The 57,671-nt window shown below is 72.1% G+C and carries 51 protein-coding genes (2 of these 51 cut by a window edge); 29 read left to right on the top strand and 22 right to left on the bottom strand.

The features are described from left to right. The 3 genes in view from ACFXOA_RS16865 to ACFXOA_RS16855 are tightly spaced (at most 34 nt apart) and all read right to left on the bottom strand, a layout consistent with a single transcriptional unit that may run on beyond the window. Nucleotides 1-271 carry the beginning of an Mrp/NBP35 family ATP-binding protein gene (locus tag ACFXOA_RS16865; protein WP_385028171.1) on the bottom strand. It extends 863 nt beyond the left edge of the window, so only the first 271 of its 1,134 coding nucleotides appear in the window; the start codon lies at nt 269-271; the stop codon falls past the left edge of the window. Nucleotides 272-305: 34 nt separating this feature from the next. Next, nucleotides 306-884: a DUF1003 domain-containing protein gene (locus tag ACFXOA_RS16860; protein ID WP_385028168.1), complete on the bottom strand. Its 579-nt coding sequence runs from the start codon at nt 882-884 to the stop codon at nt 306-308. Next, complete coding sequence (locus tag ACFXOA_RS16855) at nt 874-2,148, bottom strand: magnesium transporter MgtE N-terminal domain-containing protein (RefSeq protein WP_385028165.1); 1,275 nt, start codon at nt 2,146-2,148, stop codon at nt 874-876. Before ACFXOA_RS16855 ends, ACFXOA_RS16860 begins: the two co-directional genes overlap by 11 nt. Nucleotides 2,149-2,319: 171 nt before the next feature. Between ACFXOA_RS16855 and ACFXOA_RS16850 the strand changes: the two genes are divergently transcribed. Beyond that, on the top strand, nt 2,320-3,072 hold the full coding sequence (locus ACFXOA_RS16850; protein ID WP_385028162.1) for a hypothetical protein: 753 nt from the start codon (nt 2,320-2,322) through the stop codon (nt 3,070-3,072). Between the two features lie 9 nt (nt 3,073-3,081). Here the strand turns inward: ACFXOA_RS16850 and ACFXOA_RS16845 are convergent, their stop codons facing one another. Together ACFXOA_RS16845 and ACFXOA_RS16840 are read right to left on the bottom strand one after the other, a co-directional pair. Then, complete coding sequence (locus ACFXOA_RS16845; RefSeq protein ID WP_385028159.1) at nt 3,082-3,600, bottom strand: hypothetical protein; 519 nt, start codon at nt 3,598-3,600, stop codon at nt 3,082-3,084. Between the two features lie 71 nt (nt 3,601-3,671). After that, on the bottom strand, nt 3,672-4,787 hold the full coding sequence (locus ACFXOA_RS16840; protein WP_385028156.1) for a magnesium and cobalt transport protein CorA: 1,116 nt from the start codon (nt 4,785-4,787) through the stop codon (nt 3,672-3,674). A 412-nt stretch (nt 4,788-5,199) separates the two neighbouring features. Between ACFXOA_RS16840 and ACFXOA_RS16835 the strand changes: the two genes are divergently transcribed. Continuing rightward, on the top strand, nt 5,200-5,784 hold the full coding sequence (locus ACFXOA_RS16835) for a suppressor of fused domain protein (RefSeq protein ID WP_385028153.1): 585 nt from the start codon (nt 5,200-5,202) through the stop codon (nt 5,782-5,784). A gap of 104 nt (nt 5,785-5,888) precedes the next feature. Here ACFXOA_RS16835 and ACFXOA_RS16830 read toward each other — a convergent pair whose 3' ends face one another. Then, nucleotides 5,889-7,121 (bottom strand): MFS transporter, encoded by a 1,233-nt coding sequence (locus ACFXOA_RS16830; RefSeq protein WP_385028150.1) that lies wholly within the window; start codon nt 7,119-7,121, stop codon nt 5,889-5,891. Nucleotides 7,122-7,272: 151 nt separating this feature from the next. Between ACFXOA_RS16830 and ACFXOA_RS16825 the strand changes: the two genes are divergently transcribed. The 3 genes from ACFXOA_RS16825 to ACFXOA_RS16815 all read left to right on the top strand — a co-directional run bounded on the left by ACFXOA_RS16825 (nt 7,273) and on the right by ACFXOA_RS16815 (nt 9,572). Next, complete coding sequence (locus ACFXOA_RS16825) at nt 7,273-7,917, top strand: DUF6758 family protein (protein WP_385028147.1); 645 nt, start codon at nt 7,273-7,275, stop codon at nt 7,915-7,917. 77 nt (nt 7,918-7,994) lie between these two features. After that, nucleotides 7,995-8,861 (top strand): PHP domain-containing protein, encoded by an 867-nt coding sequence (locus tag ACFXOA_RS16820; RefSeq protein ID WP_385028144.1) that lies wholly within the window; start codon nt 7,995-7,997, stop codon nt 8,859-8,861. Nucleotides 8,862-8,966: 105 nt separating this feature from the next. Further along, a complete protein-coding gene (locus ACFXOA_RS16815; protein ID WP_385028141.1) occupies nt 8,967-9,572 on the top strand; it encodes a MarC family protein in 606 nt (201 codons plus the stop codon). Nucleotides 9,573-9,695: 123 nt separating this feature from the next. Here the strand turns inward: ACFXOA_RS16815 and ACFXOA_RS16810 are convergent, their stop codons facing one another. Then, a complete protein-coding gene (locus ACFXOA_RS16810; protein ID WP_362555682.1) occupies nt 9,696-9,848 on the bottom strand; it encodes a hypothetical protein in 153 nt (50 codons plus the stop codon). Nucleotides 9,849-10,055: 207 nt separating this feature from the next. Between ACFXOA_RS16810 and ACFXOA_RS16805 the strand changes: the two genes are divergently transcribed. Then, nucleotides 10,056-10,964, top strand: a complete 909-nt coding sequence (locus tag ACFXOA_RS16805) for an NYN domain-containing protein (RefSeq protein WP_385028138.1) — start codon at nt 10,056-10,058, stop codon at nt 10,962-10,964. Nucleotides 10,965-10,989: 25 nt separating this feature from the next. Here the strand turns inward: ACFXOA_RS16805 and ACFXOA_RS16800 are convergent, their stop codons facing one another. Both ACFXOA_RS16800 and ACFXOA_RS16795 read right to left on the bottom strand, forming a co-directional pair. Next, nucleotides 10,990-11,844: an alpha/beta fold hydrolase gene (locus ACFXOA_RS16800; RefSeq protein WP_385028135.1), complete on the bottom strand. Its 855-nt coding sequence runs from the start codon at nt 11,842-11,844 to the stop codon at nt 10,990-10,992. 105 nt (nt 11,845-11,949) lie between these two features. Further along, on the bottom strand, nt 11,950-13,893 hold the full coding sequence (locus ACFXOA_RS16795; protein WP_385028217.1) for a DEAD/DEAH box helicase: 1,944 nt from the start codon (nt 13,891-13,893) through the stop codon (nt 11,950-11,952). A gap of 481 nt (nt 13,894-14,374) precedes the next feature. Between ACFXOA_RS16795 and ACFXOA_RS16790 the strand changes: the two genes are divergently transcribed. After that, complete coding sequence (locus ACFXOA_RS16790; protein WP_385028132.1) at nt 14,375-15,121, top strand: ferritin-like fold-containing protein; 747 nt, start codon at nt 14,375-14,377, stop codon at nt 15,119-15,121. 42 nt (nt 15,122-15,163) lie between these two features. Here ACFXOA_RS16790 and ACFXOA_RS16785 read toward each other — a convergent pair whose 3' ends face one another. From ACFXOA_RS16785 to ACFXOA_RS16770, 4 genes are all read right to left on the bottom strand, one after another. Beyond that, nucleotides 15,164-15,436 (bottom strand): hypothetical protein, encoded by a 273-nt coding sequence (locus ACFXOA_RS16785; protein WP_385028129.1) that lies wholly within the window; start codon nt 15,434-15,436, stop codon nt 15,164-15,166. A gap of 194 nt (nt 15,437-15,630) precedes the next feature. Continuing rightward, nucleotides 15,631-15,858 (bottom strand): DUF3107 domain-containing protein, encoded by a 228-nt coding sequence (locus tag ACFXOA_RS16780; RefSeq protein WP_385028126.1) that lies wholly within the window; start codon nt 15,856-15,858, stop codon nt 15,631-15,633. 135 nt (nt 15,859-15,993) lie between these two features. Beyond that, nucleotides 15,994-16,635 (bottom strand): TetR/AcrR family transcriptional regulator, encoded by a 642-nt coding sequence (locus ACFXOA_RS16775; protein WP_385028123.1) that lies wholly within the window; start codon nt 16,633-16,635, stop codon nt 15,994-15,996. Nucleotides 16,636-16,803: 168 nt separating this feature from the next. After that, nucleotides 16,804-17,019 carry a hypothetical protein gene (locus tag ACFXOA_RS16770; protein WP_385028120.1) on the bottom strand — a complete coding sequence of 72 codons (216 nt, stop codon included), beginning with the start codon at nt 17,017-17,019 and terminating at the stop codon, nt 16,804-16,806. A 110-nt stretch (nt 17,020-17,129) separates the two neighbouring features. Here ACFXOA_RS16770 and ACFXOA_RS16765 point away from each other — a divergent pair, with 110 nt between their 5' ends. The 7 genes from ACFXOA_RS16765 (at nt 17,130) to moeZ (ending at nt 26,000) form a co-directional block, all read left to right on the top strand. Further along, complete coding sequence (locus tag ACFXOA_RS16765; RefSeq protein WP_385028117.1) at nt 17,130-18,095, top strand: alpha/beta fold hydrolase; 966 nt, start codon at nt 17,130-17,132, stop codon at nt 18,093-18,095. An 8-nt stretch (nt 18,096-18,103) separates the two neighbouring features. Next, nucleotides 18,104-19,417 carry a DUF3152 domain-containing protein gene (locus ACFXOA_RS16760; RefSeq protein WP_385028114.1) on the top strand — a complete coding sequence of 438 codons (1,314 nt, stop codon included), beginning with the start codon at nt 18,104-18,106 and terminating at the stop codon, nt 19,415-19,417. Nucleotides 19,418-19,681: 264 nt separating this feature from the next. Beyond that, entirely contained in the window at nt 19,682-21,523 is a 1,842-nt protein-coding gene (locus ACFXOA_RS16755) for a DUF3492 domain-containing protein (RefSeq protein ID WP_385028214.1), read from the top strand. Continuing rightward, the gene (locus ACFXOA_RS16750) at nt 21,516-22,751 is read left to right on the top strand and encodes a hypothetical protein (protein WP_385028111.1); all 1,236 of its coding nucleotides are present in this window, start codon (nt 21,516-21,518) and stop codon (nt 22,749-22,751) included. Before ACFXOA_RS16755 ends, ACFXOA_RS16750 begins: the two co-directional genes overlap by 8 nt. Nucleotides 22,752-22,947: 196 nt before the next feature. Then, entirely contained in the window at nt 22,948-23,919 is a 972-nt protein-coding gene (locus ACFXOA_RS16745) for an NAD-dependent epimerase/dehydratase family protein (RefSeq protein ID WP_385028108.1), read from the top strand. Beyond that, nucleotides 23,907-24,737 (top strand): spherulation-specific family 4 protein, encoded by an 831-nt coding sequence (locus ACFXOA_RS16740; RefSeq protein ID WP_385028105.1) that lies wholly within the window; start codon nt 23,907-23,909, stop codon nt 24,735-24,737. The genes ACFXOA_RS16745 and ACFXOA_RS16740 overlap by 13 nt, the downstream gene beginning before the upstream one ends. Before the next feature lie 84 nt (nt 24,738-24,821). Then, on the top strand, nt 24,822-26,000 hold the full coding sequence (gene moeZ / locus ACFXOA_RS16735) for an adenylyltransferase/sulfurtransferase MoeZ (protein WP_385028102.1): 1,179 nt from the start codon (nt 24,822-24,824) through the stop codon (nt 25,998-26,000). A 141-nt stretch (nt 26,001-26,141) separates the two neighbouring features. Here moeZ and ACFXOA_RS16730 read toward each other — a convergent pair whose 3' ends face one another. From ACFXOA_RS16730 to ACFXOA_RS16720, 3 genes are all read right to left on the bottom strand, one after another. After that, complete coding sequence (locus tag ACFXOA_RS16730; protein WP_385028099.1) at nt 26,142-27,734, bottom strand: alpha/beta hydrolase; 1,593 nt, start codon at nt 27,732-27,734, stop codon at nt 26,142-26,144. A 202-nt stretch (nt 27,735-27,936) separates the two neighbouring features. After that, nucleotides 27,937-28,683 carry a Clp protease N-terminal domain-containing protein gene (locus ACFXOA_RS16725; protein ID WP_385028096.1) on the bottom strand — a complete coding sequence of 249 codons (747 nt, stop codon included), beginning with the start codon at nt 28,681-28,683 and terminating at the stop codon, nt 27,937-27,939. Between the two features lie 180 nt (nt 28,684-28,863). Further along, nucleotides 28,864-31,593 (bottom strand): lysylphosphatidylglycerol synthase domain-containing protein, encoded by a 2,730-nt coding sequence (locus tag ACFXOA_RS16720; RefSeq protein WP_385028093.1) that lies wholly within the window; start codon nt 31,591-31,593, stop codon nt 28,864-28,866. A gap of 217 nt (nt 31,594-31,810) precedes the next feature. Between ACFXOA_RS16720 and ACFXOA_RS16715 the strand changes: the two genes are divergently transcribed. From ACFXOA_RS16715 to nudC, 5 genes are all read left to right on the top strand, one after another. Beyond that, entirely contained in the window at nt 31,811-32,218 is a 408-nt protein-coding gene (locus tag ACFXOA_RS16715; protein WP_385028090.1) for an MGMT family protein, read from the top strand. Between the two features lie 344 nt (nt 32,219-32,562). Next, nucleotides 32,563-36,000, top strand: a complete 3,438-nt coding sequence (locus tag ACFXOA_RS16710) for an ATP-dependent helicase (protein ID WP_385028087.1) — start codon at nt 32,563-32,565, stop codon at nt 35,998-36,000. 539 nt (nt 36,001-36,539) lie between these two features. Beyond that, entirely contained in the window at nt 36,540-40,097 is a 3,558-nt protein-coding gene (locus tag ACFXOA_RS16705) for a UvrD-helicase domain-containing protein (RefSeq protein ID WP_385028084.1), read from the top strand. 10 nt (nt 40,098-40,107) lie between these two features. Beyond that, nucleotides 40,108-41,502 (top strand): dipeptidase, encoded by a 1,395-nt coding sequence (locus tag ACFXOA_RS16700; protein ID WP_385028081.1) that lies wholly within the window; start codon nt 40,108-40,110, stop codon nt 41,500-41,502. Nucleotides 41,503-41,547: 45 nt separating this feature from the next. Next, complete coding sequence (nudC, locus tag ACFXOA_RS16695) at nt 41,548-42,495, top strand: NAD(+) diphosphatase (protein WP_362553439.1); 948 nt, start codon at nt 41,548-41,550, stop codon at nt 42,493-42,495. 407 nt (nt 42,496-42,902) lie between these two features. On the opposite strand, the gene ACFXOA_RS16690 is transcribed toward nudC, so the two are convergent. Together ACFXOA_RS16690 and ACFXOA_RS16685 are read right to left on the bottom strand one after the other, a co-directional pair. Next, nucleotides 42,903-43,715, bottom strand: a complete 813-nt coding sequence (locus tag ACFXOA_RS16690; protein ID WP_385028077.1) for a phosphotransferase — start codon at nt 43,713-43,715, stop codon at nt 42,903-42,905. 88 nt (nt 43,716-43,803) lie between these two features. After that, nucleotides 43,804-44,046 (bottom strand): mycoredoxin, encoded by a 243-nt coding sequence (locus tag ACFXOA_RS16685; RefSeq protein WP_365527547.1) that lies wholly within the window; start codon nt 44,044-44,046, stop codon nt 43,804-43,806. Nucleotides 44,047-44,279: 233 nt separating this feature from the next. Here ACFXOA_RS16685 and ACFXOA_RS16680 point away from each other — a divergent pair, with 233 nt between their 5' ends. The 5 genes from ACFXOA_RS16680 to ACFXOA_RS16660 all read left to right on the top strand — a co-directional run bounded on the left by ACFXOA_RS16680 (nt 44,280) and on the right by ACFXOA_RS16660 (nt 48,332). After that, nucleotides 44,280-46,502: an ATP-dependent DNA helicase UvrD2 gene (locus tag ACFXOA_RS16680; protein WP_385028074.1), complete on the top strand. Its 2,223-nt coding sequence runs from the start codon at nt 44,280-44,282 to the stop codon at nt 46,500-46,502. Nucleotides 46,503-46,670: 168 nt separating this feature from the next. Next, a complete protein-coding gene (locus tag ACFXOA_RS16675; protein ID WP_385028071.1) occupies nt 46,671-46,994 on the top strand; it encodes a hypothetical protein in 324 nt (107 codons plus the stop codon). A gap of 170 nt (nt 46,995-47,164) precedes the next feature. Further along, nucleotides 47,165-47,533, top strand: a complete 369-nt coding sequence (locus ACFXOA_RS16670) for a WhiB family transcriptional regulator (RefSeq protein ID WP_136329468.1) — start codon at nt 47,165-47,167, stop codon at nt 47,531-47,533. Between the two features lie 17 nt (nt 47,534-47,550). Then, entirely contained in the window at nt 47,551-47,889 is a 339-nt protein-coding gene (locus ACFXOA_RS16665; protein ID WP_385028211.1) for a hypothetical protein, read from the top strand. Between the two features lie 239 nt (nt 47,890-48,128). After that, complete coding sequence (locus ACFXOA_RS16660; protein ID WP_385028068.1) at nt 48,129-48,332, top strand: hypothetical protein; 204 nt, start codon at nt 48,129-48,131, stop codon at nt 48,330-48,332. A gap of 163 nt (nt 48,333-48,495) precedes the next feature. Here ACFXOA_RS16660 and ACFXOA_RS16655 read toward each other — a convergent pair whose 3' ends face one another. Both ACFXOA_RS16655 and ACFXOA_RS16650 read right to left on the bottom strand, forming a co-directional pair. Beyond that, on the bottom strand, nt 48,496-50,013 hold the full coding sequence (locus ACFXOA_RS16655; RefSeq protein ID WP_385028065.1) for an ABC1 kinase family protein: 1,518 nt from the start codon (nt 50,011-50,013) through the stop codon (nt 48,496-48,498). Between the two features lie 63 nt (nt 50,014-50,076). Beyond that, nucleotides 50,077-51,228 carry a TOMM precursor leader peptide-binding protein gene (locus tag ACFXOA_RS16650; protein ID WP_385028062.1) on the bottom strand — a complete coding sequence of 384 codons (1,152 nt, stop codon included), beginning with the start codon at nt 51,226-51,228 and terminating at the stop codon, nt 50,077-50,079. 180 nt (nt 51,229-51,408) lie between these two features. Between ACFXOA_RS16650 and ACFXOA_RS16645 the strand changes: the two genes are divergently transcribed. From ACFXOA_RS16645 to ACFXOA_RS16630, 4 genes are all read left to right on the top strand, one after another. Continuing rightward, nucleotides 51,409-52,032, top strand: a complete 624-nt coding sequence (locus tag ACFXOA_RS16645; protein ID WP_385028059.1) for a M48 family metallopeptidase — start codon at nt 51,409-51,411, stop codon at nt 52,030-52,032. A 105-nt stretch (nt 52,033-52,137) separates the two neighbouring features. Further along, the gene (locus ACFXOA_RS16640) at nt 52,138-53,700 is read left to right on the top strand and encodes a TerD family protein (RefSeq protein WP_385028056.1); all 1,563 of its coding nucleotides are present in this window, start codon (nt 52,138-52,140) and stop codon (nt 53,698-53,700) included. Between the two features lie 11 nt (nt 53,701-53,711). Next, nucleotides 53,712-54,392 (top strand): AIM24 family protein, encoded by a 681-nt coding sequence (locus ACFXOA_RS16635; protein ID WP_385028053.1) that lies wholly within the window; start codon nt 53,712-53,714, stop codon nt 54,390-54,392. 16 nt (nt 54,393-54,408) lie between these two features. After that, nucleotides 54,409-55,164, top strand: a complete 756-nt coding sequence (locus tag ACFXOA_RS16630; RefSeq protein ID WP_385028050.1) for an AIM24 family protein — start codon at nt 54,409-54,411, stop codon at nt 55,162-55,164. Between the two features lie 98 nt (nt 55,165-55,262). On the opposite strand, the gene ACFXOA_RS16625 is transcribed toward ACFXOA_RS16630, so the two are convergent. Both ACFXOA_RS16625 and ACFXOA_RS16620 read right to left on the bottom strand, forming a co-directional pair. After that, entirely contained in the window at nt 55,263-55,808 is a 546-nt protein-coding gene (locus ACFXOA_RS16625) for an NUDIX hydrolase (RefSeq protein WP_385028047.1), read from the bottom strand. Continuing rightward, nucleotides 55,805-57,328, bottom strand: coding sequence for a zinc-dependent metalloprotease (locus ACFXOA_RS16620; protein WP_385028044.1), 1,524 nt, complete (start codon nt 57,326-57,328; stop codon nt 55,805-55,807). Before ACFXOA_RS16620 ends, ACFXOA_RS16625 begins: the two co-directional genes overlap by 4 nt. A gap of 191 nt (nt 57,329-57,519) precedes the next feature. Between ACFXOA_RS16620 and ACFXOA_RS16615 the strand changes: the two genes are divergently transcribed. Then, nucleotides 57,520-57,671 carry the 5' end (the start) of an SDR family oxidoreductase gene (locus tag ACFXOA_RS16615; protein ID WP_385028041.1) on the top strand. The gene runs 991 nt beyond the window's last position, so 152 of the gene's 1,143 nt are visible here — the first part of the coding sequence; it begins with the start codon at nt 57,520-57,522; its stop codon lies beyond the right edge, outside the window.

The following is a 57,671-nucleotide window of genomic DNA, read 5'->3' as shown; positions in this document are numbered from 1 at the left end:
AGGCGAGCTCCTTGCGCTGCTCGTCGCTCATCACGTCGAGAGTGACCTCGACCCGGGACACGCCCTCGACCCGGGCCACCGCGTCGGTCACGTTCGCGGTGATCGTCTCGCGCATCGGGCAGCCGGAGACCGTGAGGTACACGGTGACAGCGACCACACCGTCAGGATCGATCTCGACCGATTTCACCATGCCGAGTTCGGTGATCGGTCGGTGGATCTCCGGGTCGTTCACTGTCGCCAGTGCCTCGCGCACCGCGTCTTCCGTAGCCATACCCCGATAGTACGGGTGCGTGCGGCGCACCGGCCTACGGGTGAGTAGCCCCTCCACGGTCGGCTTCGTCACTCTCGGCCGGGAAGAGCATCCGGCGCTCCTCCATGTCCTTCAGCATCGCCTCCAGCTCCGAGCGGATCCAGTCCCGGGTGGCGACCTCCCCGAGGCCCATCCGCAGGGCGGCGATCTCCCGGCTGAGGAACTCGGTGTCCGCGATCGACCGCTCGTTCTGCTTGCGGTCCTGCTCGTGGGTGACGCGGTCCCGGTCGTCCTGGCGGTTCTGCGCCAGCAGGATCAGCGGAGCCGCGTAGGACGCCTGGAGCGACAGCATCAGGGTGAGGAAGATGAACGGGTACTCGTCGAAGCGCAGGTGCCCGGGCGCGAAGATGTTCCACACCACCCACAGGACGATGATCAGCGTCATCCAGACGATGAAGCGTCCCGTCCCCAGGAAGCGGGCGATGCGCTCGGAGAACCGGCCGAACGCCTCGGGGTCGTACTCGGGCAGCAGCCGGCGCCGCGGGGCCTTCGGCTGGTCGAGCCGGGGGCGGGGCGGGCGGACGATCCCCGAGGCACCGGTCGGCGCGGCCCTCGCACGGTCCTCAGCGGCCACCGGTGATCCCCTCCTCGCCCTGGAAGTCGGTCTCGCGCCAGTCCTCGGGCAGCAGGTGGTCCAGCACGTCGTCGACGGTCACCGCGCCGAGGAGCGAACCGCTCTCGTCCACCACCGGCACCGAGACCATGTTGTAGGCGGCCAGATAACTGGTCACGGCGGGCAGCGGGGTGTCCGGGGCCAGCGGCACGAGATCGCTGTCGACGATCGAGCTGACCAGGGTGTACGGCGGATCCCTCAGCAGCCGCTGGAAGTGCACGGTGCCGAGGTACTTGCCGGTGGGCGTCTCGTCGGGCGAGCGGCACACGTAGACCTGCGCGGCGAGCGCGGGCGACAGGTCCTGCTGGCGCACCCGGGCGAGGGCGTCGGCGACCGTCGCGTCGGGCCGCAGGATGATCGGCTCCGTCGTCATCAGTCCGCCCGCCGTGCGTTCCTCGTACGACAGCAGCCGCCGTACGTCGGCGGCGTCGTCCGGCCGCATCAGGGCCAGGAGCCGTTCCTTGTCCGCCTCCGGGAGCTCCGAGAGCAGGTCGGCCGCGTCGTCCGGGTCCATCGCCTCCAGGACGTCCGCGGCGCGGTCCTCCTCCAGCTTGCCGAGGATCTCGACCTGGTCGTCCCCGGGCAGCTCCTCCAGGACGTCCGCGAGGCGGTCGTCGTCCAGGGCGGCGGCCACCTCCGCGCGGCGCTTGGGGGACAGATGGTGCATCGCGTTGGCGACGTCGGTGGGGCGCAGCCGCTCGAAGGTCGCCACCAGGCTCTCCGCGCCCTGCCCGTGCTCCTCCAGCGAGAAGCCGCTGATGGCCGACCACTCCACGGTCAGCGCCTCACCCTTGCGGCGCAGTGCCCCGCCGCGGCCCTTGCGGACGAAGAACTTGTCGATCTCCCAGTCGCGGCGGGCCGGGAGCTGGTGGATGGCGACGTCGAGGACGGTCACCTCCTCCTGCGTCTCGACGAGGCGCACCCGCCGGTCGAGGAACTCGCCGAGGACCAGTCGCTCGGTCGGGCGCTGCTCGAAGCGCCGCATGTTGACCACGCCGGTCGTGATGACCTGGCCGGACTCGACACCCGTCACCCGTGTCATCGGCAGGAAGATGCGCCGCCGGCTCACGACCTCGACGACCATCCCCAGCAGCCGCGGCGGCTTGCCGCCGACCCTGAGCATCGCCACCAGATCCCGGACCCGGCCGACCTGGTCACCGTTCGGGTCGAACACGGGTACGCCGGAGAGGTGCGAGACGAAGACCCTGGGGGTGCCTGCCGCCATCCTGCGGGCTCCCTTCGCCCCTCACGTCGTCGTCTGCCGTGATCAGGCTAGCCCGTACCCGTCCGGGACGCTCTGGCGGACCGTCCGGACGGCGCTCTGCCGAATGGCGTACGCGGCACGGGTACGCTGCCGTCTGCCACCCCCGACACACAGACGAGAGGCAGTGCGCCCGTGACCTCTTCCGCCCCCGCAGTCCGGGCCCGCCGCCGGAACGCGTTCGCCGTGGTGCTCTGCGCGGGGCTGACCGTCGCCCTCACGGCCTGTGCCGGGGAGGACCCGGACAAGGGGACCAACGGTGTCGGCAAGCTGACGGCGGAGCAGATCGACAAGAAGGCCCGGGCCGCCGCCGACGCCGCGGACGCGGTGCGGCTGACCGGCAAACTGGTCAGCAAGGACGGGAGTTACTCCCTGGACATGCGGCTCAGCGGCGAGGGCGGCAGCGGGTCGGTCAGGTCGAAGCAGAACACCTTCGAGATCCTGCGCGTCGGGGACGAGCTCTACCTCAAGGCCGATGCCGGCTTCTGGAAGGACGAGTCCGCCGACGACCAGGGCGCACAGGCCGCCGACAAGCTCGACGGCAAGTACGTGAAGGTGCCCGAGGACGACCCCACGTACCGGCAGCTGCGCGGCTTCACCGAGAAGAAGACCCTCCTCGACGGGATGCTCACCCTGCACGGGAAGGTCAGCAAGGGCGGCCGGAAGACGGTCGGCGGGGTGCGGACGGTGCAGATCATGGGCGGAAGCGGTGAGGGAGGCGCGCTGGACGTCTCCCTGAAGGGAACCCCCTACCCGCTGCGAGTGGCGCGCGGCGGGGGCGGCGGCACCGTCACCCTGGCCGACTGGGGCAAGACCTTCCCGCTGGAGGCACCGGCGGAGGACGAGACCGTCGACTACGGCGGCGAGCTGCCGAAGTCCTCCGGCTGAGACCGCCTCTCAGCGCCTCCCGCGCCGCTTCAGCAGCAGCCGGGGGAGCGCGGCGGGCGCCGATTCGCGGGTGATCGCCGACGTGGGCAGCGGGGCCGCGGCCAGCGAGCCGTCCGGCAGGTCCGTGTGCGGCTCGTCCGGCGTCAGGCGGACGACCCTGCACGCGTCCGCCCAGCGTTCCGTCAGCTGCTCGGCGTCCGGGGCGTTCAGCCGCTTGCCCTTGAGTTCGGCGACGGCCGCCTCCCATTCCGCGGAACGCGGCTCCAGCACCGTGACGGTCGCGGACCAGGCGACGATCCTGCCGCCCTTGTCCTTGCTGCGCACGGTCACCTCGGCCCGCGAACCGGTCTCCAGCCCTTCCGGGAGCGGCTGTTCCCCCGGGCCGTCGCCCACGAGCACTGCGGCACCCTCGTGCCACACGTGCCACATCGCCCGCGCGGGGCCGGTGCCCCGCACCCAGAGGAGGCCGGACTTCTTGGTGGCCTCCTCGACGAGAGCCCGGGCCAGCAACGCGTCAGCAGCAGTCATGCCAGAACTGTATTCGGGCGTCCCGCGGAAGTCCCGTCCGCCCGCGGCCGGCGCGAATCGCCCGACGCGCCTCAGAGCCAGCCGTTGCGCTTGAGCGTGCGGTGGATGGAGAAGCAGACGGCGCCGATGAGCGCCAGCACCATCGGGTAGCCGTACGTCCATCCCAGCTCGGGCATGTGCTTGAAGTTCATGCCGTAGACCCCGCAGATCATCGTCGGCACGGCGATGATCGCCGCCCAGGACGTGATCTTGCGCATGTCCTCGTTCTGCGTGACCGTGGCCTGGGCCAGGTTGGCCTGGAGGATCGAGTTGAGGAGCTCGTCGAAGCCGATGACCTCCTCGTGCACCCGGGCCAGGTGGTCCGCCACGTCGCGGAAGTACTTCTGGATGTCGGGGTCGATCAGGCGCATGGGGCGCTCGCTCAGCAGCTGCATCGGGCGCAGCAGCGGGGAGACGGCGCGCTTGAACTCCAGGACCTCGCGCTTGAGCTGGTAGATGCGGCCGGCGTCGGAGCCGCGCGGACCGCCCTTGTCGGGGGTGGAGAACACGTCGATCTCCACCTCGTCGATGTCGTCCTGCACCGAGGCTGCGACCGCGATGTATCCGTCGACGACGTGGTCGGCGATCGAGTGCAGCACCGCGGAGGGGCCCTTGGCCAGCAGCTCGGGGTCCTCCTGCAGCCGGTGGCGCAGAGCGCGCAGCGAACCCTGCCCGCCGTGCCGGACGGTGATGACGAAGTCCGGACCGGTGAAGCACATCACCTCACCGGTCTCGACGACCTCGCTGGTCGCGGTCAGCTCGGCGTGCTCGACGTAGTGGATGGTCTTGAAGACCGTGAACAGCGTGTCGTCGTACCGCTCCAGCTTGGGCCGCTGGTGGGCGTGGACGGCGTCCTCCACGGCCAGCGGGTGGAGGCCGAACTCCCGCGCGATACCCGAGAACTCCTCCTCGGTCGGCTCGTGCAGGCCGATCCAGGCGAAACCGCCCTCCTCCCGCACCCGCAGCCTGGCCTCACGCGGCGTCAGGCAGGCGTGGTCGGAGAGACGGCGCCCGTCCCGGTAGACCGCGCAGTCGACGACGGCGCTGGAGGCGGACGGGTCACGGGTGGCGTCGTAGCTGCTGTACGGGGTGTTGCTCTTGCGCAGGGACGGGCGCACGGCGGCGCGCAGGTCACGGATCATCGACATGGCTGGCTCCTCTTCACCGAGGGCCGTCGGCGGGCACGTGGAACAGCCCGGAATGAGGACGTGCGCTCACGTCCGCAAAGCGGGCGGCACCGCGTGGGCACGATGACGGCGTTCGCTACAGACAGACAGAAACGAGGGGCTCTTCCGTGCGCGAACTGCCGTGGTGACGGCCCGGATACGGCGTCAGGCCACAGAAGGAAGGCGTCGGGCGGAAGAGCGGTTGGTACTGCACGGTCGACTTGGATCCACCGCAGCCCCACCTCCTCCAGCCGGTCCCCCGTGGGGGAGCACGTGTTGTCAGGACTGAGAGCGACGCTTCTGCGTGCTGTCCCGACCGACGCCTCAGGCTATCAGCCGGGTGAGGAGCCAATCCCTTCCTTTGCCCGTTCCCTACGCGTTCTATGCTCGCCGCATGGGAGAAATTCTTGATCTGGCCGAAGCCCGGCTCCGTACGGCGCTGGGGGAGCCGGACGCCCGCGCCGACGTGACGTTCCTCGGCACGGACCGCATCGAGGTGCTCCGGTTCGTCGACGGCGACGTGGTGCGTTACGCCACACTCGGCATGTCGGCCCAGCCGATGGCCGACCCGACCTCGCCCCTCGCGGACCCGGTGAAGGGGCCGCGCGCGGAACTGCTGCTCTCCGTACGCGCGGGGCTCGCCGACACCGACCAGGTGCTGCGGCCGCTCGCGGTGCTCGCGGCGTCCCCGCAGGTCGAGGGGGTGATCGTGGCCCCCGGCGCGTCGCTCGACCTCGGGCAGCCGCTCTGGCCCGGGGCGCCGTTCAGCTCCGTCCTGGTAGCCGAATCCGGCGGACTGGTCGAGGACCTGGAGCTGGACCCGCCGATGGAACCGGTGCGCTTCCTCCCGCTGCTGCCGATGACGGCCAACGAGGCCGCCTGGAAACGGGTCAGGGGCGGGCAGGAGCTCCAGGAGCGCTGGCTCGCGCGGGGCACCGACCTCAGGGATCCGCTGCGCGCGTCGGTCGCGCTGGACTGAGACGCGGCGGGTGCCCCGGGCCGGCGCGCCCCGTGGAGGGAGAAGCCCCGCCGCGCGGCCAGGAGGGGAGCCGCGGGCGGGGCGGGACGGGGCGACCCGAGGTGTCAGTCGGCGAAGACGGTGACGCTGTCCTCGACGGCGTGGGCCGGCTCCAGCTCCTGTGCGTCGTGGGTCAGCGCCGTGCGCCGTGCCCACACGACCAGGGCTCCGACGAGCGCCGCGAGCGCGGCGACCACGAACGGGATGTGGATGTCGCTCCACTCCTCGATCTTCGGAGCGAGGTAGGGGGCCGCGGCCGCGGCGAACCAGCGGACGAAGTTGTAGCCGGCGCTCGCCACCGGGCGCGGCGCGTCCGACACACCGAGGGCGAGTTCGGTGTAGACGGTGTTGTTCATCCCGATGAAGGCACCCGAGACGATGGTGCAGACGATCGCCGCCGTGTGGTTGCCGTATCCGAGGACCACCAGGTCCGCGGCGAGGAGCACCAGGGAGCCGCCGACCACCTTCAGCGAGCCGAAGCGCCGCTGGAGCCGCGGGGCGACGAGCACCGAGAAGACCGCCAGCAGCAGACCCCAGGCGAAGAACACCGCGCCCGACCGGTACGGCGACATGTCGAGCACGAACGGTGTGAAGGCCAGGATCGTGAAGAACGCGTAGTTGTAGAAGAAGGCCGACGTGGCGACGGAGGCCAGCCCGCCGTGTCCCAGAGCCCGGATCGGGTCGAGGAGCGACGTCTTCCTGGCCGGCCTGGGCTGTTCCTTGAGGAACGCGGTGATGCAGAGGAAGCCGATCGCCATCAGGGCGGCGGTGCCGAAGAACGGGTAGCGCCAGCTGGCGTCACCGAGCAGCGCGCCGACGAGCGGGCCGCACGCCATACCGAGGCCGAGCGCGGACTCGTACAGCAGGATGGCCGCGGCGCTGCCTCCGGCGGCGGCGCCGACGATCACCGCGAGGGCGGTGGAGACGAACAGCGCGTTGCCCAGCCCCCAGCCCGCGCGGAAGCCGACCAGCTCGGCGACGGACGAGGACGTGCCGGAGAGCCCGGCGAAGACGACGACCAGCGCGAGGCCGGTCAGCAGGGTCTTCCGGCCGCCGATGCGGCTGGAGACGAATCCGGTCACCAGCATCGCTACCGCGGTGATCAGGAAGTACGAGGTGAACAGGAGGGACACCTGGCTGGGTGTGGCCTCCAGCCCCTTGGCGATGGACGGCAGGATCGGGTCCACCAGCCCGATCCCCATGAAGGCGACGACCGAGGCGCCCGCCGTGGCCCAGACGGCCTTCGGCTGACGCAGGATGCTGGTCGCGCCCTCGTCGAACGGATCCTCTCCTCGCATGGCGTCCCTCTCCATAGTTCGTTGCGTTACGCACAGATTAAGTTAGAGGGGCTAATAAATGCAAGCTACATGCATCTTGTCGGGTGGGAGTTCCGGCGCGGATGGGTGATCGCCTTGACGCGACGACGGCCGGGGAGGACCGTGGAGCGATATGAGGGGCGAACCCAGTTGCCCGAAGTGCGGTGGCCGGGTCAGGGCGCCCGGTCTGTTCGCCGATGCCTGGCAGTGCACCGTGCACGGGCCGGTGCACCCGATGCAGCCGGTGGTCCCACCCGGCGTCGAGGCGCTGGGCGTGGTCGTGCAGCGTGCGCGGGTACCGGTCTGGATGCCCTGGCCGCTCCCGGTGGGCTGGCTGTTCACGGGGGCCGCGTACGCCGGGGACGACCGCAGCGGCGGCCGTGCCACCGCCGTCGTGTGCTCCGGCCCCGGACCTCTCGGGGGGATGGGCGAGCTCCTGCTGGTCGCCGAGGAGCCCGGCGTCGGGCTGGGGGCGCGTTACGCCGGTCTCGACGGACCGGACCCCGGCCCGGGACTGCGGGTCGATTCGGTCCCCGACGCCAAGGTGCACGCCGCGGGACGCCCCACCGCGCTGTGGCACGTCAAGGACGCGCCCGCCGACCGCGCGGTGTTCGCGGGCGAGGCGCGCGGCCTCTGGCTCTGGGCCGTCGTCTGGCCGGAGCGGTCCGGTCTGCTGATGTACGACGACCTCGTGCTGACCGATCTGCGCGACGCGGGCGGGGAAGTCGACCTGCTGCCCTGCGGGGCGCTCAGCCCCCGGCTGCTCGGCCGCCCCTGAGGGTGGCCGGGACGGACGGCTCCCGCCGGTTATCCTTGGGCGTCCCCTGTCCGTCCACCAGCACCGGAGTCCGCGTCGTGCGTATCGACCTGCACACCCACTCCACCGCGTCGGACGGCACCGACACCCCCGCCGAGCTGGTGGCCGAGGCCGCCGCGGCCGGCCTGGACGTCGTCGCCCTCACCGACCACGACACGGTCGGGGGCCACGCGGAGGCCGCAGCCGCTCTCCCGGAGGGCCTGACCCTGGTCACCGGCGCCGAGCTCTCCTGCCGCATCGACGGCGTGGGCGTGCACATGCTGGCCTACCTCTTCGACCCCTCCGAGCCGGAACTGGCCCGTGAGCGCGAACTCGTCCGGGACGACCGGGTGCCCCGGGCGCAGGCGATGGTGCGCAAGCTCCAGGAGCTGGGGGTGCCGGTCACCTGGGAGCAGGTCGCCAGGATCGCCGGGAACGGATCCGTAGGACGTCCCCACGTGGCGACCGCCCTGGTCGAACTCGGGGTCGTCGCCACCGTCTCGGACGCCTTCACCCCGCCCTGGCTCGCCGACGGCGGACGCGCGTACGCGGGCAAGCACGAGCTCGACCCGTTCGACGCGGTCCGGCTGGTCAAGGCTGCCGGCGGGGTCACCGTCCTCGCCCACCCGCTCGCCGTCAAACGCGGCCGTGTGGTCTCCGAGGACGTGATCGCGAGGCTGGCCGACGCCGGCCTCGACGGCGTCGAGGCCGACCACATGGACCACGACGAGCCCACCAGGGCCCGGCTGCGCGGCCTCGCCGGCGAGCTGGGGCTGCTGACCACCGGGTCCAGCGACTACCACGGCACCCGCAAGACCGTCCGGCTCGGGGAGTACACCACCGACCCCGAGATCTACGGCGAGATCACCCGCCGCGCCACGGGCGCCTTCCCCGTGCCCGGCGCGGGCGGACCCCTTCACGCGTAACACCGCTCAACCCCCTTCCGGCTTTCCCGTGCGTCCGTGCCGCGCTCCCTCGCGTGCGGACACGCCCGATCCCCGTCTCCCCGTTCTTCTCCCGCAAGGCTCACCGTGTTCGACCTCGCCGTCTTCGGCTCCCTCTTCCTCACCCTCTTCGTGATCATGGATCCCCCCGGGATCACCCCGATCTTCCTGGCCCTCACCGCGGGCCGGCCGGCGAAGACGCAACGGAGGATGGCGCTCCAGGCCGTCTCCGTCGCGTTCGGCGTGATCGCGGTCTTCGGCCTGCTCGGTCAGCAGATCCTGGCCTACCTGCACGTCTCGGTCGACGCGCTGATGATCGCCGGCGGGCTCCTCCTGCTGCTCATCGCGCTGGACCTGCTCACCGGGAAGACCGACGAGCCCACGCAGACCAAGGACGTCAACGTCGCCCTGGTGCCGCTCGGCATGCCGCTGCTGGCCGGCCCCGGCGCCATCGTCTCGGTGATCCTCGCCGTGCAGAACGCCGACGGGGTCCAGGGCCAGGTCTCCGTCTGGTCGGCCATCCTCGCGATGCACCTGGTGCTGTGGGTGACCATGCGGTACTCGCTCCTGATCATCCGCGTCATCAAGGACGGAGGCGTCGTACTCGTCACCCGGCTCGCGGGCATGATGCTGTCGGCCATCGCCGTGCAGCAGATCATCAACGGTGTCACCCAGGTCGTACAGAACTCCTGAGCCGCCCGGCCGGACAGCGCCGCCGGACAGCAGTGCGCCCTCGCACGGACCATCCGTGCGAGGGCGCTTCGTCTTCAGCTCGTCATGCGTCCGAGGTCGGCGACGCGAAAGCGGTGCGAGGTGTTATGAAGCCGTGGTGTCGGCCGGCCGGATGTAGATGCGCTGGCCCGTTGCCGCGGCCTGCTGCACGATCCGGTTGACGGAGGCGGCGTCCACGACGGTGCTGTCCACGGCGGTACCGTCGACATCGTCGAGTCGCATGATCTCGAAGCGCATAGGGCTTCCCTTCGTCTGATCCTCCTGATGGAGAACTACTTGCGCCGGTGGGGCGTCCCACCGGCAAGGATAGGAACGCGAAGCTTCCTCCGCGTTCCACACGGGTTACAACGGCTTGCGCACCGCAAACATTCCCTACGCTAAGGAAATTTTTTGGATGTCTAAGTACCCTTCGGTAATCAGACATGCGCGGACGATGAGGCCGGCATGAGCCACGCGGACACGACGGACGAGGGAACCGGTATCCGCGCGCAGCTGGACCGTACGAACGCGCTGCTCCAGCGGGTGCTGGCCGAGGTCTCCAAGACACCCTCCACCCACGCGATCTTCGTCGACGCGGGCTACGTCTACGCGGCGGCCGGACTGCTCGTCACCGGCACCGAGGACCGTCGCTCCTTCGACCTGGACGCGGAGGGGCTGATCGAGGCCTTCATCGACAAGGCCCGCACGATCTTCGCCGACAGCAGGCTGCTGCGCGTCTACTGGTACGACGGCGCGCGGCGCCGGATCCACACCGCCGAGCAGCAGTCCATCGCCGAACTCCCCGACGTCAAGGTCAGGCTGGGGAACCTCAACGCCAACAACCAGCAGAAGGGCGTCGACTCACTCATCCGGTCCGATCTGGAATCGCTGGCCAGGCACCGCGCCATCAGCGACGCGGCGCTCGTCGGCGGCGACGAGGACCTGGTCTCGGCCGTCGAGGCCGCCCAGGGATACGGCGCCCGGGTCCACCTCTGGGGCATCGAGGCCGGAGAGGGGCGCAACCAGGCCGAGCCGCTGCTCTGGGAGGTCGACAGCCAGCGCACCTTCGACCTCGACTTCTGCCGCCCTTATGTGACCCGTCGTTCGGTCACGATGTACGACGACGACAGCCCCGCCCCCGCACGCGAGGACGTGCGTTTCGTCGGCGCCCAGATCGCGGCGGCCTGGCTCGCCGCCCGCGGACGCGACGCCCTCGCCGACCTGCTCCCCGGGCACCCGTACCTGCCGGGCTCCGTCGACCAGGACCTGCTCGTCGAGGCCGAACGGATCCTGCAGCACTCCCTGCGCGGCCACGCCCCGCTCCGCCGCGCCCTGCGCGACGGCTTCTGGCAGCACCTTCAGGCGCAGTACTGACGCCGCGCCCGGCGCGCGGACCGGCTCAGGCGGCGTTCCAGAACGCGGCCAGGGCCGCGGCGGTCTCCGCCGGACGGGCGGTGTTGGGGGAGTGCTCGGCGCCCTTGACCACCGTCCGGTGGGCGCCCAGCCGCCCGGCCATCTCGTCGAGCAGCGGCAGGGGCCACACGTCGTCGCTCTCCCCGGAGATCACATGCACGGGAAGGGGCAGGGCCGAGAGCTCGGCCACCCGGTCGGGTTCCCGGGAGAGCTGGGCGCCGGTCGCGATCAGCTGCGCCGGGTCATGGCTCAGCCAGCGCCGGCGCAGGCCCTCGCCGTCTCCCGTGTCCGCGTCCTCGGGCGGGTCCATCGCGCGCATCATGCGCCAGACGTCGTCCATGCTCCAGCGGACGAGCGCGTCGCTGAGCAGGGCCGCCTTCGTCCGCTGGGCCGGGTCGATCGCGGCGGGTCCCGACGACATCAGGGTCAGCGAACGGAAGGGCGAGGGGTCCAGGAGTACCGCCGCGCGGGCGATCTGCCCGCCCAGGGAGTGGCCGAGCAGATGGATGCCGCCCGTGGCCGCCGCCCCGTCCACCGCCGCTGCCTGCGCCAGTACGTCACGGGCCAGCTCCTTCTGCGCGTAGGACCCCTGGTCACCCGTACCGGCGCTCTCGTACTGCCCCCGGCCGTCGACGGACAGCACACGGAAACCGGCGGCCGTCAGCGGTTCGAGCAGGGCGATGAAGTCCTCCTTGCTGCCGGTGTAGCCGGGCAGCAGGAGCGCGGTGGAGTGGGCGCCCGAGGCAGGCGCCGCGTCCAGGACGGCGAAGTCGCCGCGCTCGGTGCCGAGTACGCGCCTGCGGGCGCAGGGGGGCGGGGTGAAGGTGGGCGGCCGGCTCATGGGGCCGAGACTATCGCCGGGTTCCGGGCTCCGCCCCGGCAGGCGTACGGCCCCGGCCCCCGCGAGTGCGGGAACCGGGGCCGTACGGGGATCTGCGGCAGTCGCTCAGCCCTCGGTCGTCTCCGCGGCGGCCGTCGCCGCACGGGAGCGGCGCCTGCGAGGCTTCGCGGGTGCCGCCTCGTCCGCCAGCGTGCTCGCCACCGCTGCCGCCTCAGGCTTGGCGGCCGCACGGGTGCGGCGGCGCGGCTTGGTCTCCGCGGTCTCCTCGGCGGCCGGGGTGGTCGCCGGAGCGGTCTCCGCCTCGGACTTCGGCTTGGCGGCCGCGCGGGTGCGGCGGCGCGGCTTGCTCTCGGTGACGGGCTCGGAGGGCGGGGCGATCTGGAAGTCCACCTCGTCGGCGGGCTTCACGATCCGGGCGCGGCGGCGCGGCCTGGTGGCCACGGGCTCCGCGGCCGGTGCCGACACGGCCACGGTCTGGAAGTCGACGACCGCCTCGGCGGCCGGTGCGGCCGCCTCGGACACCTTCGGCGCGGCGGCGCGGGTGCGCCGACGGCGCGGCTTGGCGTCCGCGGCCGGCTCGGCGGCCTCCGCCGCGGGCTTCACGGCCGGCGTCTCGGCGACCGCCACCGCGGCTTCCGCCACGCCCTCGGCCACGGCGGCACGGGTACGGCGGCGACGGCGCGGGGTGCGCGGCTCCGGAGCGTCCTCACCGGGAGCCTCCGCCGCGGGCGCCGGCACCGAGGCGACGGCGTTCTCCTCGACGGTGCTGCCACCGCGGGTGCGGCGGCGCTGACGCGGGGTGCGCGGCGGGCGCTCCTCGCGCGGAGCGGGCGCGGCGGACTTGCGGCCACGGCCGCCGGTCTCGCCGAGGTCCTCGATCTCCTCCGCGCGCAGACCGGCACGGGTCCGCTCGGACCGCGGCAGGACACCCTTGGTGCCGGCCGGGATACCGAGGTCCTCGTACAGGTGCGGAGACGTGGAGTACGTCTCGGCGGGGTCGGGGAACTTCAGGTCCAGGACCTTGTTGATCAGCTGCCAGCGCGGGATGTCGTCCCAGTCGACCAGCGTGATCGCCGTGCCCTTGGCGCCCGCGCGGCCGGTGCGGCCGATGCGGTGGAGGTAGGTCTTCTCGTCCTCGGGCGACTGGTAGTTGATGACGTGGGTCACACCCTCGACGTCGATACCGCGGGCGGCGACGTCGGTGCAGACGAGGACGTCCACCTTGCCGTTGCGGAAGGCGCGCAGGGCCTGCTCGCGCGCGCCCTGCCCCAGGTCGCCGTGGACCGCGCCGGAGGCGAAGCCGCGCTTCTCGAGCTGCTCGGCGATGTCGGCGGCCGTCCGCTTCGTACGGCAGAAGATCATCGCCAGGCCGCGGCCCTCGGCCTGCAGGATCCGGGAGACCATCTCGGGCTTGTCCATCGAGTGGGCGCGGTAGACGAACTGCGCCGTGTTCTTGACGGTCGTGCCCTCGTCGTCGGGCGAGGTGGCGTTGATGTGCGTCGGCTGCGACATGTAGCGGCGCGCGAGGCTGATCACGGCACCGGGCATCGTGGCCGAGAAGAGCATCGTCTGGCGCTTCGCCGGGAGCATGTTGATGATGCGCTCGACGTCGGGCAGGAAGCCCAGGTCGAGCATCTCGTCGGCCTCGTCGAGGACGAGGGCGCGGATGTGCGACAGGTCGAGCTTGCGCTGACCCGCGAGGTCGAGCAGCCGGCCAGGAGTGCCGACGACGATGTCGACACCCTTCTTCAGCGCCTCGACCTGCGGCTCGTACGCCCGGCCGCCGTAGATCGCGAGTACGCGGACGTTACGGGCCTTGCCGGCGGTGAGCAGGTCGTTGGTGACCTGCTGGCACAGCTCACGGGTGGGGACGACGATCAGGGCCTGGGGCGCGTCCGTCAGCTTCTCGGGCGCGGCACGCCCGGCCTCGACGTCGGCGGGGACGGTCACCCGCTCCAGGAGCGGAAGACCGAAGCCGAGCGTCTTGCCGGTGCCGGTCTTCGCCTGGCCGATGACGTCGGAGCCGGAGAGCGCTACCGGAAGCGTCAGCTCCTGGATGGGGAAGGGGGACGTGATGCCGACCGCCTCGAGGGCCTCGGCCGTCTCGGTGAGGATTCCGAGGTCGCGGAACGTAGTCGTAGTCAGGGTGCTGCCTCTTCTGTGAGACGCGGTCCGAGGCGAACGATGGGGGTCGTACCGTGCCGGGGTTGGTCATCCGGCCATGGATGGGCCGGGTGGCGCGGGACCACTGCCGTCGCTCGAGCGCTCGTGCCGCTGAGGGGGCCCCTCATCTTGCGGTCGTGCGTGACGCACGGCCTGCGTGGAGGGCTGTCGGGTCGGAGCCGATCGGGCCACCGACCGGGCATCCTCATTCAAGGGCGCGCTCCTGGCACAGCAAAGTGCTCAGCGAGCGCATTACCACTGTACCCCGGATTCGCGCATGTGTGTCGGGCGAATTCATCGGAACGGTGTGATGTCTCCTGCTGGACGGGCCCATGCGCTCCCGGCGGGGCGGGCTATTCTGCGCTCCATGGAGACGCCTGACACCGCCACCGAAGCATCCGACGAAGCGCCCGCCCCGACCGGGATCGCCGCCCAGGACTGGGCCACCGCCTCCGCCGACCCCCACTACCGCGCGGCGGTCGTGGATCTGCTCGGCGCGCTGGCCTACGGGGAGCTCGCGGCCTTCGAGCGGCTCGCCGAGGACGCCAAACTCGCGCCGACACTCGGTGACAAGGCCGCGCTGGCGAAGATGGCGTCCGCGGAGTTCCACCACTTCGAGCAGCTCACCGACCGGCTCACCGCGGTGGACGAGGCCCCCACCGCGGCCATGGAGCCCTTCGCCAGGGCGCTGGACGACTTCCACCGGCAGACGGCCCCGTCCGACTGGCTGGAAGGCCTGGTCAAGGCGTACGTCGGCGACTCGATCGCCAGTGACTTCTACCGCGAGATCGCGGCACGTCTGGACGCTGACACGCGCTCCCTCGTCCTCTCCGTGCTCGACGACACGGGGCACGGCAACTTCGCGGTCGAGAAGGTCCGGGCCGCCATCGAGGCCGACCCCAGGGTCGGCGGCAGGCTGGCCCTGTGGGCGCGCAGGCTCATGGGTGAGGCGCTGTCGCAGGCCCAGCGGGTCGTCGCCGACCGCGATGCGCTGTCCACGATGCTCGTGGGCGGAGTGGCCGACGGGTTCGACCTCGCCGAGGTCGGCAGGATGTTCTCGCGGATCACCGAGGCCCACACCAAGCGGATGGCGGCACTCGGCCTGGCCGCCTGAACCGGGGCCCACCGCACTCGGCCCGGCCGACTGAACAAGGTCTTACTGGGCGGCGGCCGAGCGTACGGGCCGGCTGCCGCGCGGGCGGACCAGCAGGGACAGGGTGACCGCGCCGACGAGCACGGCGCCGGCGGGTGTCGCCAGGGGATGCCCCGAGCCCAGCGTCGAGTGCGTCAGATACGCACCGAACAGGGCGCCCGGCACACCGGCGAGCAGGACGGCCCGGGAGGACGGGAGCCGGTCGGGCAGTGCGCGCAGCGCCACCCAGGAGAGCGTGAGTCCGAGCACGACGGCGCTGATGGATTCCCAGAGCACTGAGGGGTCACCTCGCTTGATGGCACGACGGCGGTCGGTCGTAGGCCGTCCTACCCGGGGCTCCGAGCGCACAACCCTTCGCGCGGCCGGTCAACCCCACCGAGGGACACCTCGGCAGCGGGTGCGAGGGAGCAAGGAGCGGAGGCCCGGCGGACGATTCCGCCGGGCCTCCGCTCATCGCGTCGTCGCGCGTGCTACAGGGCGCCGAACCCCACCCGCCGGGCGGAGGGCTCGCCGATCTCCACGTAGGCGATCCGGTCGGCCGGCACCAGGACCTTGCGGCCCTTCTCGTCCGTGAGGCTGAGCAGCTGCGCCTTGCCGGCCAGCGCCTCGCCGATCGCGCTCTCGACCTCTTCGGCGGAAAGTCCGCTCTCCAGAACGATCTCGCGGGGCGAGTGCTGCACCCCGATCTTGACCTCCACGGCTATGTCCCTCCGACGGTCCGTCTCTGCGCGGTGAACCGCGCCGTACGCAGCACACATTAGCCCGGTGAAGGGAGGGACCACGGCCCGACCGGCAACGCCCGCAGCGAACACCGGCCGGGGAGCCGCGCCGGTTCAGTGCAGATCGGCGCCGTGCAGCGGGAACCCGGCGATGCCGCGCCAGGCGAGCGACGTGAGCAGCTGGACCGCGGAGTCGCGCGGGATGCCGGACGGGCTGGAGAGCCAGTAGCGGGCCACGACCTGGGAGACACCGCCGAGACCGACCGCGAGCAGCATCGATTCGTCCTTGGACAGGCCCGTGTCACCGGCGATGACGTCCGAGATGGCCTCGGCGCACTGGAGCGAGACGCGGTCCACCCGTTCGCGGACGGCGGGCTCGTTCGTCAGGTCGGACTCGAACACCAGGCGGAAGGCGCCGCCCTCGTCCTCCACGTACGCGAAGTAGGCGTCCATCGTGGCCTCGACGCGCTTCTTGTTGTCGGTGGTCGAGGCGAGCGCCGTGCGCACCGCCTGGAGGAGGGACTCGCAGTGCTGGTCGAGGAGGGCGAGGTAGAGCTCCAGCTTGCCGGGGAAGTGCTGGTACAGCACCGGCTTGCTCACGCCCGCCCGCTCGGCGATGTCGTCCATCGCCGCGGCGTGGTAGCCCTGCGCGACGAAGACCTCCTGGGCGGCGCCCAGCAGCTGATTGCGCCGGGCACGGCGAGGCAGCCGGGTGCCCCGCGGGCGCGCCGCATCTGTCTGCTCGATGGCTGTCACGCCGCCTCCCAAATTCGTGTTCGAACACAGTCGTACCGTGCACGCTGCGCCGTGGGGACATCGTACTTTTGAGTAACCCGGGTGCGCGCGGCGCGGACGCAGAATTTCACGGACCGGACGGCTGCGGAAGGCGCAGATATGCCGGTCACCATCGCAAAGCGGTGCGATCTACCGGTAATCGTCCTCGTCCTCCGTGACGACGCGCGCCTGTTCGGCCGCGTCCGCCTCGTCGGCGGCGGAGTGATCGCGTCCGGTGAGCGGCTCGTCGCGCTCGGGCCGGACGGGGGCGCGCTGCTCGGCGCTGTCCGCCCGCGGGACCTCCGGGGCCGGCTCGTCCGGCTGCGGATCGTCGAAGGTGTCCGGGTCGCTCGGATCGACCGTCATGGCGTCTCCCTTCCTTCCCTTGCAGCGTAGGAGCAACCCTCCGGGGACGCTATGCGGCCTGTGACCGCGAACACATGAATCATCGCGTGATCATCTCGTAACATTGCCGCATGTCTTCGACCGAGCTGCCCGGTATCCAGGCCGCCGCCGCCGCGGTGGCACCCACGGTCAGTGCCGTACGGGTCGCGGAGGGGGAGGAGCTGCGCTCCGTCGCACTGCCCGGGCTCAGCCTGACCGTCCGTTCCCGCCCGGCGGACACCCCGGCCGCCGAACCCGCGCTGTTCGTGCACGGCCTCGGCGGCTCCTCCCAGAACTGGTCGGCCCTGATGCCGCTGCTGGCGGACACGCTCGACAGCGAGGCGCTCGATCTCCCCGGCTTCGGCGACTCCCCGCCGCCGGACGACGGCAACTACTCCGTCAACGGACACGCCCGGGCCGTGATCCGGCTGCTCGACGCGGCGCGGCGCGGCCCCGTTCACCTTTTCGGGAACTCTCTGGGCGGCGCGGTTGCCACCCGGGTCGCGGCCGCCAGGCCCGATCTGGTGCGCACACTGACCCTGATCTCCCCGGCCCTGCCCGAGATCCGGGTCCAGCGCCCCGCCGTGCCGACCGCCCTGCTCGCACTGCCGGGCGTCGCATCGCTGTTCGCACGCCTCACCCGCGGCTGGACCGCGGAACAGCGCACCCGCGGCGCCATGGCACTCTGTTACGGCGATCCGGCACGCATCTCCGACGAAGCCTTCCGCCACGCGGTGGCCGAGATGGAGCGCAGGCTGGAACTGCCGTACTTCTGGGACGCCATGGCGCGCTCGGCACGGGGCATCGTCGATGCCTACACGCTGGGCGGACAGCAGGGGCTCTGGCGCCAGGCCGAGCGGGTGCTCGCACCGACCCTCCTGGTGTACGGCGGACGGGACCAGCTCGTCTCGTACCGGATGGCACGCAAGGCGTCCGCGGCCTTCCGCGACTCGCGCCTGCTGACACTGCCCGACGCCGGGCACGTGGCGATGATGGAGTACCCGGAGGCGGTCGCCCAGGCCTTCCGGGAACTGCTGGACGAACGTGGCGGGAGCTGATCCGGGGCGTGGGACGACACAGCCGAAGGGGCCCTGAGGCCATCCGGAGCGACACCGGGACCGGCGCATCCGGCGCCGAACCGGCCCGGGGCACCGGGCGCCGCGGGAGGGACACCGCCACCCCGGAGCCGCAGGGCGGTCACAGCCCGTCCCTCGACGTCCCGCCGGTACGCGGCGGACACCCCGAGCAGCGCGAGGCGGGCGGCGGCTGGGGCACCGGGACGCAGCAGGCGTACGACTCCGGCCGGCGGGACCCCGGCGGTCCGGGCGGTCAGGACCTCTTCCGCCCCCGGCAGGCCGCCGTCTCCCGGCAGCAGGCGCCCGAGCGGCGTACGGCGGGCCCCCAGGCCGGCACCGCCGCCCTGGTCCCGGGCCCGCGAAGGGAGTTCCTGGAGGCGTTCGACACGCCGCCCAGGCGTGTCGTGCCCGCGGACGGGTCCGGGGACGTGCCGGACGAGCCGGTCGCACCCGCCGGCGACGCCGGGCAGGACGAGGGCGGCAGGAGCGCCAGGGGAGGCAAGGGCCGCACCTTCACCGGGATCGCGGCCGCCGCCGTGACCACGGTCCTCGCCGTCGTGGTCGCCGGACAGGTGGCGCAGGATCCCGGAAGCACGGTGGACGGTCCGAAGTCCTCGGACGTCGACCGGCAGGACTCCGGGGACGCCTCCCGCTCGGTGGAGCGTCCCGCTCCCGAGCTGCGGAGCCAGCAGGTCAAGCCCCTGTCGTACGCCCAGAAGATGGCGGCGCCGTTCCCGCTGGCGCCGGACCTGAAGGCGTCGGGGAAGTTCGAGGCGGTGCCGGGGCTCGCCAAGGCTCCCGGTGAGGGACGGAAGTACCGGTACCGGATCGACGTCGAGAAGGGGCTCGGCCTCGACGCGGGGCTCTTCGCGCATGCGGTGCAGGCGACGCTGAACGACGACCGGAGCTGGGCGCACGGCGGTGCCATGACCTTCGAGCGGATCTCCTCCGGTGAGCCCGACTTCGTCATCACCCTCGCGAGCCCGGGGACCACGGGTGTCTGGTGCGAGAAGTCGGGCCTGGACACCACGGAGGACAACGTCTCCTGCGACTCCGCCGCCACCGACCGCGTGATGATCAACGCCTACCGGTGGGCGCAGGGCGCCTCGACCTTCGGCCCGGACAAGCTCTACGCCTACCGTCAGATGCTGATCAACCACGAGGTCGGCCACCGGCTCGGCCACAACCACGTGAACTGCCGCACCCCCGGTGCCCTGGCGCCGGTGATGCAGCAGCAGACCAAGACGCTGGACATCGACGGCATCAAGTGCCGCCCCAACCCCTGGGTGCACCCGGGGAACTGAGTCCCCCCGGGGCCCGCCCCCGGTCACGGCGCCCCGCGCGGACTCCCGCCGGTCCGGGGCAGGCCGCGGCCTGACCCTGTGTCACCGATCTCCCCGTGTATCGCAACAGAACGCGACTGGCGCGGGAAAGTTACGACGGTTCACCCCTTTCGGTGGCACGACGGACAACCGTCCGTCGTGCCACCGGTGTGTCCGCATACGGTCGTCCCGCTGTCAGTCGCCGAGCAACGGCGGCTGCCCACAAGGGAGATCGGGGGTGTGCTCGTGCGGATCGGACTCCTCACGGAAGGTGGTTACCCGTATGCGAACGGTGAGTCCAGGCTCTGGTGCGACCGCCTGGTGCGAGGTCTTCCCCAGCACGAGTTCGACCTCTTCGCGCTCAGCCGTTCCGCCGAGCAGGAACGCCGGGGCTGGGTGAGGCTCCCCGACCACGTCGGGCACGTCCGTACGGCGCCGATGTGGACGGGTGAGGACCACCCCCGGCACGCGCGCCGCCGCCGTGGACTGAACGGCAGGCTCGCCACCGGGCTGGGACGCTCCTACGGCCGCCGGGACCGGCGCCGCTACGAGGAGGACGTCGCGGCCCTGGTCGGAGCCGTCTGCGCCGGGACGGAGTCCGGCTCCGAAGCCGGCCGCGGCTACCCCGCCACCGCCTCCGCCCTCTTCGCGGGCGGCCTCCACGGCCTCGCCGAACTGGCCAGGGAGAAGGGGGGACTCACCACCGCCCTGCGCTCGGAGACGACCGTGCGGATCGTGGAGTCCGCCTGCCGGGCGCCGGGCACCGGACGCACGGTCCACAGCGCCACCGTCCCCGACTACCTGGCCTTCGCGACCGAGCTGGAGCGCGCGCTGCGCCCCCTCTCCCTCGACTGGTACGACGAGGACGGCCTCGGCGCCGTCGACCTCTGCCACGCCGCGTCGGGCGGGGCGGCCGCACTCCCCGGACTGCTGGCCAAACGCTTCTTCGGAGTACCGCTGCTGGTCACGGAGCACGGCGTACCGCTGCGCTCCCACTATCTCGCGGCGCCGGAAGCCGAGGTCGGCGCGCCGGTGCGCGCCCTGCTCGCCAACTTCCACGGACTGCTCGCCTCCGAGGTGTACCGCGAGGCCGCGCTGATCACCCCGGGGAACACCCATGTGCGCCGCTGGCAGGAGCGGTTCGGAGCCGACCGGGACAGGGTGCGCACGGTGTACCCGGGCATGGAGGCGGAGCGCTTCCGGGCCGTGGGGGACGCCGATGACGAGGGCGGGCCCGCCACGCTCGTGTGGATCGGCCGGATCGAGCCCGCCAAGGATCTGATCGCCCTGCTCCACGCCTTCGCGGAGGTGCGCAGGGCCGAACCGGACGCCCGGCTGCGGATCTTCGGCGCACCGGTCCAGGAAGGTGAGGGCGAGGGGGACGCCTACCTCACCCAGTGCCGGGCGCTGGCCGCCCAGCTCTTCCCCGACGAGGCGGTGGACCCCCACGCCGAGGGCGACAACCCGGTCACCTTCGAGGAGATCGGCGGCCCGGAGGTGCCCGACCTCGCCGAGGCCTACGCCGCCGGCGGAGTCGTCGTGCTCTCCAGCGTCGTCGAAGGCTTTCCCATCAGCCTGGTGGAAGCCATGTTCTGCGGACGGGCGACCGTCTCGACGGACGTGGGCGCGGTGGTCGAGGTCGTGGGCGGCACCGGACTGGTGGTCCCCCCGCGCAACCCACGCGCCCTCGCAGACGCCTGCGTCGCGCTCCTGCGCGACCCCGAGCGCCGGGCGCGCCTGGGCGCGGCGGCGCGGGCCAGGGCCCTTGAGCTCTTCACCGTCGAGCAGAACCTCGAGGCGTTCCGCGGCATCTACCTGGATCTGGTGGGGCAGGCCCCGGCCCGCTGGCCCGCGTCGGCGGACGCCCGGGACACGGGCGGCAGGCCGCGCCCGTTCGCCCTTCCGCCGGAGGCCCACGTGCCGGCCGCCCTGACTCCGCAGCCGGTCGGCGCCGCCCCGGGGGGACCGGCCCTCCCGGCCTCCGCCGGCGTTCCCGCCGGCCCGACCGCCGGCGCCTCACACGTGCCGAGCTGGGCCACGGATGCGGAGTGCGCCCGCGCGGGCGGAGCGGGAGACGGCCATGCGTGACGACAGAGACGGCAACGATCACCGAGGAGCCCTCGTGGGCAGACAGCCCGACGCCCAGGACACCGACGCCGACGGGGAGCCGACGGGGCAGGGAGCGGTCCGCTCCGCCGTCCGCGCGCCCGAGATCGCCTACCGTCCCGCCCGGCGGTCCGCGGCCCGGCGGGGTCCCGCCGACCCCGTGAAGGTGCTGATGCACCGGCACCGGGATCTCTGCGAGCGCGCCGTCGACCCCCTGGAGATCGCCGCGGGCCTGGAGGCCCACGGACTCACCGACCGGGTCGCCGCCCGCTACCGGCACCGGGACGTCTTCTCACTCGCCGAGGAGCTCTACGCACGGGTGCCGGGCGCGGGCCGGCGCGTCCCCCGCGCCTCCCGGCCGGGGCCACGTCCCGCCCGGGACGCCCGCGCCGGATGGACGCTCTGGGCGCTGCTGCCCGGCGCGGCCTGCCTCGCCACAGCCGGAGCCCTGCGGGCCACCGAGGGCGTGCTCGGCGGCGAGGCCCGCATCGCGGTGACCGCCACCGGAGCCCTGCTCGTCGCCCTGACGCTCCGCCTCTGCCTGCGCTCCGGACCGCTGCGCGCGCCGGAGAACGCGGGGGGAGTCACGCCGTACGTCTGCTGGCTCCTCGGCTACGCCGTGTACGGGGAGGACCTGATGGCCCAGGTGATCAGCGGCGGGCCGGACGGTCACTGGACCGCCACCCCCGCCCCCCTCCTCGGCCTCGCGCTCTCCCTCGCCCCGGCCGCCTGGTGCGCGCACCTCTTCGCCCGGCACGCGCGCCACCGGCTCGCCGGCTCCCACGCACTGTCGGAGTTCGGCGCGGGGGTACGCCCACTGCTCCTCGGCGTCGTCGCCCTGTACCTCTGCGCGCTGACCGCACTGGTGCACCTCGCCGGCCTCGGCCAACCCGGCAGCGGCCCGGCGGGCCCGGTCGCACTGGGGGCGCTGCTCTTCCTCGCGCGTCTGCTGGCCGTTCACGGCTTCCCGGAACCGGCCGCCACCGGACTCGCGGCCGCCTGCGCCGTCGAGGTCGCCGCGCCCTTCCTCGTCCTCGCCGGACGCCTGCCCGGCCTGGACCTCCTCGCACGTCCCGTCGACGCGGTCGTCGCCACGGCCGGTCCCGCCGGGGTACCCCTGCTCGCCTGCGCCACCGCCGCCCTCGGGCTGCTGGTCCACGCCTCGGTCGCCCTCACCAGGGCGTCCGCCCACGCCTCGGCCCGGGGCTGACCGGCGGATCGCGGCAGGCCGGCACAGCCGGCCCTGCCCAGGTCCGCCGACAGCCGCACGGCCGGTCCAGTCCTGCCCCGCGGAGCCGACGCCGCGGGTCTTCCCACCGCACGACCACGAACCTCAAGGAGACACCGGACATGACCCCCCAATCCCCCGCACCGGCAGCACGCCGTCGGCACCGAGGGGGTGCGCGATGAGGGTTCTGCTGCTCGGAGCCAACGGATTCCTCGGCCGCTTCGTCGCCGACCGGCTGCTCGCCGACCCCGCCGTGCACCTCACGGCCCTCGGGCGCGGTGACGACGCCGACGTACGCTTCGACCTCGCCGGCGGCAGTCCCGGAGCGCTCACCCGCTTCCTGGACGCAGTCCACCCCGGGGTCGTGGTGAACTGCGCGGGTGCCACACGCGGCGGAGCCCGGGACCTGACCCGGCACAACACCGTCGCCGTGGCCACCGTCTGCGAGGCCATGCGCCGCAGTGGCTGCAGCGCGCGTCTCGTACAGGTCGGCTGCGCCTCGGAGTACGGGCCCTCGCAGCCCGGTTCGTCCACCGCGGAGGACGCGGTGCCCCGCCCGGGAGGCCCGTACGGGGTGAGCAAGCTCGCCGCCACGGAGCTGGTCCTCGGCTCCGGCCTGGACGCGGTCGTCCTCAGGGTCTTCTCCCCGGTGGGGCCCGGGACCCCGGCCGGTTCCCCGCTCGGCCGGCTCGCCGAGACGATGCGCCGCGCCATGCAGACGGGGGACCCGGAGCTCAAGCTCAGCGGCCTCGGGGTGCAGCGCGACTTCGTCGACGTGCGCGACGTGGCACGTGCCGTGCACGCGGCCTCGCTCTCCGCGGCCCAGGGGGTCGTCAACATCGGCACCGGCCGGGCGGTACGCCTGCGTGACGCGGCAGCGGTCCTCGCCCGCGTCGCCGGGTACGCGGGGGCGCTGCACGAGGTCGACGCACCGCAGGCCCGGCTCCCCATCGGAGCCCCCCGCGCCTCCAGCGAGTCGGCCATGGAGCACCTCGCGGGGCCTCCCAACCCGTCCCCGTACCCGGACGGCTGCGGTGCCTGGCAGCAGGCCGATGTGCGCACCGCCCGGGACAGGCTCGGCTGGCGGCCCCGGATCAACCTGGAGGAGTCACTCGCCGACATCTGGATGGAGGCGGCGTGCCGCATCTGACCGGTACCGGCGCCACCACGCGGACCGGCGGGGCACAGCAGCTCGGGGTGGGCGTGCCGGGGTACGCCCACCCGCTGCTCGCTCCCGTGGAGTGGGCCGGGCTCAGCAGGCCCGGCACACCACTGCACTGGGCGGTCCTCAACATCGACAACGGTCCGGGCGCCAGACCCGACCCGCACTGCCTGGAGGCCGCCGGGCGGCTGCGCAACGCACGCGAACGCGCCCTGCACTCCGAGGCCCCCGAGGACACCGTCCGGGCCGGCGGGGGCAGGCTGCTGGGCCACATCGACCTGGCCTTCGGGGGCCGGCCCTTCGGTGAGCTGGTGGCCGACGCACAGGCCTACCTCGACTGGTACCGCGTCGGCGGCTTCTACCTGGACCGCTGTCCGTCCGGGCGCGAGGGCCTCCCGGCCGTCCGCCGGCTGACCAGTACCCTCGCCGCGCTCCTCGCGGACGGCGACGGCCCGGGCGGGGAGGAGGGCGGACTGCTGGTGCTGGGCCACGACACCCACCCGTACCCGGGCTACGCGGAGGCCGCCGACCAGCTGGTCACCTTCCGCGGACCCTGGACGGACTACCGCTGGTCCCAGGTGGCCGAGTGGACCGCGGGCTACGCGCCGGGCCGGTTCGCGCACCTCGTCCACGGGGTCCCCCGCACACACCTGGAGGAGGCCATGCGTATCGCCCGCTGGCACGGCGCGGGGACGATCTTCTTCACGGACCGGGACGGCGTATCGGGGCAGACCGACCCATTCGCGGCGCTGCCCAGCTACTGGGACGAATTCGTCTCGCGGATCGGACCCGGTATCTCGGAATGAGGAGGGGCGTGGCAGTGTTACGGGAGAACAACCGTACGTAGATGAAGTACGTAGAAACCGACCACCTGCATTGTTGAGGTTCCTGTGTCGCTGCCACCCCTGGTCGAGCCAGCTGCTGAGCTCACCGTCGACGAGGTCCGCAGGTACTCCCGCCACCTGATCATCCCGGATGTCGGGATGGACGGACAGAAGCGGCTGAAGAACGCGAAGGTGCTCTGTGTCGGAGCCGGCGGCCTCGGCTCGCCCGCTCTGATGTACCTGGCCGCGGCCGGTGTCGGCACGCTCGGCATCGTCGAGTTCGACGAGGTCGACGAGTCGAACCTGCAGCGCCAGATCATCCACAGCCAGGCCGACATCGGCAAGTCCAAGGCCCAGTCGGCCAAGGAGACCGTGCAGGGGATCAACCCCCTGGTGAACGTCATCCTCCACGAGGAGCGGCTCGAAGCCGAGAACGTGAAGGAGATCTTCGCCCAGTACGACCTGATCGTGGACGGCACGGACAACTTCGCCACCCGCTACCTGGTCAACGACGCCGCGGTCCTGCTGAACAAGCCCTATGTCTGGGGCTCGATCTACCGCTTCGACGGCCAGGCGTCCGTCTTCTGGTCGGAGCACGGCCCCTGCTACCGCTGCCTCTACCCGGAGCCGCCGCCGCCCGGCATGGTTCCCTCCTGCGCCGAGGGCGGTGTCCTCGGCGTGCTCTGCGCGTCCGTGGGCTCCATCCAGGTCAACGAGGCCATCAAGCTGCTCGCCGGTATCGGTGACCCGCTGGTCGGCCGTCTGATGATCTACGACGCCCTGGAGATGCAGTACCGCCAGGTCAAGGTCCGCAAGGACCCCGACTGCGCGGTCTGCGGCGAGAACCCCACCGTCACCGAGCTCATCGACTACGAGGCCTTCTGCGGCGTCGTGTCCGAGGAGGCCCAGGAGGCGGCTGCCGGTTCCACGATCACTCCCAAGCAGCTCAAGGAGTGGATCGACGGCGACGAGAAGATCGAGATCATCGACGTACGCGAGCCGAACGAGTACGAGATCGTCTCGATCCCCGGTTCCCGGCTGATCCCGAAGAACGAGTTCCTGATGGGCAACGCCCTCCAGGACCTGCCCCAGGACAGGCGCATCGTCCTGAACTGCAAGACGGGTGTCCGCAGTGCGGAGGTCCTCGCGGTCCTCAAGTCGGCGGGCTTCGCCGACGCGGTGCACGTCGGCGGCGGTGTCATCGGCTGGGTCAACCAGGTCGAGCCGGAGAAGCCGGTCTACTAGGCCCTTCGGCCGATCAGGCCGGATCAGGCATCAGGGCACGCGAGCCCGGCACGATCCGGACGAGAGGCCCTGGACCGTGTGCGAAGCGAAGGGGGCGGGTTCCGTCGACGGAACCCGCCCCCTTCGCCTGCCTGCGGAAGGTCACTCGCAGACCGTCCCCGACTTCGGGACCTTCCCCGCGAGCAGGTAGGCGTCGACGGTCCGCTGCACGCAGGTGCTGCCGCCGTTGTACGCCCCGTGGCCCTCGCCCTTGTACGTGAGCTCGATCCCGACGCCCTTGCCGAGCTGGGCCGCCATGGCCTTCGCACCGGCGTACGGTGTCGCCGGGTCACCGGTGTTGCCGACGACCAGGATGGGGGCCGAGCCGGGCGCGCTGACGTCCGGTGTGTCCCAGGCGCCCACCACCGGCCAGCCGGTGCAGGCCATGAGCCCCCAGCCCAGGTAGTCGCCGAAGACCGGTGACGCCTCACGGAACCGGGGGAGCGCCTTCCTGGTCTCCTCCAGGGTGTAACGCTGCTTGGAGTCCGCGCAGTTGATGGCGGCGTTGGCGGCGTTCGAGTTGTCGTAGCGGCCGTCCTCGGAACGGCCGTTCAGCGAGTCGGCGAGGGCGAGCAGCAGACCGCCGTTCCCGGCGTCGGCCTCGTCGAGGCCCTGCTCCAGCAGGGGCCAGGTCTCCTTGGAGTACAGGGCCGAGGCGATTCCCGTGGTGGCCTGCGTCTCCGTCAGCTCCCGCTCCCCGAGCCCGGGGACGGGCTTCTTCTCCAGCTTCGCCAGCAGGTCCCCGATCCAGTCCTGGATCTCCTTCGACGTCGCGCCGGGCAGCTTGCAGTCGTCGCGTTCGGCGCAGTCCGCGGTGAAGTTGTCCAGGGCGAGCTGGAAGCCCTCGGTCTGGCCGAGCGAGGACTCCAGGGAGTCCTCCGTGGGGTCGACGACCGCGTCCAGGACGGCCCGCCCGACCTTCTTCGGGTACAGGTGCGCGTAGACACCGCCGAGCTCGGTGCCGTAGGAGATCCCGAAGTAGTACAGCTTGTCGTCGCCGAGCACCTGGCGCAGCAGGTCCATGTCCCGGGCCGCGTTCGTGGTGCCGACGTAGGGGAGTTCGTCCCCGGAGTTCTCCTCGCAGTCCGCGATGTACGCCTTCTGGTCCTCGACGAACGCCTTCTCCTCCTCGGAGTCGTCCGGGGTGCCGTCCTTCTCGTAGCGGGCGTCGAGCGTCTCGTCGTCCGAGCATTCGACGCCCTCGCTGCGGCCCACCCCGCGCGGGTCGAAGCTGACCAGGTCGTAGCGGGTGCGCAGAGCGTCGTAGTCGGTGCCGAAGGACGGCAGCGTGGCGACGCCCGAGGCACCCGGTCCGCCGAAGTTGAAGATCAGGGAGCCGATCCGCCGCTCCTTGTTCCGGGCGGCGGCGCGGATGAGGGCCAGCTCGATGGTGCGTCCCCCCGGATCCCCGTAGTCGAGGGGGGCGTCCATGAAGGAGCACTCCCAGGCGGCTCCGCCGGGAAGCGGTGAGGGCGAGGTCCCGCTGCCCTGGGCCTCGTTGGGGGCGGGGCAGGGCTTCCAGTCGAGCTTCTGGGAGGCCAGGTCCTTCGGTGTCGCCGTGGGCGACGCCGTGGAGGCGGCCGACGGTGTCGCCGTCCCTCCGTCGTCATCCTCGTCCGAACACGCCGCCAGCGGCAGCAGCACGGTGACGGTGGCGAGGAGGGCGGCGGCACGCAGGGCGGGGGAGGTCCTCATGGACCCATCGTGCTGCGGGGCACGGGAGCGCGCGCGGGGCGCGGTCCATGCGAGTGGCATGACTCGCTCGTATGTTCCGAAGTGCTGTCACCGAAGGGCGCGCGGTGTGTGTCCCGGAGGGGCCGGCGCCGCGCGCCCGGCTCCTCCGGGACACCGGCGCCGCGCGCCCGGCTCCTCCGGGGCATCCGGAACCGGCGAGGGGTCAGCCCTCTCCGTCCCCGCCTGCCTCGTTCGTCCCGGCGAACTTCGCCAGAACCTCCGTCAGGTACTCCTCGGTCCGCTGCTTGCCGACTCCGAGCCCGCTCAGCACACCGGAGCCGTTCTCGTGCTCCAGCAGGGCGAGAAGCAGGTGCTCCGTGCCGACGTAGTTGTGCCCGAGCCGGAGGGCCTCGCGAAAGGTGAGCTCCAGGACCTTCTTCGCGTCGGGGCCGTAGGGCACCAGCTCGGGGACCTCGTCGGCCGCCGGCGGCAGGGCGGCGAGGGCCGCCTCGCGGGCGGCCTCCAGGGGGACGCCCTGGGCCACGAGGGCCTTGGCGGCCAAGCCGTCCGGTTCGGCGACGATGCCGAGGAGGAGATGTTCGGGGGCGCCCTCGGTGTTCCGCGCTGCCAGCGACTCGCTGTGAGCGGTCATCACGGCCTTGCGCGCACGGGTGGTGTAGCGGTTGAAGCCCTCGCCGGCCGACAGGTCGACCGACTCCTTGGCCACGAAGCGCTTCTGGGCGGCCTGCCGGGTGACGCCCATGCGGCGGCCGATGTCCGTCCAAGAGGCTCCCGACCGGCGGGCCTGATCCACGAAGTGCCCGATCAGATGGTCGGCCACCTCGCCGAGGTGCTCACCGGCGAGGACCGCGTCCTGCAACTGCTCGAGCGGTTCGGCGTGCACCTTCTTGATGGCCACGATGAGGTCGTCGAGACGTACGGATGACGAGATGCTGGGATCGGTCGACATGTGTCAACCGTAGGTTGCCACCTCAAGCAGTGTCAACCCTCGGTTGACACCTGAGGGGTGCCGTTCCGGGCACGTGACGTGACGAACGGCGGAGGCCGTCGGCGGCCTGCCGGGAGCTGCCCGCTCCGCCGTCAGCTCTCGGGCCGCAGGGTTCGGCCGCACGGACCGGCGTAAGGCGCCTCAGAGCTCGCCCTTGCGGGTCAGCTGGTTGAAGCAGATCCATCCGGGGAGCACCGGCAGCCACAGCGTCATCACGCGGTACAGGAGCACCGCCGGTGCGGCGACCTCCTTCGGGAGCCCCACCGCGATCAGACCGAGGGTCAGCGCCCCCTCAACCGCCCCCATACCGCCGGGGGTGGGAGCGGCCGACCCGAGGGCGTTGCCCGCGAGGAAGACCACCGCGATGCTGGCGTAGCTGAGCTGGGGGACGTCGGGGCCGCTGAAGGCGCGGATCGAGGCGTCCAGGCACATGACGAACAGGCCGGTCAGCAGCAGCATCCCGCCGATGCCGGTGATCAGCTTCTGCGGACGCTGCACCACGTCGAGCATGCGGGGCACCACTCCGGCGAACAGCGACCTCACCCGGGTGACGACGAACTTCCGCATGAACGGGATCGCCGTCACGACCAGCACCAGCACCGCGACCGTGAGCAGACCCGCGATCACCGTCCTGGACGGGGTGAGCGAGTCCGGCGTCTTCTCGGTGCCGGTGAGATACCCGAACAGGGCCAGCAGCATGATGTGGGCGCCCAGGCCGAAGAGCTGGGACGCGCCCACACTCGCGACGGCGAGCCCCGGACGCACCCCCGCGCGCTGGAGGAAGCGTGTGTTCAGCGCCACGCCCCCGACCGCCGCCGGAGCCACGATCTTCACGAACGATCCGGCCACCTGCGCCAGCACCGTCTTCCCGAAGGGCACCCGCTCCGGCACGAAGCCGAGCAGGCTCATCGCCGCGGCGACGTAGCTCAGGGCGGAGAAGCCCAGTGCCGCGGCCACCCAGCCCCACTCCGCCTGCTCCACCACCGTGCCGAAGTCCGCCTCGGTGACCTGCGAGATCAGGAAGTAGGCGGCGATCGCGCCCGCGATGAAGCTGAAGAGGGTCCGCGGCTTGATGCGTTCCAGCCGCACCGGTTCCACCGGGGCCTGCGGTCTGATCAGCAGCACCTCGCGGCGGATCTGGGCCAGCATGTCCTCCTCGCGGGCCTCTTCCAGGGCGTCGTCCATCGCCCGCTTCTCCGCCTGCTTCTCGGTGCGCAGCGACTTGCGTACGGCCTTGCGGTCGCCGGCGGAGGTGTCGTGCTCCTCGGCCTTGGCCTGCTTGGCCGCCTGCGAGGCCTCCAGCACCGCCTCACGCTCGCGCTGCGACCGCTCCCGGGCGAGCCGGCGGAGCGTCGCCCTCGTGGACCGGCTCAGTGCGATCGGCTGGAGCAGCGGAAGGCAGTCGGCGACGGCGTCGGGACCGAGCACCGCGAGCGCCCCGGCGACCGCCCGCTCGGCACCCACCCGCAGCCCCGTGGTGGTGAGCAGCTGGGCGATGTCCATCCGCAGGATCAGATCGCCCGCCGCGATCTCACCGCCCCGCAGATCGGTCACGAACACCGTGCCGTAACGATCCACCAGGATCGCGTCGCCGGTGAGCCTGCGATGGGCGATCCGCCGCGACTGGAGGGCCTTGACCTGCTGCCAGGCGCCTCGCACCAGGTCGTCGGTGATCTCCTCGTCCTCCAGCGCGTCCAGGGAACGTCCCCCGATGTGCTCGTACACGAGCATCACGGCGTCGGGACCCAGCTCGGAGGTGGCGATCAGCTTCGGGGCGTTGGCCCCGGCGGCGATCGCCGCGTACGCCAGGAGCGCCTCCTGCTCCAGCGCCTGGCGCAGGGACTGGATCGAACGGCGCTGGGTGATGCTGCGCAGGGTGAGCCTGCGCCACACCCGGTAGAAGAAGCCCTGGGCCTGCTGTTCACGGTCCACGACGGTGACGTCCAGCGGTGGCCCGTCCTCCAGCGTGACCAGGTAGCGCCGGCCCCGTTCGCTCTGGTCGACGGTGTCGTGCGCGTCCTCGGTGCGCATCGCCGCCACCGGACGGAAGCCGACATGACGCAGTCCGGCCATCAGGTGCTGCCCGGTCGGGCGGACGTTGGGCGAGCCCACCGTGTAGAGCGTGCCGTAGGCCACCGTCCACCCGATGAGCACCGTGAGGACGATCGAGAACGGTGTGGTGTAGCCGCCGACCAGCATCGCGAAGGCGTCCAGCAGCAGCACCACCCACAGCACGACCCGCCAGCGCGGCCTGCGGGCCATCCCGACGGCCGTCATGTAGGCGATGACGGGGGCGAGGTACCCGTGCACGGGGTCGGTGAGCGCGTCACCTGGCTGCGGTTGCGTCAACGCGTCCCGGATCGTCCCCGGCGCCGACCTCGCGACCCAGAGATCGGTGGCCAGGGTCACGCCGTGCGCGAGCACCGCCGCGAGCACGCCGTCCGCGATCCGCAGCCCGTCGCGTTTCACCAGACGCTCGATCGCGAAGGCGACCGGCACCAGGAGCACGGCGATGCTCGACACCAGGCCGGCCAGCTTGATCAGCAGGTCGGGAGCCTGGTCGGTGCCCTTGGAGATGTCGTCCTCGAGGCCGGTGGTGGTCCCCTGGGCGAACGCGGCGACCGCGAGCAGCAGAGCGATCGCCAGGACCCCGACGAGGAGCCGCAGCAGATCCGACGGGCGGTGCACCCGGGCGGGGAGCAGCGGCTCGTCCCCCGAGACCCGGTCGGTCAGCCCGGCTTCGGCCGACGCGAGGGTCGACCCCGTCGGACGGCCCCGCGACCGCCCCGGGGCCTCCTCGGTGTCCGGAGCGCCGGACGCGTCGGGGCGCGGCTCGGCGTCAGAGGCGTCGGCCGCCTTCGGTGGCTGCACGCCCTGCTCCTTAGCCTCTGAAGAATCTTCGCTGTCTCGTATCACCCGGTCACCGCCCGCACGATGGTGGCACGGCACGCAGACAGAGGGGGGCATCAGGGTGCATTGCGCGGGCGCGATGCGCAACATACGCCGATCCGCCCCGGCGCGCACGGTCTGTGACCGGTCTGACACCGCCCAGGGCCGGCTGTCGGTGGCGTACGGCAGTATGGGTCGGATGAGCCAAGACCGCAGGAGCGGCGACGGGGCCGGTGGCCTGCCCGCGAGCCCCGTGGCCGCCGAACTGCCCGAGTACGCCGAGCGCGTCCTGGACGTGGCCGATCTCATCCCGCCCGGCCGCGTCATGACGTACGGCGACGTCGCCGAGTGGCTCGGCGACGGCGGGCCGAGACAGGTCGGCCGGGCGATGGCGCTCTACGGGTCCGCGGTGCCCTGGTGGCGCGTCGTACGGGCCGACGGGGTGCTCCTGCCCGGCCACGAACAACGGGCACTCGGCCGGTACCGCGAGGAGGGCACCCCGCTGCGCACGGCCCCGCGCGAGGCGGAGGGGCACGTCCCACGCATCGACATGAGGCGCGCCAGGTGGGACGGGACCGGCGGTCCCGGCGAGGAAGCTCACACCTGACAGCTTCCGCCATCGGGCCGCGCCGGGACGGGCGCCTTGCCGGTGGAGGCGCCGGGCCCGTGCGCGGGACGCCGGCGCGGCACCGGCGCCGTGTGACCAGGGACGCGTTCCGGCGCCCGGTTTCCGCGCCACCACTGGCGTAGCGTCGTCCCTGCGCGGCACACTCCGCTCCCTCACCCGTTCGTTCCCGTCACGATCCGTTCCCGCAGCGAATCCGTCCCGTCCCGTCACGGCAGGGCCGTCGCCGTCGGGGCACCAGCACCATCCGTCACACCCGGGCGGTGGCCACCGGCACGCCGGACCACCACGCAGACCGGGAACACCCACCAGGACCGGCGATCCACGTGAGCTCCTCCTCCACCACCCGGAACGGCCCGCACCGTCAGACACGGCGGCGGGCCCCGGGCGCGTACCGGCTGGTGCGCACGCCACCGGGCTCCGTGGAACCCCCTCTCCTGGACGCACCGCAGCGTGCGGTGGTTGACCACCGGAGCGGGCCGCTTCTGGTGCTCGCGGGGCCGGGCACCGGCAAGACCACCACACTCGTCGAGACCGTCGCCCGGCGCGTGGCCCGGGGCGACGACCCCGCCCGCGTCCTCGTCCTCACCTTCAGCCGCAAGGCGGCGGTGGAGCTGCGCGACAGGATGGCGGCCAGGCTCGGCGGAGCGCGCGGCCCGCAGGCCACCACCTTCCACTCGTACTGCTACGCCCTGGTCCGCGCCCACCAGGACGCCGACCTCTTCGCCGATCCGCTGCGCCTGCTCTCCGGACCGGAGCAGGACGTCGCCGTCCGTGAGCTCCTCGCCGGTCAGCTGGGCCTGGAGCGCGCCGGGCTCGCCCACGTCCGCTGGCCCGACGAACTGCGCGCCTGCCTGACCACCCGTGGCTTCGCAGACGAGGTGCGCGCGGTGCTGGCCCGCAGCCGCGAGCTGGGCCTGGGACCCGACTCGCTGGCCGCCTTCGCCCGCCGCACCGGCCGCCCGGACTGGGGTGCCGCCGCCCAGTTCCTCGCCGAGTACCTGGACGTACTGGACGCCCAGGGCGTCCTCGACTACGCCGAGCTGGTGCACCGGGCCGTCCTGCTCGCCGAACGGCCCGAGGTCGCGGCCGTCCTGGCCCGGAGCTACGACGCGGTACTCGTCGACGAGTACCAGGACACGGACCCCGCCCAGGTGCGGCTGCTGCACGCCCTCGCGGGCAACGCCGCCGGCGCCGCGCCGGGGACCGGTGGCGGACGCACCCTGATCGCCTTCGGTGACCCCGACCAGTCGATCTACGCCTTCCGGGGCGCCGACGTGAACGGCATCCTCGACTTCCCCGACACCTTCCGCCGCGCCGACGGCGCGCCCGCACCCGTCGGAGTCCTCACCACCTCACGCCGCTCGGGCGGGAAACTCCTCGAAGCCACCCGGCTCCTCACCCGCCGGATGCCGCTGACCCGGCTGCCCTCGGACAAGGTCCGCGCCCACCGCGAACTGTCCGCGGTGCGCGGAGGCGGGCACGTCGAGGCGTACACCTACCCGACCCCCTCCGCGGAGCTCGACAACGTCGCAGACCTGCTCCGGCGCGCCCACCTCGAGGACGGCGTGGCCTGGCGGGACATGGCGGTCCTGGTGCGCGCCGGCGGGCGCTCCATCCCCTCCGTACGCCGGGCGCTGACCTCTGCGGGCGTCCCCCTGGAGGTCGACGGCGACGACCTTCCGCTGCGTCACGAACCGGCCGTCGCCCCGCTGCTCACCGCGCTGCGCGCCGTCGCCACGGCGGCGCTCCGTCCCGCCCCGGGCCCGGCCCCCGCGGCCGGTTCCGGCGCGGTGGGGGCGGAATCCGGCGCTGAGGCGGCCGAATCCGGCGCGGTGGGGGCCGAAGCCGGCGCTGAGGCGGCCGGAGGAGAGGCGGCGGTGGTGCCGGCAGGGCTCGACACCGAGACCGCCCTCGCGCTCCTGGCCTCCCCGCTCGGCGCCATGGACGCGGCCGACCTGCGCCGTCTCGGCCGCGCACTGCGCGACGAGGAGCGGGCCGCCGGGAACCGCGTACCCCCACCGTCCGGCGAACTGCTGGCCCGTGCCCTTTCCGAGCCCGAGCGCCTGGTCACCCACGACCCGGCGTACGCCCGCGGCGCCCAGCGGCTCGGCGCGCTGCTGCTCAGGGCCCGTGAGCTGCTTGCGGGCGGTGGAACCGCCGAGGAGGCGCTGTGGACCCTGTGGAACGGCACCCCGTGGCCCTCCAGGCTGGAGCGTGCCGCGCTGCGCGGGGGAGCGGGCGGACGTAACGCCGACCGGGACCTCGACGCGGTGTGCGCCCTCTTCGAGACGGCCGCGCGGGCCGAGGAGCGCACCGGAGGGCGCGGCGCCCTCAACTTCCTGGAGGAGGTCGACGCACAGGACATCGCCGCGGACACACTGTCCAGGCGGGCCGTGCGCCCCGACGCCGTACGCCTGATGACGGCGCACCGCTCCAAGGGGCTGGAATGGCGCCTGGTGGTGGTCGCAGGAGTGCAGGAAGGCCTCTGGCCCGACCTGCGCCGTCGCGGCTCGCTCCTGGAGGCGGACCGGATCGGCCGGGACGGCCTGGCCGAACCGCTCACCCCGGGAGCGCTTCTCGCCGAGGAACGACGCCTCTTCTACGTCGCCGCGACCCGGGCCCGCGAACGGCTCGTCGTCACCGCGGTCAAGGCCCCCGCCGACGACGGCGACCAGCCCTCCCGCTTTCTCACCGAGCTCGGCGTCGAGCCCCGGGACGTCACCGGACGCCCCAGGCGCCCCCTCGCGCTCGCCCCACTCGTCGCCGAACTCCGGGCGACGACCGTCGACCCCGCGGCCTCGGAGGCGCTGCGCGATGCCGCGGCCCACCGGCTCGCCCGTCTGGCGGCGCTCGCCGACGACGAGGGCCGGCCCCTGGTCCCGGCCGCCCACCCCCACCGCTGGTGGGGCATGGACGAACCGACCCGCTCCGAGATCCCGCTCCGGGACCGGGACCAGCCCGTCACCCTCTCCGGGAGCGCGCTCGACCAGCTCGCCAACACCTGCGCCCTCCAGTGGTTCCTGGGCCGCGAGGTGAAGGCCGACGCCCCGGCGACAGCGGCCCAGGGGTTCGGCAACGTGGTCCACGTCCTCGCCGACGAGGTGGCCTCCGGGCGGACCCCCGCCGACCTCGACGTCCTGATGGAACGGCTCGACTCCGTATGGGACGGCCTCGTCTTCGACGCCCCCTGGAAGTCGCGGCAGGAGAAGGACCAGGCGCGCGCCGCCCTCGAACGCTTCCTGCACTGGCATGTGATGGACCGGGCAGGCCGCACCTCCGTCGCGGGCGAGCACGGCTTCGACGTCACCCTCGAAGCGGGCGAATACACCGTCCGCATCCGGGGATCCATGGACCGGGTCGAGAAGGACGGCCAGGGACGGGCGTACGTCGTCGACTTCAAGACCGGCAAGGGAGCGCCGACCCGGGACGAGGTGGCCGCCCACCCCCAGCTCGCCGTCTACCAGCTCGCCGTCGGCGAAGGCGCCGTCGACGAGGTGTTCGACGGCGAGCGCCCCGGTCTCGGGGGTGCCGAACTCGTGCAGCTGCGGCAGCCCGCCCCGAAGAAGGAGGGCGGCGACGCCCTCCCCAAGGTGCAGGCACAGGAACCGCTGTCAGGGGAGTGGGTCTCCGACCTGCTGGCCACCGCCGCGGGACGCGTCCTCGACGAACGCTTCACCCCGACGACCGGTGGGCACTGTGCCCACTGCTCCTTCAAGGCCTCGTGCAGTGCGCAGCCCGAGGGCAGCCAGATCGTGGAGTGACGGCCGCCGGGCACGGCGCCGACGGCACGTTCGGGGTGCTGCACGCGCGGTGGTGTGTGCGGTGGTGTGTGCGCGGTGGTGCGTTCGGGGTGTTGTGCCGAGCCGTGCTGTGCCGAGGAGTGTCGCGCTGTGCCGAGCCGTGCTGTGCTGTGCCGAGCAGTGCTGAGTCGGGTCGTGCGCCGCGATGATTCGGCCCCTGCTGCGCTGAGCCGTACGCCGCGTGTCGGCGTGGCGTGCGCCTCGTGCGCCGAGCCCTGCCGGCCCTTCGGCGGCCGCCTGCCTGCCGTCCGTGCCCGGTCGTGGGCGGGCGGCCAGGCGCGCGCGCCGCCTTCCCATGCCTGGCCGCCTTCCCGAGCCTGCCGACTTCCCGCGCCGGTCACCCGCCGTCTGCCACCTGCCGCCGCAGGACGCTCTGCCGTGGGACCGGGCTCCCGCGCCCGCGACCGGGAGGAGGCGGGGCGCCCTGCGGCCGTGCGGACGGGACTCCCGCGCGACCGGCTCGGGCACGCGTTGTCGGTGCGTCCGGTTAGCCTCGTCTGGTGTCCCCGCGTATCACCGATCCCGAGCAGCTCAAGGAGCTCCTCGGGATTCCCTTCACCCCGGAGCAGACGGCCTGCATCATCGCCCCGCCCGCCCCGCAGGTGATCGTGGCCGGAGCCGGCTCCGGGAAGACCACGGTGATGGCCGCCCGGGTGGTCTGGCTGGTCGGGACCGGACAGGTCGCCCCCGAACAGGTCCTCGGACTCACCTTCACGAACAAGGCCGCGGGAGAGCTCGCAGAGCGCGTGCGCAAGGCCCTCGTCGCGGCCGGGGTCACCGACCCGGACACCATCGACCCGGACAGCCCCCCGGGCGAACCCAGCATCTCGACCTACCACGCCTTCGCCGGCCGGCTCCTCACCGACCACGGTCTGCGGATCGGCCTCGAACCCACCACCCGCCTCCTCGCCGACGCCACCCGCTACCAGCTCGCGGCCAGGGTGCTGCGCGAGGCACCGGGGCCGTATCCCTCGCTGACCCGTTCCTTCCCCACTCTCGTCAGCGACCTGCTGGCCCTGGACGCCGAACTCGCCGAACACCTCGTCCGCCCGGACCAGCTCGCCGCACACGACACCGCGCTGCTCGCAGAGCTGGAGACCGCCCGGCTCAGCAACGCCGAGCTCCGCAAGATCCCCGAGGCCTCCCGTGCGAGGGGCGAACTCCTCGAACTGACCCGGCGCTACCGGGCGGCCAAGCGCAGCCGCGACCTCCTGGACTTCGGGGACCAGATCGCACTCTCCGCCGAGCTGGCCCTCACCAGGCCCGAGGTCGGCGCCATCCTGCGCGACGAGTACCGGGTGGTCCTCCTCGACGAGTACCAGGACACCTCCGTGGCCCAGAGACTCCTGCTGGCCGCGCTCTTCGGCGGCGGCGGCGCGGACGGCACCACAGGCCACGCCGTGACCGCCGTCGGCGACCCCTGCCAGGCGATCTACGGATGGCGCGGCGCCTCCGTCGCCAACCTCGACGACTTCCCCCACCACTTCCCGCACACCGACGGCACCCCGGCCACCCGCTACTCCCTCAGCGAGAACCGCCGCAGCGGAGGCCGGCTCCTCCACCTCGCCAACGGACTGGCCGAACCCCTGCGGGCCATGCACGAGGGCGTCGAGGCCCTGCGCCCGGCACCCGGCGCCGAGCACGACGGCACCGTCCGCTGCGCCCTCCTGCGTACCCACGAGGAGGAGATCGACTGGATCGGTGACTCCCTCGCCCACCTCGTACGGACCGGCACTCCGCCCGGTGAGATCGCCGTCCTGTGCCGGACCGCCGCTGACTTCCCCCGCATCCAGGCCGCGCTCGTCGCCCGGGACGTCCCCGTCGAGGTCGTCGGCCTCTCCGGGCTGCTGCACCTGCCCGAGGTCGCCGATCTCGTCGCCGTCTGCGAGGTCCTCCAGGACCCGGGGGCCAACGCCTCCCTGGTCCGGCTCCTCACCGGACCGCGCTGGCGGATCGGGCCCCGGGACCTCGCCCTGCTGGGCCGCCGCGCCCGTCTGCTCGTCCACCGCGCGACCTCCGGCGAGGACGCCGACCCGGACCAGCGGCTGGCCGATGCCGTCGAGGGCGTCGATCCCGCCGAGGTGATCTCGCTCGCCGACGCCCTGGACACCTTCCTGGATTCCGGCGGCGGGGAGGACGACCGGCTGCCGTTCTCCGCCGAGGCGCGCGTCCGCTTCGCCCGCCTCGCCACCGAGCTGCGCGAACTGCGCCGCTCGCTGGCCGACCCCCTCATGGACGTACTGCACCACGTCCTCGCGACGACCGGCCTCGAAGTGGAGCTCTCCGCCTCGCCGCACGCCCTCGCGGCGCGACGCCGCGAGACACTCGCCAACTTCCTGGACATCGCGGCAGGGTTCGCGGCGGTGGACGGTGAGGCCACCCTGCTCGCGTTCCTCGGTTTCCTGCGCACCGCCGCGCAGTACGAGAAGGGCCTGGACAACGCGCTCCCCGGCGGCGAGAACACCGTGAAAGTCCTCACCGCTCACAAGTCCAAGGGCCTGGAGTGGGACGTCGTCGCGGCCCCCGGACTCGTCACCGGCCAGTTCCCCAGCACCCGGTCCCGGGAGGCGTGGACCTCGCAGCCCCAGGTGCTTCCGCACGCCCTGCGGGGCGACGCCGCCACACTCCCGGTCCTGGACCGGTTCGACGCCAAGGGCCTGACGGCCTTCAAGGCGGAGATGAAGGCACACCAGCACACCGAGGAGCTCCGCCTTGGATACGTCACCTTCACCCGCCCCCGCAGCCTGCTGCTGGGATCGGGCCACTGGTGGGGGCCCTCCCAGAAGAAGACGCGCGGCCCGTCGGCCTTCCTCGACGCGCTGTACGAGCACTGCGCCGCCGGCCACGGCGAGATCGAGGTCTGGGCGGACGAGCCCGGGGAGGACGAGGAGAACCCGGCGCTCCAGCAGAAGGACGCCGACCAGCCCTGGCCGCTCCCGCTGGACCACACGGCCCTGGCCCGCCGCCGGGCCGCCAGGGACACGGTGCTCGCCCACCTGGAAGCCCTGGCGACGGCACCCGTACCGGACGTCCACACCGACCCCGTGCACGCCGGGGCAGCACGTCACCGGCAGCAGGACCCGTATCCGCGGGAGCCGTACCCGCTTCGTGACGAGCCTCCGCTGGACGAGCCGCCCTACGACGAGCCGCCCTACGACGAGCCCCCGTACGACGAAGTCCCGTACGAGGAGCCGCCGCACGGCGAACCCCCGTACGACCACGAGGGCCTGCCGCCGCGCTCGGAGGCCCACGGCCCCGGCGGTGCCCCTCACCGCCCCACGCTCCCCGCGGGCGTCGAGCGGTACGAGCCGCCCAGGCCGCACGTACCGGCCGCGCGTGTGCCGGAGGACGCCGGTCTCACCCCGGAGGAGGCCCGCACCCTCGCCTCCTGGGACCGGGACCTCGACGCACTCGCGGGGGAACTGCGCCGCGCCCGCGCGACCGTGCACGACGTCGTCGTACCCGCGACGCTCTCCGCGACCCAGCTCCTCCACCTCGCGGACGACCCCGACGGCTTCGCCAGGGAACTCGCCCGCCCCATGCCCCGGCCACCGCAGCCCGCGGCCCGCCGCGGCACCCGCTTCCACGCATGGGTGGAATCCCGGTTCGAAGAACTGCCGCTGCCCATGCTGGGCCCCGACGAGCTCCCCGGAGGCGACGCGACCGACGCCGACATCGCCGACGAGCGCGACCTCGCCGAGCTCAAGGAAGCCTTCGAACGCACCCCGTACGCCCGGCGCACCCCCTACCGTGTCGAGGCGCCGTTCCAGATCGTCCTCGCGGGCCGGCTGATCCGAGGCAGGATCGACGCGGTGTACCGCACGGGCGACACCTACGAGATCGTCGACTGGAAGACCACCCGGCACCGCACCGCCGACCCCCTCCAGCTCGCCGTCTACCGCCTCGCCTGGGCGGAACTGCACGGGCTGCCGCCGGAAGCGGTCACCGCGACCTTCCTCTACGTCCGCACGGGCGAGACCTCACGCCCCGCCGGCCTGCCCGGCAGGCAGGAGCTGGAGCGGCTCCTGTTGGACGAGCCACCTCCGCCGGGCCGATAGGCTCATGAGCATGAGCGACACCCCGGACAACGCCGTCCGTACGTACACCGAGCAGCACCGCGCCGCCTTCCTCGACGACCTGGCCGAGTGGCTGCGCATCCCCTCCGTGTCCGCTCAGCCGGAGCACCACGGGGACGTACGGCGCAGCGCGGAGTGGCTCTCGGGCAAGCTCGCGGAGACCGGCTTCCCGGTCACCGAGATATGGGAGACGCCCGGGGCACCGGCGGTCTTCGCCGAGTGGCCGTCACAGGACCCGGACGCACCGGTCGTCCTGGTCTACGGCCACCACGACGTGCAGCCCGCGGCCAGGGAGGACGGGTGGCACACGGACCCCTTCGACCCGGTGATCCGTGACGGCAGGATGTACGGCCGGGGCGCCGCCGACGACAAGGGCCAGGTGTTCTTCCACACACTCGGTGTCCGCGCCCACCTCGCCGTCACCGGCCGCACGACCCCCGCCGTACACCTCAAACTCCTCGTCGAGGGGGAGGAGGAGTCCGGCTCACCGCACTTCCGAGCCCTCGCCGAGCAGCGGGCCGGCCGCCTCGCCGCCGATGTCGTGATCGTCTCCGACACCGGCATGTGGAACGAGACCACCCCCACCGTCTGCACCGGGATGCGGGGCCTCGCCGAGTGCGAGATCGAACTCACCGGCCCCGGCCAGGACATCCACTCCGGATCCTTCGGCGGCGCGGTCCCCAACCCGGCGACGGAGATCGCCCGTCTCGTCGCCGCCCTCCACGACGAGGACGGCAGGGTCGCGGTCCCGGGCTTCTACGACGGGGTCGCCGAACTCACCGCGACCGAACGAGCCCTCTTCGCCGAGCTCCCCTTCGACGAGGCCACCTGGCTCCGGACAGCCTCCTCCCACGCCACGGCCGGAGAGGCCGGCTACTCCACACTGGAACGCATCTGGGCCCGCCCCACCGCTGAGGTCAACGGCATCGGCGGGGGCTACCAGGGGGCCGGCAGCAAGACCGTGATCCCCGCGTCCGCCCTGGTGAAGCTGAGCTTCCGGCTGGTCGCGGGCCAGGACCCGGAGCGGATCCAGGAGGCGGTGCGGGCCTGGGCCGAGGCCAGGATCCCCGCCGGGATCGACCAGCGCATCACCTTCGCCCCCGCCACCCGCCCCTGCCTCACACCGCTGGACCACCCCGCCCTGCAGGCAGTGGCCCGGGCCATGGGCCGGGCCTTCGGGACGAAGATCCTCTTCACCCGTGAGGGCGGTTCCGGACCCGCCGCCGACCTGCAGGACGTACTGGGCGCGCCGGTGCTCTTCCTCGGCATCTCCGTCCCCTCCGACGGCTGGCACGGCCCCGACGAGAAGGTCGAGATCGACCTTCTCCTCAAGGGCGTCGAGACCGCCGCCCATCTGTGGGGCGAGCTGGCCAACGCCCTCCGCTGAACCATCTGAACGCCCGATCCGCCCCCGGGGGAGTAGGAACCACCTGTGAGCACCTTCGACAACGCCACCACGGACCGCCCCATCGGTTTCACCGCACCCAGCGGCATCGACCGCGCCGCGCACCACCGGCTCGACGAGGCCTGGCTCGCCGCGGCCTGGAGCCACCCGACCACCAGAGTCTTCGTGGTGTCCGGTGGACAGGCGCTCGTCGACGACACCCCCGACGGCGGTACCGAGCTCGTCATGACCCCTGCCTTCGAGGCACCGGTCACCGAGACCCACCGCTACTTCCTGGGCACCGACGACGAGGGCGTGCGGTACTTCGCACTCCAGAAGGACTCCCTGCCCGGCCGCATGGACCAGTCGGCACGCCCCGCGGGTCTCCGCGAGGCCGGTCTGCTCCTCGGCCCGCGCGACGCCGGGCTGATGGTGCACGCCGTGGCCCTCGAGAACTGGCAGCGCCTGCACCGCTTCTGCTCCCGCTGCGGTGAGCGCACCGTCATCGCGGCGGCCGGCCACATCCGCCGCTGCCCGGCCTGCGGGGCGGAGCACTACCCGCGGACCGACCCCGCGGTCATCATGCTGGTCACCGACGACCAGGACCGTGCCCTGCTGGGACGCCAGGTCCACTGGCCCGAGGGCCGCTTCTCGACGCTCGCCGGATTCGTCGAGCCCGGGGAGTCGATCGAGCAGTCCGTGGCACGCGAGGTGTTCGAAGAGGCCGGCGTGACCGTCGGTGAGGTCGAGTACGTCGCCAGCCAGCCGTGGCCGTTCCCGTCCAGCCTGATGCTCGGCTTCATGGCGCGCGCCGTCAGCTCGGAGATCAACGTCGACGGTGAGGAGATCGAGGAGGCCCGCTGGTTCTCCCGCGAGGACCTCACGGCCGCGTTCGACTCGGGCGAGGTACTGCCCCCCTTCGGCGTCTCGATCGCGGCCCGTCTGATCGAACTCTGGTACGGCAAGCCGCTCCCCAGGCCGGGCGGCGCAGCCTGACCCGGCCGATCCGGGCGCCAGGGAAAGGCCGGCGGCCACCACCGCTCCACGGGGGACCTCCGGCACGGACCGGGGACCGCACCTGCGCCGCCGTCGGCGAGCCGCCGAACAGCGCGTTCGTCGTGGCCGCCGGACGGCCGCTGCGACAGTTCACCGGGCAGCGACCCCGAGGAGGAGCGCGACGGCTGCGACTCGCACGCTCGGCGTCCGGCGTCGGTGTGGCCCCGGAAGGCCCCTCGGGCGTGAGCGGATCAACGCCCGTCGGGTGTGAGCGGGATCAACGCCCGTCGGGTGTGAGCGGGATCAACGCCCGTCGGGTGTGAGCGGGATCAACGCCCGGGAACCTCGGCCGGTGACGCGGGAGCTCGGTCCGGCAGTGTGACGGCTCGGACCGGCAGCGCGGGAGCTCAGTCCAGCAGCGCGGCAGCGAACGTCTCGCGGTGGTCGGCCAGCCAGGTCTGCATGCGGTCCCATCGTTCCCATCCGCCGCGGTCGGCCAGCGCCTGGACGTAGACAGGTTCACCGTCGGCCACGCGGCGGCTGACGAAAGCCCGGCAGACCTCCGTCGCCTGTTCGATCACGCCGGGCAGTCCGGCGCGCTCCCGTGCCGAGAGGCCGTAGCTGTCGGCCAGGATCCGCAGCCGCGCAGGAGCATCCGACACGGCGGGATACAGCGCAGCCGCGGACACCGGGTCAAGCATGGGCACCCAGTAGCGCGCGGTCATGGCGACGTCCCAGACAGGACGGCCCGGAGCAGCCAGGTCGAAATCGATCAAGGCGGCGGCACGACCGTCGCGGAAGACGACGTTGTCCGGGCACACGTCGTTGTGGCACAGCATCGTTCCTCCCTCCGGGTCGGCGAGGTCCAGGGGCCACTCGTCGTCCGTGTCGACGGCGATGGCCGCGCCGGCCTCATGCAGGCGGCGCAGCAGTGTCCCCACCGATTCGAGAGCGGTCGTGGTCAGCACCCAGGGCGGGAACGGTGGCAGAGCCACGTCACCAGGGATGAAGGTCAGCTGCTCACGACCGTCGGCAGCCGGACCCACGGGCGTCGGTGCCGCGTCGAATCCGTGTTCCTTCAGTGCGAGGAGGTGGGAATGGAGGGCGCGTGCGTTTCGCGGTGCCGGGCGTTCCACAAGCGCACCCCGGCGGAAGACCGCTCCCGCGTTCGCCATGCCGCCGGCCAGTGCCTCGCGGTCCGCCTCGCCCCCGGTAGCCATGCCGATCACGCTACCGTCGACCGCCTCGGGCAGGCATACGGAACCCCCGATCCGGCGCGGGCCGGTCGGGGGCCGTACGCGCCGTGTGTCAGACGCCGAGTGCCTGCTTCACCTGGGCCAGCGACGGGTTCGTCAGGGTGGAGCCGTCCGGGAAAAGTACGGTCGGGACCGTCTGATTCCCGCCATTCGCCTTCTCGACGAAGGCCGCCGATTCCGGGTCCTGCTCGATGTTGACCTCGGTGTACGCGATGCCCTCGCGATCCATCTGGCCCTTGAGCCGGCGGCAGTAGCCGCACCACGTGGTGCTGTACATCGTCACAGTGCCCGGCATGTCGTCGGTGCTCCCTCGTCTTGTGTGTCCCGCCCGGATCTTGCGTCGCTCCGGCGGGAGCTCGTCGCTGGACGTGCGGGGGGTACGCGCACGTACCTTCCCGCACCGGAGGAACGTCCGTGACGGGGCAGCCATTCCCGGTCGCGCCCGGTACCCGTCGCCCGGTACGACAATCGACGGCCCCTGTGGACGACGCACCGCGGCGTCCGGGCGCGACCTGGCAGCATGGCAGGGTGACAGCAGCAACGCATTCCACCCTCTTCCCGCAGGTCCCCGACTCCGCGGACGCCGTGCTCGACGGCCTCGACCCGGAGCAGCGCGAGGTCGCGCTCGCCCTGGGCGGTCCCGTGTGCGTGCTGGCCGGAGCGGGCACGGGCAAGACGAGGGCGATCACGCACCGCATCGCCTACGGGGTACGCGCGGGGATCCTCCAGCCGACGACCGTGCTCGCCGTCACCTTCACCAACCGGGCCGCGGGGGAGATGCGGGGCAGGCTTCGCCAGCTGGGTGCGACCGGTGTCCAGGCCCGGACGTTCCACTCCGCCGCTCTGCGCCAGCTCCAGTACTTCTGGCCGAAAGCAGTCGGTGGTGAGCTTCCGCGCCTGGTGGAGCGCAAGGTCCAGCTGGTCGCCGAGGCGGCTGCCCGCTGCGGTATCCGCCTGGACCGCAACGAGCTCCGGGACGCCACCAGCGAGATCGAGTGGGCCAAGGTCACCCAGACCGTGCCGGCCGACTACCCGGCGGCGGTCGCGAAGACCCAGCGCGACGCCCCCCGCGACCCGGCCGAGCTCTCCCAGATCTACGCGACCTACGAGCAGCTGAAGCGCGATCGCTCGGTGATCGACTTCGAGGACGTCCTGCTGCTCACCGTCGGCATCCTCCAGGACCGGCACGACATCGCAGACCACGTGCGGCGGCAATACCAGCACTTCGTCGTCGACGAGTACCAGGACGTCAGCCCGCTCCAGCAGCGGCTCCTCGATCTCTGGCTGGGGGACCGGGACGACCTCTGCGTCGTCGGCGACGCCGGCCAGACGATCTACTCCTTCACCGGCGCCACCCCCGACCATCTGCTGAACTTCCGGACCCGTCACCCCGACGCCACGGTGGTCAAGCTGGTGCGTGACTACCGTTCGACCCCGCAGGTCGTCCACCTGGCCAACGGTCTGCTGAGTCAGGCGCGGGGCAGGGCGGCCGAGCACCGGCTCGAGCTCGTCTCGCAGCGTGACAAGGGGCCGGAGCCCGTCTACACGGAGTACGCGGACGAACCCACGGAGGCGGAGGGCACCGCGCGCAGGATCCGCGACCTGATCGCCGCCGGTGTGCCGGCCGGCGAGATCGCCGTGCTGTACCGGGTCAACTCCCAGTCCGAGGTCTATGAGCAGGCGCTCGCGGACGCCGGGGTGCCGTACCAGCTGCGGGGCGCCGAGCGGTTCTTCGACCGCCCCGAGGTACGGGAGGCGGGTGTCGCCCTGCGCGGTGCCGCCCGGGCAGGAGGCAACGACTCCCTGCTCGACGGGGCCGACGACCTGCCCGCGGAGGTCAGGGCGGTGCTTTCCACCAAGGGGTGGTCCTCGAAGCCGCCGGCCGGGTCGGGCGCGGTGCGGGACCGCTGGGAGTCCCTGGCAGCCCTGGTGCGGCTGGCGGAGGACTTCGAACAGGCCAAGCCGGGGGCGACGCTCTCCGACCTCGTGGCCGAGCTCGACGAGCGGGCCGCGGCTCAGCACGCCCCCACGGTCCAGGGCGTCACCCTTGCCTCGCTGCACTCGGCGAAGGGGCTGGAATGGGACGCGGTCTTCCTGGTCGGGCTCACCGAGGGCATGATGCCGATCGCCTACGCCAAGACGGACGAGCAGGTGGAGGAGGAGCGCCGGCTGCTCTACGTCGGTGTCACAAGGGCACGGTTCCACCTCTCCCTCTCATGGGCGCTGTCCAGGTCGCCCGGTGGCCGCGGGAACCGGCGAGCCAGCCGCTTCCTCAACGGGCTGCGTCCGGGATCGGCGGCGTCCGGGGTACGCGCCGGTGCGGGTGGGGGCGGCGGGATCGACCGGGGCTCCCGCGCCGGTGCGGGAGGAGCGGGGCCTGAGAAGCCGGTCAGGGCGGCGCGTCGGGGGCCGGTGCGGTGCCGGGTCTGCGGCCGGACACTCACCGACGCCGGCGAGATGAAGCTGATGCGCTGCGAGGACTGCCCGTCGGACATGGACGAGGCACTGTACGAACGGCTCAGGGAGTGGCGGGCGGACCGTGCGAAGCAGATCGGCCAGCCCGCGTACTGCGTCTTCACCGACAAGACCCTGATGGCGATCGCCGAGGCCGTGCCGGACAGCGAGGGCCGACTGGTGGTCATCGCCGGCGTCGGCAACCGGAAACTGGCCAGGTTCGGGGACGAGGTGCTGGCCATCTGCGCAGGTCGGACGGTGGGTCAGGAACCGGACGACGGCGCGGACGAGATGTGAGAAAAACTCGTCCAGAAAATAGTTTGCGCGCGCAGCAGTCGTCGCCATAGGTTCTTCACCACGGGAACAGCGACTTCTCTGAAGCCCTGACTCCGTGCTGTACTTATCCGAATACCGCAGGATCGGCCCCGGCCGGTCCCCCCGAGACGCCGAGAGGAGGCGATTGTCGTGATCAGCATCATCAACACCATCAAAATGACCGATCCGTCGGTCGTCTCCGCCTGCTCGCTCGGCCTCGGCGGCTCTTCGGAGCTCGCGCTTCCCGCCACCGGTCTGTCCGCCATTGCCGCCGCCCCGCGGTCTCTGGCGACCCTGCCCGTGCGAGTGCGCCGCAATGAGCGACCGACCGAGGCACCGGAAGCAGCAGTAGTGAAGGCACAGGCCTCGGCCTATGCCTTTACGGCAGCCGGTGCCGGAGCCAAGAAGCAGACGACGCAGCACCACACGATGTGGGCCTTCCGTGGGCCTGAACCCTGGAGTGATCCAGCCTGATCCAGATCAGGCCGGCGCCTTCAGGGCCGCGGAACCCCACTCGGGATCCGCGGCCCTTTTGTTTTGTCCGAACGGATGAGACGAGACGAAGGAGCCTCGGGACAGCAGGACCTGGTACCAGCCGCCAACCGGCCAACAGGCCGGAACGACCAGACGAGGACAACGCCACCGTGCAACTCGAGACGCACGCCCCGTCCGTACCGCCTTCCGACACGATCTCCCCGCCCGGCCTCACGGAGGACTCCACCTTGATCCCCCTCACTGCGCTCACCGCGCTCGACGACGCCATCGAGAACCTCGGCGTACCCGTCCCCTGCCGCTCCTACGACCCGGAGGTCTTCTTCGCCGAGTCGCCGGCCGACGTCGAGTACGCCAAGTCCCTCTGCCGTACCTGTCCTCTGGTCGAGGCCTGCCTCGCAGGGGCGAAGGAGCGCCGCGAGCCGTGGGGCGTCTGGGGTGGCGAGCTCTTCATCCAGGGCGTCGTCGTGGCGCGCAAGCGTCCGCGTGGCCGTCCGCGCAAGAACCCGGTCGCGGCGTGACCGCCGATCTGGGGGCCATGGCTCCCGCACGAACGCAGCTCCTCGGAACCATCGACCGTCCCCGCACCCATGACCCCCGAAACCAGGCACCAATGACCACCACCACGAGGGAGCCCGTCGGCTCCGCCACCCAGGACGTCACCACCACCGGCGCGAACGACTCGCGTCAGAACAGGACCCGCGAGATGCAACTCATCCCAGAAGCCCTGGCTCGTGCGCATATGCACGACCGAATGAGGGAGGCCGAGGAAGGACGTCAGGCGATGCGCCTGATGGCCGCCCGGCGGATGCAGCGCCGAGCGGAGCGCGCTTCGATGCGTGCCCGCCGCGCGCTCGCCATGGCCGTCATGCACTGACCTCCCGGTCATGCACTGACGTCTGGTACCACACGGCTGCCGGGCAACCGCTCCGCCCTCGAGGCAGCCACCCTCCCCTTCCGCGGGCCGGCCTGAACAGGCCGGCCCGCGGTGCGTTGTGCCCGCTCCCCAGCTGCCCATGCCCGGCTGCCCTTCCCCGGCTGTCGGCCTCCGGCTTCGGACTGACGCTGTCGGCCTCAGGCCGCGCGCCATCCGTCGGACGGCGTTATCGTCGCGAGGTGGAGGAGGACACCCAGCACCCCGGCGAGCCGGCTGCCGAGCACGCGGTGTGCACCCGCTGCGGGGTCACGGCCGAGTCCGGCGCGCCGCCCCCTACCTGGCTCTGTTCCGTGGAGAACGGCGTGCGCCTGTACTTCTGCGAGGGGTGCGCCCGCACCCATATCAGGGCGATCGAGGGCCGGCTCGACTCGAACTGGTGGTGATCCACGGTCAGTGGTCGGTCGCCCCGAGCAGCGGTGAACCACGGCCGGTGGTGGTCGGTCCACAGCCGGTCCACGGCCGGTGGTGGTCGGTCCACAGCCGGCGGTGGACCCCGGTCGGTGGTGCACAGCCGGGCAGGGCGGGGCGCCTCTCCCGCCGACAGCCCTATACCTCGACGTCAGCACCCTTCTCCGCGGTGTCCAGGCCCTGTTCGGTCTCCTCCGGGCTCTCGGTCTTCCTCACACCTTCGTGCTCCGCCGCGTCGAGGCCGCGCTCCGTGTCCGCGTCGCGTACGAACCCGGGCAGCCTGCGCTCCAGTTCTTCCCGGAGGCGGACGGTCGCACCGAGCTGACAGAGGACGCCGATCGTGCTCAGCGTCACGCGATGGATGAGCAGATAGGAGGGCGGCAGGTTGAGCCGCTTGCCCAACTGATGCGCCGGGGAACGCGGATCGGCGATCCGTGCAGCCTGGCTGCGCAGCCAGGAACGGGTGAAGGTGAACTCGTCCACCCGGGCGGGCTCGATGATGGGGAGCAAGTACTCCAGCACGGCGTCGGGTTCGAGATCGATGGACTCCTTGACGAAGCCGGACTCCCGAAGCATCGAATGGACGCCCCGCGCGTCCGAGTCCAGCGCCATGCGCAGTGCGTCGCCGATGGTCCGTGGCAGGCCGCCCGGCAGCCGGTCCACCGTCCCGAAGTCCAGGACACCGAGCCTCCAGAGACCGAAGTCCTCCTCACCACTCTCGCCGCCGGCACCCGCCTCGTCCGTGTCGGACCCCGCGCCCTCGCCCTCGCCCTCGCCGGAAGGCCGAAGCAGCCGGAAGTTGCCGGGGTGCGGGTCCGCGTGCAGCAGGCCGGTCCGCGCCGGCCCCGAGAACAGGAACCGGGCGAGCAACTGGCCGGCGCGGTCCCGCTGCCCGGGACTGCCGTGGGCGATCACGTCCGAGAGGGGGACGCCGTCCATCCACTCCGTCACCAGCACCTGCTCGGACTGGTGGACCACACCGGGGATCACCACGTCGGGATCACTCTCGAACTCGTCCGCGTGCTTCCGCTGAGCCTGTGCCTCCAGTCCGTAGTCCAGTTCCTCGGAGACACGGTCGCGCATCTCCGTGATCAGCGGCTTGATGTCCATGCCGGGCACGAGAGGGCCGAGCAGCTTCGCGAAGCGGCTCAGCTGGGTGAGGTCGGACAGCAGCGCCTCGCCGGCGCCCGGGTACTGCACCTTCACGGCGACAGCGCGACCGTCGCTCCACACGGCACGGTGGACCTGCCCGATCGACGCCGCCGCTGAAGGGTGGTCCTCGAATTCGGTGAACAGCTCCCGCCAGTCCTCACCGAGCCGCTCCGCCAGGACCGCGTGGACCGTACGGGTCGGCATGGGGGGTGCGGCTTCCTGGAGTCTGGTCAGTGCCGCCCGGTACGGACCAGCGACGTCCTCGGGCAACGCGGACTCGAACACGGACAGCGCCTGCCCGAGCTTCATGGCGCCGCCCTTCAACTCGCCCAGCACCTTGAAGAGCTGATCAGCCGTTCGCTGCTGGACCTCGCGGGCCACCATCTCGGCGGGCTTCCCACCGATCCGCTTGCCCAGCCCCCACGTGGCACGGCCTGCGAAGCCGAGCGGGAGAGCTGCCAGCTTCGCGGTGCGGGTGACCGCCTTCCGGGGAAGATCAGACATGTGCCCCTCCAAGTCCCGGACCGCCGTGCCGCGTGAGATCCGGCTCCGCTCCTTCGGCTGCGGTCACCCGGCCATTGTGTCCTGCGCGGACCGCGCCGCGGAGGTGAGCTCCGCCTCAGTGCGCCCGGCGGCACCGCAAGCACATTCAGGGTGCGGACCCAGCTGCTCCGACCGCCAGTCGAGCGCAGGCATCGCGGCCTCCCAGCGTGCACCCGTGCTGGCGGGGAGCTCGCCGTCGAGGAAGGAGAGCGCGTGCGCCGCGGCCAGACCGGCCACAGCCGTCGAGAGCCCCAGGTCGCAGGCCTGTACGCAGCTGCGACGCCCGGACCTCCACTGCGCCAGCATCCGCGGCCACTGTGGATCGGCGTCCGCGCGGCGCCGCGACAGGCAGCCGGCGCACCCGGTCCCCCCGGGCAGCACCAGGGGGCCGACCACGCCGGTGGCCTCGATGACTCCTGCGTACAGATGAGGGGTGCCGGACGCGATCCACGGCTGGGAGATGTCCGGATCGGGGGCGTAGACCGACAGGCCGTCCCGGGGGGTCACCACGATCAGGGACAGTGCGGCCCCACCCGGCGAGGAGGGCGCTCTCGAGCCCGCCCCGCTCGCCCGCGGAGGAGCACCGACGGCGGATCTGCGGACGAGCTGCCGGGCCGCCGTGTCCCGGCGCTCCCCGACCGAGGAGGCAGGGAGCCCGCCGGGCGCGACGTCCCATGGTTCGGTGCGGCCTCCGTCCAGCACCTCGACATGCCCCACCCCTGACCCGGACAGCACCGCGGCGACGGCTGCGCCGACCCGGCCCGCCCCGCGCACCTGCACGCGCATCGCCCGCCGGGCCGCCAGTCGACGGAGGCCGCTCCCGGGCGCCGCGTGGACCAGGGAGAGGGCCGCCGCGTCGGGGCGCTGCCGCTCGATGGTCTCGGCCCGGCGGCGTAAGGCGTCCGCCTCAGGTCCGCCCGCGTCCGGATCGTCCAGCAGGCCGGCCTCGGTGAGGCGCGACACGAGAAGGTCCACATGGCGGTCCGACAGATCGAGGGACCTCGCCTCCTCCCGGAGCAGGGGAAGCCCACGCGTCCCGTCGAGGAGTTCCAGGAAACTCCCGGTCGCGATATCCATGGGCCCGAGCGTCACGGCATGCGCGGGTGTCACTCCGAATTGCACGGTGTTCCGCCCACGCCAGGCTCGGCGGAGTGCGGGCTTCAGCATCGGATGCATGGCTTCTCCCAGCTCGGTGTCGGGTTCCGTTGCCAGAATGCAACGTGTCGGAGAAGCGGGCCGAAAGTTATCCACAGGGTGGGGCGTTAGTCGTTCAAATGGTGCAAGCCGCGAAGTGGATCGACGCCGGGTCGTCGAGTGGGCGGGACTTCCCCGGTCGTCAGCGGGTAACGTCGAGCCGTGCCCGCCGACCACTCCTCCGGCCTCGCCGGCGAGACCTCCGCGCGCAGTTCCGGACGCCGGCCGCGTGACGCGGCAGTCCAGCCGCCCCGCGCCCCGGTGGCGAGCGCGGTCGAGGTCCGCAGGAGCGCCCGACGCAGCAGAACGGTCTCCGCGTACCGGGAGGGGGACCGCACCGTCGTGCTCATCCCGGCCCGGATGTCCGAGGCCGAGGAGCAGCGCTGGGTGGGCGTGATGCTGGACAAGCTCGCGGCTCAGGAGAGCAAGCGGCTCATGGGGGACAGTGAGCTCGCCGGGCGCGCGGAGCACCTCTCGGGGCAGTACCTGGAGGGCCGCGCCAGGCCCGCCACCGTGCGGTGGGTGACCAATCAGAACACCCGGTGGGGTTCGTGCACGCCGGCCGAGGGGAGCATCCGGCTCTCGCACCGGCTCCAGGGCATGCCCGAGTACGTCGTGGACTACGTCCTGCTCCACGAACTCGCGCATCTGCTCGTGCCCGGGCACGGTCCCCGCTTCTGGAAGCTGCTGGACAGGTACCCCAGGACCGAGCGGGCACGGGGGTATCTCGAAGGAGTCGCGGCGGCCGAACGGCTTCCGCACCTGCCCACCGCCCGCGAAGAATGATCTTGTCGATTCTGTACCGGGTCTGTACCGGCTTGGCCCGTTGTCGTGGTTAGCGGTTAGCCTGACGCGAGCATTCACCTTCGGGATGGGGGACGGTCGTTACGCATGGCCAGGGAATTTCAGCGCGGCCACAAGGCCAAGGTAAGTGATCTCACGTCAGGGACGGATCTGTACGTAGGTGTGCAGATCGCGGGCCCCGGCCTGACGTTCGACATCAGCTGCTTCGGTCTCGATGCCAACGAGCAGCTCTCCGACGACCGGTATTTCGTCTTCTTCAATCAGCCGAAATCCCCGGAGGAGTCCATTCAGCTCCTCGGCGCCCAGGCCGGTGACACCGAGTCCTTCCGCGTCACGCTCGACCGCGTTCCGGCGAACATCCACAAACTGTCCTTCACCGCGACCCTCGACGGACCCGGGCAGATGTCCCAGGTCGGCCCCGGTTACATCCGTATCGTCGCGGGGGGCGAGGAAGTCGTCAGGTACGCCTTCACCGGATCCGAGTTCACCACCGAGCGTGCGGTCATGCTCGGGGACTTCTACCTCAAGGACGTCTGGCGTTTCGCCGCGATCGGCCAGGGGTTCGACGGCGGCCTCGACGCGCTGCTGAAGAACTTCGGTGGAGAGGTCGCGGAGGAGGAGCCCCCGGCCGCGCCCGCATCCGGTGCCGCGCCCGGCTTCGCACCCCCTGCGCAGGCCTCCGCTCCCCCTGCCTTCGGCGCTCCGCAGGCCCCTCAGCCCGCTCCCGCCTTCGGCGCTCCGGCCGCTCCGCAGGGCCCGCCGCCGCAACAGCAGCCGATGCACGCCGCTCCTACGATCGCGGCACCCATGGCGCCGCCCGCGCCGTCCCCCTACGGTCAGCCCGCCCAGCAGCCCCAGTTCGGGCAGGTCCCCGGCCAGGGTGCTCCGCCGGCGCCCCCGCAGTTCGGCCAGCAGCCTCCCCAGTCCCCGCAGTTCGGGCAGCAGCAGGGTGTGCCGCACGGGGTTCCGCAGGGCGTTCCGGCAAGCGGCGCGGGACTGCAGGCCGCCCTGCAGCCGTACAAGGAGGCCGCCACCGGTCAGCGCTGGACCTCGCAGAACCAGCAACTCATGCGGGTCGACCTCACCATGGGCGGTACGCCGGTGCTGGCCCGGCAGGGCAGCATGGTGATGTACCAGGGCAAGGTCGACTTCGGTTACAAGGGTGCCGGTTTCGCCGGACGCATGGTCGGCAACGCCACGGGCCAGGAGATGCAGCTGATGCGCTGCACCGGACGGGGACAGGTCTTCCTCGCCGAGGAGGGCGCGCACCTGCACCCCATCGAACTGCAGGGCGACGGGCTCTGCGTCTCCGCGGAGAGCGTCCTCGCCTTCGACGAGTCGCTGACGTACGAGGTCCGCAGGATCGAAGGCCACGGCATCCCTGGCGGCGCCCTGTTCACCATGCAGTTCCAGGGCTCCGGCACCGTCGTCGTCAAGACCCACGGTGTGCCGGTGGTCCTGCCCGTCACGCCGACCACCTTCGCCGACGCCAACGCGGTGGTGGCCTGGTCGTCCGCGTCCCAGGTGATCCTCTCCAGCCAGGTCCGACTGCGCCGCAACGCGTACCCCGGGCACAGCGGTGAGACCGTGAACCTCCAGTTCCGGGGAGCACCCGGCAACTTCATCGTCGTCCAGCCCTACGAGGTCTGAGGGAGCCCGTCATGAACCAGCAACTCGCGGGCTTCGCCCCGACCCCCGTCACGGCCCGCATGGAGAACCACGGCCGCGCGATGCTCAAGGTCGCCATGGCCACCGGCCAGGACCTGTACGCCCGCACCGGCTCGATGGTGGCCTACGAGGGCTTCATCCAGTACGAGCCCAACCCGCCCGCCGTCCGCCAGATCGCCTCCCAGTGGATCACCGGCGAGGGCGCGCCCCTGATGAAGTGCGCCGGCGACGGACTGCTCTACCTAGCCGACTACGGCGCCGACGTCGTCGTCATCAACCTCGACAACGACGCCCTCTCCGTCAACGGAACCAACCTGCTCGCCTTCGACGGCCACCTCACCTGGGGTGTGGAGCGGGTCAAGGGAATGGCCAAGTTCGCCGGTCAGGGCCTGTGGAACGTCGGTATCCAGGGCACCGGCTGGGTAGCGATCACCTCGCGCGGAACCCCGATCGTCGTCGACTGCGGCAGGGGTGAGGACGAGACGTACGTCGACCCCGACGCCCTTGTCGCGTGGTCCCCGAACCTCAAGGTGAAGGGCAAGCGCAGTTTCAAGGCCGGCTCGCTCATCGGGCGGGGCAGCGGTGAGGCCTACCAGATGGCCTTCTCCGGCCAGGGCATCGTGGTCGTGCAGCCGAGCGAGGACAGTACCGACCGCCTGCGGGTCCGGAACTGAGGGGGGAGAACACATCATGCAGAGTCCGCTTTTCAGCCACACGGAGCAGCAGTCGCAGGACCGCTACACGGTCCAGAACCCGCAGCTCCTGCGGGTCGCGCTGGCCGGTCACGACGACGTCCTCGCCCGCAAGGGCGCCATGGTCGCCTACCAGGGGCTGATGGAGTTCGACGGTGAGTACCAGTCGCACAGCCAGCGGAGCGCCCGCCGGAACACCGGCGAGGGCCTCGACCTGATGCGCTGCTCGGGGCAGGGCACGGTCTACCTGGCCAACCTCGCCCAGTACATCCACGTGATCGACGTCGACCACGAGGGCCTGACGGTCGACAGCGCCTACGTCCTCGCTCTCGACTCCTCGCTGCACACCGAGGTCATCGCGGTGGACAGCCAGTACGGGATCTCCGGGACCGGCAAGTACCAGCTGAACATCTCGGGCAACGGCAAGGTCGCGCTGATGACCTCCGGACAGCCGCTGATGATGCAGGTGACCCCTGACAAGTACGTCAACGCGGACGCCGACGCCATCGTCGCCTGGTCGAGCGGGCTGCGGGTCCAGATGCAGGCCCAGACGCACTCCTCCGGTGTCTTCCGGCGCCGGGGCAACACGGGTGAGGGCTGGGAACTGAGCTTCCTGGGCCAGGGTTTCGCGCTCGTCCAGCCGAGCGAGGTGCTTCCTCCGCAGCACGCGCAGATCGAGCAGGGCGCCGCGGCCCAGTTCGGTATGGGTCAGCACGGTGCGCGCGGACAGAACCAGAACAACGCCTGGAACTGATCCGCCCGCACCCGTGGTGATCCGGGACTCCGGGTCCCGGGGAGCTCCTCCGAGCTCCCCGGGACCGGCCCCAGGACGTGTCCCGACGGGACCGGCCGTCAGCGGGTGTCCTCCACCCGGGCACGGGTGCTCTCCAGCAACCGCACCACCGAGGTGTCCGCCACCCCGGCCACCTCGTCGTAGCTGAACCAGCGCAGGTCGAGTGACTCGTCGCTCATCCGCTCCACCGCCCCGGCCGCCACCGTGACGCCGTACTGCACATCGAGGTGCTCGTGGCAGGGCGCCGGGATGGGATGGCGGTCCAGCCGCACAGGACCCCCGGGCAGCAGGGTGAGCCCGTGGATCCCCGACTCCTCCCTGGCCTCGCGCAGCGCCGCCGCCGCCAGGCTGGTGTCCTGCGGCTCGCAGTGCCCGCCCATCTGCAGCCACATCCGCAGCTTCTTGTGCAGGGTGAGCAGGACCCGCCCGCGCAGCGGGTCGATCACCAGCGCGCTGGCGGTCAGATGCCCGGCTCCGCACGCCTTCCACATGCCGTCGGGGTGCTCCGCCAGATGATCGAGGTAGGCGTCGCGCAGACGTGTCTGGGGCTCGTCGGCGGCGTCGTAGCTCTTGAGAACCGTGATCGCGTCGTGGTGCAGGCTCACCGGCCGCTGTCGTCCTTACCGTCGTCTTCCGAGCCGTCCGAACCACCCGAGCCGTCCGAAGGGCCGTCCGCGGCCCCGTCGGAAGGACCGCCTGAGGGCCCCTCGGCCTCTTCCCCTCCGCCGGCTCCGCCAGGGGCGCCCCCGGCCGGCTTGTGCGTGCCCTTGGCCGCCTCGCCGAGCATCTTGTCCAGCTCGGAGAAGTCCAGCTGCTCGTGGTGGACGAATCCGTCCGGGTCGTCCAGGTCCTGGGCGGTCGGCAGCATGTCAGGGTGCTCCCAGAGGCCGTCGCGCCCGTCGACGCCCCGGGCGTCGGTGAGCGAGGCCCACAGACGGGAGGCGTCCCTCAGCCGGCGCGGACGCAGCTGGAGGCCGATGAGCGTGGCGAAGGTCTGCTCGGCGGGACCGCCCGAGGCGCGGCGCCTGCGCATCGTCTCGCGCAGTGCGTCCGCCGAGGTCAGCCGCGACTTCGCGGCCTCGTGCACCACGGCGTCCACCCAGCCCTCGACGAGCGCGAGCGCGGTCTCCAGACGGGCCAGCGACGCCTTCTGCTCAGGAGTGTCCTCCGGCTGGAACATCCCCTGCTGGAGCGCGTCCTGCAGCTGCTCGGGCTGCGAGGGGTCGAACTGGCCGACGACGTCCTCGAGCTTGCTGGTGTCGACCTTGATGCCCCGCGCGTAGGCCTCGACCGCGCCGAACAGGTGCGAGCGCAGCCACGGCACGTGCGCGAAGAGACGCTGGTGCGCGGCCTCGCGCAGCGCCAGATACAGCCGCACCTCGTCCTGCGGCACGCTCAGGTCCTTGCCGAACCGCTCCACGTTCAGAGGGAGGAGCGCCGCCTTGCCGGCCGGTGCCAGCGGGAGGCCGATGTCGGTCGAGCCGACCACCTCGCCCGCCAGCACGCCCACGGCCTGCCCGATCTGCTGGCCGAACATCGCACCGCCCATCGACCGCATCATGCCGATCAGCGGGCCCGCCATGGCCTGCATCTCCTCCGGCAGGACATCGCCCATGGCGAGGCCGACGCGCTCGGCCACCGGGTCCACCAGCTGCTGCCACGCGGGCAGGGACGCCTCGACCCACTCCGCACGGCTCCACGCCACCGTGGACACGGACCCCGAGGGCAGCGACGTCACACCGTCGAGCCACAGGTCGGCGAGACGCAGCGCCTCATCGACCGACGCGCGCTCCGCGGGGCCGACGCTCGCGTCCTTGCTGCCGTCCGAGGTGCCCTGGGACACCGTCTGGCGGGCGATCTGCTTGGCCATGTCCCAGTTGACCGGGCCGCCCTCGTAGCTCAGCATCTGGCCGAGCTGCTGGAAGGCGGCGCCGAGGTCGTTCGGGTTCATCGAGCCGAACATCGCGGCGAACGGGTTGTCCCCGCCCATGCCGGGCCCGAAGCCGAACGGGTTCGCCGGCCCGCCCGAGCCCTGCCCACCACCGGTGGGGTCCTTCTTCTTGCCTTCGTCGCCGTCTTCCGGCTCCTCCGGCGGAAGGCCGAATCCGAATGGGGTGTCACTCACGGGTTTCCTCGGCTCGTAGGGCCGCCGGCTCGAACCGACGGCGACTGCCCGACATCACCATCCAGCGTAGACACCGAACACCGCTCGGGCCCTCAGTGCTCCGCCGGCTCCCGGCCTGCGGCAGGATGGACGCCACCTGGTACGCACGCCTCATAGGGGTACGTACTGAAGACAACCGCTGGAGACGCCCGGTGAGTTCCCCAGATCCGCAGGTTCGCGCAGCGCGAAACCTGGCCACCCCCTCGTCCGAGAGCAAGCCCACGAAAAATTCCTCCGGCCGCCGCGGCCCCGTCGTCGCGGTGACGGGGGCCGCGACCGGAGTCGGTGAACTGCTCACCGCTCG

It is taken from the genome of Streptomyces sp. NPDC059166, from assembly GCF_042755185.1.
GTDB lineage: Bacteria > Actinomycetota > Actinomycetes > Streptomycetales > Streptomycetaceae > Streptomyces.
The sequence above is the reverse complement of the archived record's forward strand: the minus strand, read 5'-3'. Positions and strand labels throughout refer to the sequence as shown.

Coding starts and splice junctions, on each gene's coding strand:
- ACFXOA_RS16800 (WP_385028135.1), bottom strand. CDS start 11,844: ATGAGCCGGCCGCCCACCTTCACCCCGCCCCCCTGCGCCCGCAGGCGC.
- ACFXOA_RS16805 (WP_385028138.1), top strand. CDS start 10,056: ATGAGCCACGCGGACACGACGGACGAGGGAACCGGTATCCGCGCGCAG.
- ACFXOA_RS16855 (WP_385028165.1), bottom strand. CDS start 2,148: ATGGCGGCAGGCACCCCCAGGGTCTTCGTCTCGCACCTCTCCGGCGTA.
- ACFXOA_RS16830 (WP_385028150.1), bottom strand. CDS start 7,121: ATGCGAGGAGAGGATCCGTTCGACGAGGGCGCGACCAGCATCCTGCGT.
- ACFXOA_RS16750 (WP_385028111.1), top strand. CDS start 21,516: ATGCGTGACGACAGAGACGGCAACGATCACCGAGGAGCCCTCGTGGGC.
- ACFXOA_RS16650 (WP_385028062.1), bottom strand. CDS start 51,228: ATGCATCCGATGCTGAAGCCCGCACTCCGCCGAGCCTGGCGTGGGCGG.
- ACFXOA_RS16665 (WP_385028211.1), top strand. CDS start 47,551: ATGGCTCCCGCACGAACGCAGCTCCTCGGAACCATCGACCGTCCCCGC.
- ACFXOA_RS16765 (WP_385028117.1), top strand. CDS start 17,130: ATGTCTTCGACCGAGCTGCCCGGTATCCAGGCCGCCGCCGCCGCGGTG.
- ACFXOA_RS16630 (WP_385028050.1), top strand. CDS start 54,409: ATGCAGAGTCCGCTTTTCAGCCACACGGAGCAGCAGTCGCAGGACCGC.
- ACFXOA_RS16730 (WP_385028099.1), bottom strand. CDS start 27,734: ATGAGGACCTCCCCCGCCCTGCGTGCCGCCGCCCTCCTCGCCACCGTC.
- ACFXOA_RS16770 (WP_385028120.1), bottom strand. CDS start 17,019: ATGACGGTCGATCCGAGCGACCCGGACACCTTCGACGATCCGCAGCCG.
- ACFXOA_RS16790 (WP_385028132.1), top strand. CDS start 14,375: ATGGAGACGCCTGACACCGCCACCGAAGCATCCGACGAAGCGCCCGCC.
- ACFXOA_RS16715 (WP_385028090.1), top strand. CDS start 31,811: ATGAGCCAAGACCGCAGGAGCGGCGACGGGGCCGGTGGCCTGCCCGCG.
- ACFXOA_RS16835 (WP_385028153.1), top strand. CDS start 5,200: ATGGGAGAAATTCTTGATCTGGCCGAAGCCCGGCTCCGTACGGCGCTG.
- ACFXOA_RS16655 (WP_385028065.1), bottom strand. CDS start 50,013: ATGTCTGATCTTCCCCGGAAGGCGGTCACCCGCACCGCGAAGCTGGCA.
- ACFXOA_RS16640 (WP_385028056.1), top strand. CDS start 52,138: ATGGCCAGGGAATTTCAGCGCGGCCACAAGGCCAAGGTAAGTGATCTC.
- ACFXOA_RS16635 (WP_385028053.1), top strand. CDS start 53,712: ATGAACCAGCAACTCGCGGGCTTCGCCCCGACCCCCGTCACGGCCCGC.
- ACFXOA_RS16810 (WP_362555682.1), bottom strand. CDS start 9,848: ATGCGCTTCGAGATCATGCGACTCGACGATGTCGACGGTACCGCCGTG.
- ACFXOA_RS16725 (WP_385028096.1), bottom strand. CDS start 28,683: ATGTCGACCGATCCCAGCATCTCGTCATCCGTACGTCTCGACGACCTC.
- ACFXOA_RS16825 (WP_385028147.1), top strand. CDS start 7,273: ATGAGGGGCGAACCCAGTTGCCCGAAGTGCGGTGGCCGGGTCAGGGCG.
- ACFXOA_RS16700 (WP_385028081.1), top strand. CDS start 40,108: ATGAGCGACACCCCGGACAACGCCGTCCGTACGTACACCGAGCAGCAC.
- ACFXOA_RS16685 (WP_365527547.1), bottom strand. CDS start 44,046: ATGCCGGGCACTGTGACGATGTACAGCACCACGTGGTGCGGCTACTGC.
- ACFXOA_RS16845 (WP_385028159.1), bottom strand. CDS start 3,600: ATGACTGCTGCTGACGCGTTGCTGGCCCGGGCTCTCGTCGAGGAGGCC.
- ACFXOA_RS16745 (WP_385028108.1), top strand. CDS start 22,948: ATGAGGGTTCTGCTGCTCGGAGCCAACGGATTCCTCGGCCGCTTCGTC.
- ACFXOA_RS16690 (WP_385028077.1), bottom strand. CDS start 43,715: ATGGCTACCGGGGGCGAGGCGGACCGCGAGGCACTGGCCGGCGGCATG.
- ACFXOA_RS16840 (WP_385028156.1), bottom strand. CDS start 4,787: ATGTCGATGATCCGTGACCTGCGCGCCGCCGTGCGCCCGTCCCTGCGC.